General features: G+C 54.4%; 55 protein-coding genes (2 of these 55 running past the window's edge). 26 read left to right on the top strand and 29 right to left on the bottom strand.

Translation table 11 applies throughout. The features are described 5' to 3' along the window. The 3 genes from mdcA to prs all read right to left on the bottom strand — a co-directional run. Positions 1 to 1,051: the 5' portion of a malonate decarboxylase subunit alpha gene (mdcA, locus tag C813_RS24810; RefSeq protein WP_017459879.1), read on the bottom strand. 605 nt of this gene lie to the left of the window's left edge; only the first 1,051 of its 1,656 coding nucleotides appear in the window; it begins with the start codon at positions 1,049 to 1,051; the stop codon falls past the left edge of the window. Positions 1,052 to 1,259: 208 nt separating this feature from the next. Next, positions 1,260 to 2,750, bottom strand: a complete 1,491-nt coding sequence (locus tag C813_RS24805; protein WP_017459878.1) for a nicotinate phosphoribosyltransferase — start codon at positions 2,748 to 2,750, stop codon at positions 1,260 to 1,262. A 13-nt stretch (positions 2,751 to 2,763) separates the two neighbouring features. Next, entirely contained in the window at positions 2,764 to 3,624 is an 861-nt protein-coding gene (gene prs, locus C813_RS24800) for a ribose-phosphate diphosphokinase (protein ID WP_017459877.1), read from the bottom strand. Between the two features lie 195 nt (positions 3,625 to 3,819). Between prs and C813_RS24795 the strand changes: the two genes are divergently transcribed. Then, complete coding sequence (locus C813_RS24795) at positions 3,820 to 4,542, top strand: NUDIX hydrolase (RefSeq protein WP_017459876.1); 723 nt, start codon at positions 3,820 to 3,822, stop codon at positions 4,540 to 4,542. A gap of 40 nt (positions 4,543 to 4,582) precedes the next feature. Here C813_RS24795 and C813_RS24790 read toward each other — a convergent pair whose 3' ends face one another. Both C813_RS24790 and C813_RS24785 read right to left on the bottom strand, forming a co-directional pair. After that, entirely contained in the window at positions 4,583 to 5,560 is a 978-nt protein-coding gene (locus C813_RS24790) for a hypothetical protein (protein WP_017459875.1), read from the bottom strand. Between the two features lie 17 nt (positions 5,561 to 5,577). Then, on the bottom strand, positions 5,578 to 6,699 hold the full coding sequence (locus C813_RS24785; protein ID WP_017459874.1) for a toxic anion resistance protein: 1,122 nt from the start codon (positions 6,697 to 6,699) through the stop codon (positions 5,578 to 5,580). Positions 6,700 to 6,877: 178 nt separating this feature from the next. On the opposite strand from C813_RS24785, the gene C813_RS24780 reads away from it, so the two are divergent. Genes C813_RS24780 through C813_RS24770 form a run of 3 tightly spaced genes read left to right on the top strand, consistent with a single transcriptional unit; the run spans position 6,878 to position 9,036 of the window. Next, positions 6,878 to 7,897 carry a hydrolase gene (locus C813_RS24780; RefSeq protein WP_017459873.1) on the top strand — a complete coding sequence of 340 codons (1,020 nt, stop codon included), beginning with the start codon at positions 6,878 to 6,880 and terminating at the stop codon, positions 7,895 to 7,897. Beyond that, on the top strand, positions 7,894 to 8,112 hold the full coding sequence (locus tag C813_RS24775; RefSeq protein ID WP_017459872.1) for a YheU family protein: 219 nt from the start codon (positions 7,894 to 7,896) through the stop codon (positions 8,110 to 8,112). Before C813_RS24780 ends, C813_RS24775 begins: the two co-directional genes overlap by 4 nt. A 54-nt stretch (positions 8,113 to 8,166) precedes the next feature. Continuing rightward, on the top strand, positions 8,167 to 9,036 hold the full coding sequence (locus tag C813_RS24770) for a phosphoribulokinase (RefSeq protein WP_017459871.1): 870 nt from the start codon (positions 8,167 to 8,169) through the stop codon (positions 9,034 to 9,036). A gap of 42 nt (positions 9,037 to 9,078) precedes the next feature. Here the strand turns inward: C813_RS24770 and C813_RS24765 are convergent, their stop codons facing one another. Beyond that, the gene (locus tag C813_RS24765) at positions 9,079 to 9,483 is read right to left on the bottom strand and encodes an OsmC family protein (protein ID WP_017459870.1); all 405 of its coding nucleotides are present in this window, start codon (positions 9,481 to 9,483) and stop codon (positions 9,079 to 9,081) included. Between the two features lie 304 nt (positions 9,484 to 9,787). On the opposite strand from C813_RS24765, the gene crp reads away from it, so the two are divergent. Both crp and C813_RS24755 read left to right on the top strand, forming a co-directional pair. Then, the gene (gene crp, locus C813_RS24760) at positions 9,788 to 10,420 is read left to right on the top strand and encodes a cAMP-activated global transcriptional regulator CRP (protein ID WP_000242758.1); all 633 of its coding nucleotides are present in this window, start codon (positions 9,788 to 9,790) and stop codon (positions 10,418 to 10,420) included. A 46-nt stretch (positions 10,421 to 10,466) separates the two neighbouring features. After that, positions 10,467 to 12,545: a YccS/YhfK family putative transporter gene (locus C813_RS24755; protein WP_017459869.1), complete on the top strand. Its 2,079-nt coding sequence runs from the start codon at positions 10,467 to 10,469 to the stop codon at positions 12,543 to 12,545. Here C813_RS24755 and argD read toward each other — a convergent pair. The 6 genes from argD to C813_RS24725 form a co-directional block, all read right to left on the bottom strand. Next, a complete protein-coding gene (gene argD, locus C813_RS24750) occupies positions 12,535 to 13,755 on the bottom strand; it encodes a bifunctional acetylornithine/succinyldiaminopimelate transaminase (protein WP_017459868.1) in 1,221 nt (406 codons plus the stop codon). The genes C813_RS24755 and argD overlap by 11 nt on opposite strands. Before the next feature lie 87 nt (positions 13,756 to 13,842). Beyond that, on the bottom strand, positions 13,843 to 14,406 hold the full coding sequence (gene pabA, locus C813_RS24745; protein ID WP_017459867.1) for an aminodeoxychorismate synthase component 2: 564 nt from the start codon (positions 14,404 to 14,406) through the stop codon (positions 13,843 to 13,845). A 31-nt stretch (positions 14,407 to 14,437) separates the two neighbouring features. Next, positions 14,438 to 15,040: a putative adenosine monophosphate-protein transferase Fic gene (locus tag C813_RS24740; protein ID WP_017459866.1), complete on the bottom strand. Its 603-nt coding sequence runs from the start codon at positions 15,038 to 15,040 to the stop codon at positions 14,438 to 14,440. Next, complete coding sequence (locus C813_RS24735; protein ID WP_017459865.1) at positions 15,030 to 15,200, bottom strand: YhfG family protein; 171 nt, start codon at positions 15,198 to 15,200, stop codon at positions 15,030 to 15,032. The genes C813_RS24740 and C813_RS24735 overlap by 11 nt, the downstream gene beginning before the upstream one ends. A gap of 105 nt (positions 15,201 to 15,305) precedes the next feature. Continuing rightward, complete coding sequence (gene ppiA / locus C813_RS24730) at positions 15,306 to 15,878, bottom strand: peptidylprolyl isomerase A (RefSeq protein WP_017459864.1); 573 nt, start codon at positions 15,876 to 15,878, stop codon at positions 15,306 to 15,308. A gap of 143 nt (positions 15,879 to 16,021) precedes the next feature. Continuing rightward, positions 16,022 to 17,323 carry a cytosine deaminase gene (locus tag C813_RS24725; protein ID WP_017459863.1) on the bottom strand — a complete coding sequence of 434 codons (1,302 nt, stop codon included), beginning with the start codon at positions 17,321 to 17,323 and terminating at the stop codon, positions 16,022 to 16,024. Positions 17,324 to 17,563: 240 nt separating this feature from the next. Between C813_RS24725 and nirB the strand changes: the two genes are divergently transcribed. From nirB to cysG, 4 genes are all read left to right on the top strand, one after another. Next, positions 17,564 to 20,107, top strand: a complete 2,544-nt coding sequence (nirB, locus tag C813_RS24720) for a nitrite reductase large subunit NirB (RefSeq protein WP_017459862.1) — start codon at positions 17,564 to 17,566, stop codon at positions 20,105 to 20,107. After that, positions 20,104 to 20,430, top strand: coding sequence for a nitrite reductase small subunit NirD (gene nirD, locus C813_RS24715; RefSeq protein ID WP_017459861.1), 327 nt, complete (start codon positions 20,104 to 20,106; stop codon positions 20,428 to 20,430). Before nirB ends, nirD begins: the two co-directional genes overlap by 4 nt. Positions 20,431 to 20,526: 96 nt before the next feature. Beyond that, positions 20,527 to 21,336, top strand: coding sequence for a nitrite transporter NirC (nirC, locus tag C813_RS24710; protein ID WP_017459860.1), 810 nt, complete (start codon positions 20,527 to 20,529; stop codon positions 21,334 to 21,336). A 17-nt stretch (positions 21,337 to 21,353) separates the two neighbouring features. Next, positions 21,354 to 22,718 (top strand): siroheme synthase CysG, encoded by a 1,365-nt coding sequence (gene cysG / locus C813_RS24705; RefSeq protein WP_017459859.1) that lies wholly within the window; start codon positions 21,354 to 21,356, stop codon positions 22,716 to 22,718. A 110-nt stretch (positions 22,719 to 22,828) separates the two neighbouring features. Here cysG and trpS read toward each other — a convergent pair whose 3' ends face one another. The 12 genes from trpS to C813_RS24645 form a co-directional block, all read right to left on the bottom strand. Next, positions 22,829 to 23,833 (bottom strand): tryptophan--tRNA ligase, encoded by a 1,005-nt coding sequence (trpS, locus tag C813_RS24700; RefSeq protein ID WP_017459858.1) that lies wholly within the window; start codon positions 23,831 to 23,833, stop codon positions 22,829 to 22,831. Continuing rightward, positions 23,826 to 24,584, bottom strand: a complete 759-nt coding sequence (gene gph / locus C813_RS24695; RefSeq protein ID WP_017459857.1) for a phosphoglycolate phosphatase — start codon at positions 24,582 to 24,584, stop codon at positions 23,826 to 23,828. The genes trpS and gph overlap by 8 nt, the downstream gene beginning before the upstream one ends. Continuing rightward, positions 24,577 to 25,254: a ribulose-phosphate 3-epimerase gene (rpe, locus tag C813_RS24690; RefSeq protein ID WP_017459856.1), complete on the bottom strand. Its 678-nt coding sequence runs from the start codon at positions 25,252 to 25,254 to the stop codon at positions 24,577 to 24,579. The genes gph and rpe overlap by 8 nt, the downstream gene beginning before the upstream one ends. Before the next feature lie 51 nt (positions 25,255 to 25,305). Next, complete coding sequence (gene dam, locus C813_RS24685) at positions 25,306 to 26,127, bottom strand: adenine-specific DNA-methyltransferase (protein WP_017459855.1); 822 nt, start codon at positions 26,125 to 26,127, stop codon at positions 25,306 to 25,308. A gap of 67 nt (positions 26,128 to 26,194) precedes the next feature. Further along, entirely contained in the window at positions 26,195 to 27,496 is a 1,302-nt protein-coding gene (gene damX / locus C813_RS24680; protein ID WP_017459854.1) for a cell division protein DamX, read from the bottom strand. An 88-nt stretch (positions 27,497 to 27,584) separates the two neighbouring features. Continuing rightward, complete coding sequence (aroB, locus tag C813_RS24675) at positions 27,585 to 28,673, bottom strand: 3-dehydroquinate synthase (protein ID WP_017459853.1); 1,089 nt, start codon at positions 28,671 to 28,673, stop codon at positions 27,585 to 27,587. 55 nt (positions 28,674 to 28,728) lie between these two features. Continuing rightward, a complete protein-coding gene (aroK, locus tag C813_RS24670) occupies positions 28,729 to 29,250 on the bottom strand; it encodes a shikimate kinase AroK (RefSeq protein WP_017459852.1) in 522 nt (173 codons plus the stop codon). 287 nt (positions 29,251 to 29,537) lie between these two features. Next, complete coding sequence (gene hofQ, locus C813_RS24665) at positions 29,538 to 30,773, bottom strand: DNA uptake porin HofQ (RefSeq protein ID WP_025263817.1); 1,236 nt, start codon at positions 30,771 to 30,773, stop codon at positions 29,538 to 29,540. Continuing rightward, positions 30,739 to 31,086, bottom strand: a complete 348-nt coding sequence (locus C813_RS24660; RefSeq protein WP_017459850.1) for a HofP DNA utilization family protein — start codon at positions 31,084 to 31,086, stop codon at positions 30,739 to 30,741. The genes hofQ and C813_RS24660 overlap by 35 nt, the downstream gene beginning before the upstream one ends. Beyond that, entirely contained in the window at positions 31,076 to 31,537 is a 462-nt protein-coding gene (locus tag C813_RS24655; protein ID WP_025263816.1) for a HofO family protein, read from the bottom strand. Before C813_RS24655 ends, C813_RS24660 begins: the two co-directional genes overlap by 11 nt. Further along, positions 31,521 to 32,057, bottom strand: coding sequence for a PilN domain-containing protein (locus tag C813_RS24650; RefSeq protein ID WP_017459848.1), 537 nt, complete (start codon positions 32,055 to 32,057; stop codon positions 31,521 to 31,523). The genes C813_RS24655 and C813_RS24650 overlap by 17 nt, the downstream gene beginning before the upstream one ends. Next, entirely contained in the window at positions 32,057 to 32,842 is a 786-nt protein-coding gene (locus C813_RS24645) for a hypothetical protein (protein WP_017459847.1), read from the bottom strand. Before C813_RS24645 ends, C813_RS24650 begins: the two co-directional genes overlap by 1 nt. Before the next feature lie 119 nt (positions 32,843 to 32,961). On the opposite strand from C813_RS24645, the gene mrcA reads away from it, so the two are divergent. Next, a complete protein-coding gene (mrcA, locus tag C813_RS24640) occupies positions 32,962 to 35,514 on the top strand; it encodes a peptidoglycan glycosyltransferase/peptidoglycan DD-transpeptidase MrcA (protein ID WP_017459846.1) in 2,553 nt (850 codons plus the stop codon). 78 nt (positions 35,515 to 35,592) lie between these two features. Here the strand turns inward: mrcA and nudE are convergent, their stop codons facing one another. Next, positions 35,593 to 36,153 (bottom strand): ADP compounds hydrolase NudE, encoded by a 561-nt coding sequence (gene nudE, locus C813_RS24635; RefSeq protein ID WP_017459845.1) that lies wholly within the window; start codon positions 36,151 to 36,153, stop codon positions 35,593 to 35,595. 316 nt (positions 36,154 to 36,469) lie between these two features. Here nudE and C813_RS24630 point away from each other — a divergent pair, with 316 nt between their 5' ends. The 6 genes from C813_RS24630 (at position 36,470) to tnpA (ending at position 43,208) form a co-directional block, all read left to right on the top strand. Next, positions 36,470 to 38,608 (top strand): intracellular growth attenuator family protein, encoded by a 2,139-nt coding sequence (locus C813_RS24630; RefSeq protein ID WP_017459844.1) that lies wholly within the window; start codon positions 36,470 to 36,472, stop codon positions 38,606 to 38,608. A 59-nt stretch (positions 38,609 to 38,667) separates the two neighbouring features. Beyond that, a complete protein-coding gene (gene yrfG / locus C813_RS24625; RefSeq protein WP_017459843.1) occupies positions 38,668 to 39,345 on the top strand; it encodes a GMP/IMP nucleotidase in 678 nt (225 codons plus the stop codon). Next, entirely contained in the window at positions 39,345 to 39,746 is a 402-nt protein-coding gene (gene hslR / locus C813_RS24620) for a ribosome-associated heat shock protein Hsp15 (RefSeq protein ID WP_017459842.1), read from the top strand. Before yrfG ends, hslR begins: the two co-directional genes overlap by 1 nt. Before the next feature lie 24 nt (positions 39,747 to 39,770). Beyond that, on the top strand, positions 39,771 to 40,649 hold the full coding sequence (gene hslO / locus C813_RS24615) for an Hsp33 family molecular chaperone HslO (protein ID WP_017459841.1): 879 nt from the start codon (positions 39,771 to 39,773) through the stop codon (positions 40,647 to 40,649). A 337-nt stretch (positions 40,650 to 40,986) separates the two neighbouring features. After that, positions 40,987 to 42,606 carry a phosphoenolpyruvate carboxykinase (ATP) gene (gene pckA / locus C813_RS24610; RefSeq protein ID WP_017459840.1) on the top strand — a complete coding sequence of 540 codons (1,620 nt, stop codon included), beginning with the start codon at positions 40,987 to 40,989 and terminating at the stop codon, positions 42,604 to 42,606. A 164-nt stretch (positions 42,607 to 42,770) separates the two neighbouring features. Beyond that, entirely contained in the window at positions 42,771 to 43,208 is a 438-nt protein-coding gene (gene tnpA / locus C813_RS24605) for an IS200/IS605 family transposase (RefSeq protein ID WP_025263572.1), read from the top strand. Positions 43,209 to 43,285: 77 nt separating this feature from the next. On the opposite strand, the gene envZ is transcribed toward tnpA, so the two are convergent. Together envZ and ompR are read right to left on the bottom strand one after the other, a co-directional pair. Beyond that, positions 43,286 to 44,638 carry a two-component system sensor histidine kinase EnvZ gene (envZ, locus tag C813_RS24600; RefSeq protein WP_017459527.1) on the bottom strand — a complete coding sequence of 451 codons (1,353 nt, stop codon included), beginning with the start codon at positions 44,636 to 44,638 and terminating at the stop codon, positions 43,286 to 43,288. After that, a complete protein-coding gene (gene ompR, locus C813_RS24595) occupies positions 44,635 to 45,354 on the bottom strand; it encodes an osmolarity response regulator transcription factor OmpR (protein ID WP_001157751.1) in 720 nt (239 codons plus the stop codon). The genes envZ and ompR overlap by 4 nt, the downstream gene beginning before the upstream one ends. Before the next feature lie 227 nt (positions 45,355 to 45,581). On the opposite strand from ompR, the gene greB reads away from it, so the two are divergent. The 5 genes from greB to feoC all read left to right on the top strand — a co-directional run bounded on the left by greB (position 45,582) and on the right by feoC (position 51,815). After that, positions 45,582 to 46,055, top strand: a complete 474-nt coding sequence (gene greB / locus C813_RS24590; RefSeq protein WP_017459528.1) for a transcription elongation factor GreB — start codon at positions 45,582 to 45,584, stop codon at positions 46,053 to 46,055. 95 nt (positions 46,056 to 46,150) lie between these two features. Then, positions 46,151 to 48,490: a Tex family protein gene (locus C813_RS24585; RefSeq protein WP_017459529.1), complete on the top strand. Its 2,340-nt coding sequence runs from the start codon at positions 46,151 to 46,153 to the stop codon at positions 48,488 to 48,490. 493 nt (positions 48,491 to 48,983) lie between these two features. Beyond that, entirely contained in the window at positions 48,984 to 49,211 is a 228-nt protein-coding gene (gene feoA, locus C813_RS24580; protein ID WP_017459530.1) for a ferrous iron transporter A, read from the top strand. A 33-nt stretch (positions 49,212 to 49,244) separates the two neighbouring features. Continuing rightward, positions 49,245 to 51,563: a Fe(2+) transporter permease subunit FeoB gene (gene feoB / locus C813_RS24575; RefSeq protein WP_017459531.1), complete on the top strand. Its 2,319-nt coding sequence runs from the start codon at positions 49,245 to 49,247 to the stop codon at positions 51,561 to 51,563. Between the two features lie 12 nt (positions 51,564 to 51,575). Continuing rightward, a complete protein-coding gene (gene feoC / locus C813_RS24570) occupies positions 51,576 to 51,815 on the top strand; it encodes a [Fe-S]-dependent transcriptional repressor FeoC (RefSeq protein WP_017459532.1) in 240 nt (79 codons plus the stop codon). Here feoC and bioH read toward each other — a convergent pair. Beyond that, positions 51,812 to 52,585 (bottom strand): pimeloyl-ACP methyl ester esterase BioH, encoded by a 774-nt coding sequence (gene bioH / locus C813_RS24565; protein WP_017459533.1) that lies wholly within the window; start codon positions 52,583 to 52,585, stop codon positions 51,812 to 51,814. The two genes, feoC and bioH, sit on opposite strands and share 4 nt — an antisense overlap. A gap of 38 nt (positions 52,586 to 52,623) precedes the next feature. On the opposite strand from bioH, the gene gntX reads away from it, so the two are divergent. The 4 genes from gntX (at position 52,624) to gntT (ending at position 55,618) form a co-directional block, all read left to right on the top strand. Continuing rightward, positions 52,624 to 53,307 carry a DNA utilization protein GntX gene (gntX, locus tag C813_RS24560; protein WP_017459534.1) on the top strand — a complete coding sequence of 228 codons (684 nt, stop codon included), beginning with the start codon at positions 52,624 to 52,626 and terminating at the stop codon, positions 53,305 to 53,307. 58 nt (positions 53,308 to 53,365) lie between these two features. Then, positions 53,366 to 53,941, top strand: a complete 576-nt coding sequence (nfuA, locus tag C813_RS24555; RefSeq protein WP_017459535.1) for a Fe-S biogenesis protein NfuA — start codon at positions 53,366 to 53,368, stop codon at positions 53,939 to 53,941. Positions 53,942 to 54,076: 135 nt separating this feature from the next. Continuing rightward, on the top strand, positions 54,077 to 54,298 hold the full coding sequence (locus C813_RS24550; protein ID WP_017459536.1) for a hypothetical protein: 222 nt from the start codon (positions 54,077 to 54,079) through the stop codon (positions 54,296 to 54,298). Positions 54,299 to 54,301: 3 nt separating this feature from the next. Continuing rightward, positions 54,302 to 55,618, top strand: a complete 1,317-nt coding sequence (gene gntT, locus C813_RS24545; protein ID WP_017459537.1) for a gluconate transporter — start codon at positions 54,302 to 54,304, stop codon at positions 55,616 to 55,618. Between the two features lie 43 nt (positions 55,619 to 55,661). Here the strand turns inward: gntT and malQ are convergent, their stop codons facing one another. Then, positions 55,662 to 57,671, bottom strand: the 3' portion of a protein-coding gene (gene malQ, locus C813_RS24540; RefSeq protein WP_017459538.1) for a 4-alpha-glucanotransferase. 81 nt of this gene lie beyond the right edge of the window; only the last 2,010 of its 2,091 coding nucleotides appear in the window; the start codon falls outside the window, past its right edge; it ends in the stop codon at positions 55,662 to 55,664.

Raw genomic sequence — 57,671 nt, 5'->3', positions numbered from 1 at the left:
CGACCGCGTACTGACCTGCTAACTGGCAGAACGCGCGATTGGAACGCATGGAACCGTCGGAACCGGTGAAAAACACGTCCGGGCGGGCACGGATGTACTCTTCCATCCCCAACTCGCCGCCGAAGCAGTGCACACTTTCCACCCAACCGCTTTCAATCGCCGGGATCAACGTCGGGTGCGGGTTCAGCGTCCAGTGTTTACAGATTTTACCTTTCAGACCGAGCTGCTCACCGTAGGTCGGCAGCAGCAATTCGATGGCTGCGGTGTTAAAGCCGATACCGTGGTTGAGCGACTGCACCTGATGCTCGGCGTAGATGCCTTTGATCGCCATCATCGCCATCAGGATGTGTTCTTGCTTGATGAGGCGCGGGTCGCGGGTAAACAGCGGCTCGATAAAGAACGGTTTGTCAGCGACTACCACGTAGTCGATCCAGGAACCGGGAATATCCACGCGCGGCAGGTCGCATTCGTCATCCACCAGTTCGTTGACTTGAGCGATAACGATGCCGTCGCGGAAGGCGGCGGCTTCCACCAGCGCCGGGGTATCTTCGGTACTTGGGCCGGTGTAGAGGTTGCCTTTGCGGTCCGCTTTATAACCGGCAATCAGCGCCACATTCGGGCAGAGATCCACATACAGGCGGGAGTAAAGCTCGATATAGGTGTGGATCGCGCCGATTTCCAGCAGGCCATCTTCCAGCAGTTGCGAGATGCGCAAGCTTTGGGTGCCTGAGAAGGAGAAATCCAGCTTGCGGGCGATGCCCTTTTCGAAGATATCAAGGTGTTCGCTGCGCCCGACGCTCGGCATAATCATATGCAGGTCGTGGACTTTCTGCGGGTTGACTTCGGCAAGTGTTCGCGAGAGGAAATCCGCCTGTTTTTGATTGTTCCCTTCCAGCACCACGCGGTCGCCCGGTGCAATCAGTTTTTCCAGCATGGCGACAAGGTCGCCGGTCGGCAGTACCTTGCCCTGCACGGGAATGGACGCCAGGCGGCGCTGTTTCTCGCTGCGCCGCGTGTTCCATACCTGTGCTGGCGTTTGCCCAGATAACATTATTAACCTCCTGATTCAGCTCATCATTTTGACTTGCTTAACACTGAGCTTAGTGTGCGACGTGGTGAGAAAGGCATCAATTAAGGAGTCGGCCAAATCATTAGCCTGAGAGTAATAATCAAATGAAAGTATTTGTGATGTGCGTCAATTTCCACATCGACAGAAAGGCTTATAGCGCTGGCGGTACGGGCGTACCGCCAGTTGAGGATTACTGCTGGTTCGCCAGGCGCTGGCGGATCTGTTCAAAATGCTCGGTCTGATAAAGTTTGCCGTCGAGGAAGCGGGTTTTCAGTTCACCGCCTTTTTCCTGCTCCCAGCTCTGTTCGTCGTGCAGTTGCAGTTCGCCCTGCGCATCGCGTTCCACGCGCAATAACCCGCGCGCCGAACGTTTCAGGCCGTTATCGGTTTTTGGCTCTTTAAAAATCATGCGCCCTTCACCGTTGACCGCGCCCCAGGTCGCTTTCATCGCAAAACCGAAGGTGTCCCGGGTGTTGTACTGATAAGTAAACGAGCCGACGCCGAACACCACGTTAGAGCTGGCGAAGCCTTTGGCTTCCAGACGGCGCAGGATCTCATTGGCGCGCGCCAGGGTAATGGAGTCCCCGTAAATCAGGCCGACATGCGGATCCAGCACTTTGTAGCCCTTCTCATTGACCGTGCCGCCAAAGATTTCCCACAGCACTTCCACCGAGCCTTTTTCCTCCGGGCTACGTTCTGCACGCGTGTCATCATCCGCGCCTGTACCGCACAGGATGTCCACCGGATCACCGCTGTCCGGGCGGAACACCACGCGACCGTCACGCTCCAGGATTATCTGTTTCAGTTCACGGGTATATTCCGTCAGTACGCGCCAGTAATCCCAGGTATCGGAGACGATAGAGACAAATCCCTGCGGATAGATATCGGCGATCAGGTGGCGGAACGTTTCAATTTCATGGTCGTGTTCACCCATGCACATTACGCTGTGCTCGGTCGCGGGAATACTGGCCCCAATGAAGTACTCTTCGCCGCCGGTGTAGTGGTCGCGGGCATACAGCAGAGAGGGAATGCTGTCGGTGCCTTTAAAGCTCAGTAAGTGCCCCGCGCCAGCCTGCGCTGTATCGTGCAGCCCAGCCATGCCACGAAACGAGAAGTCGTGGCACTGGAAATCGAGGTGCGACAAATCCGTGCAGGTTTTGGCTGCCCATTGTTCGCAGATTTTGCGGTAGTGGTGCGCAATGGTGGCGTTGGTGGAGGCCTTCCACAGCTCGGCGGAGAGCACTGTTTCCAGGTAGTTCACCAGCCAGAAAAACTCTTCGCGGGTATTGGTAATGGTCAGAACCGGCACTTTCATCGGCACTTTGCTGCCTTCATCCAGCGACTTGATGTGCAGCGGCAGGTAGCCCAAACGGTGCAAAGCGCGAATGTGATCGACCGCCACGGCGTCCCTGCCGAGATAGTTATCCATTACCTGCTTGTATTCGTTAACCACTTCTTCTTCCGGGCGGGCAAAAAAGCCGTCGTTGAACAGATCGACCATAAACCACTTCAGGAAACCCTGCAGACCAAAGAACACCAGCTTGCCGTCAGCAACTGGCGACTGGAAAAAGCGGTCGCTGCGCGGCGTGAAATTGGAGTAAACCTGCGTCGTTCCCTGCGGATACTGCACGCGGTGCGAAACTTTGTAACCGTCGATAGCCAGAATTGGATTGATATTCATGATGTTGTCTCCCTTAAGCGCGGAAAATAGCGTCAATGTCGATCAGTTCAACTCGCGGATCAGTAAGCGCAGGCGAGGTGAAGGATGTGGTGGTGTAAATCATGTCAATACCGTTATTCAGCAGGTTCTCAACCCCTTTGGAAAAAACGCCGTGCGTGACATACAGGCTGACGCTGCGGGCACCGGCATCGCGCAATACCTGGGCTGAACCAATAAAAGTGCCACCTGCATCGCAAAGGTCATCGACGATCAGCAGATCTTTGCCCGCGACGTCTCCGGCCACCAGCGCGAAGCCCGTCAGGTTTCCGGTTGCGACATCACGCTCTTTCGTGAGGATCGCGTACTCTTGTGCGCCACTGGCTTTTGCCACGTTATGGATTTTCTTCAGCGCACCGGCATCCGGCGCGACCAGCATCAGCTCGCGATTGCGAATGGCGCGACGCAGGGTTTCGCTCTGCATTAAGCAACTTTCCTGGGAGATAGCCACGCAGTTATTGATGGCTGCGGCAGCGGCGTCGCTGTGCGGATCGAGCACAAAAACTTTGTTGAAATTGAGTGTATTGAGAAGGTTTGCGAAAACTTTCAGCGCGAAGCTGTCGCCAGGCACCATATGCCTGTCCTGGCGCGCCCACGGCAACCACGCCAGCTCCAGATGGCTCACGGCGATATCGGAGGCGTGACGAACGGCGTCCACCAGTTGTGCCAGCAACATGAAGTCGTTCATATCGCGCATCGCGGCAACACGCACCCGCATCTGCTGGCCGAATGACGGAAGTTTGCCGGTCACTTTGAGCCAGACGGCTCCGTCCGGAAAGACGCCATGGCTCAGTGCAACTTGCTCGTTATCAATGAATAATTCGATTCTGCTCGCCATCTTTCACCTCGACTCAATAATTAGTGTCCCTTGGACACGTTTAATATTGTCCATAAGACACTTATTAGGCAAGCGTTTTTTTAATCATTCAGGGAATAAATAGTTAACGCTATGAAAATTAATAAGATAAAAGTTAACTTGCCGCACCAGGGCAGGCTGATAAACTTGTGGCGTGTAAAAAGGAGCGAGTGAGCGATGATCAGTGAAGCAGAGTATCTGAAATCTTATGATGCCAGCCGTTTCCCCTCACCGCTGGTGACGGTAGATAGCGTGCTGTTTACGCTGCATCAGCAGGTGCTTTGCGTATTATTGGTTCAGCGAGCCAGCCAGCCGCAGCAAGGACGCTGGGGATTACCCGGCGGGTTTATCGATATGGCGCAGGATGATTCCACGCGCGCCACGGCGCTGCGCAAACTGACGGAAAAAACCGGTGTTTCGCCATCGTGGCTGGAACAGCTGGATACCTTTTCCGGCCCGCAGCGCGATCCGCGCGGCTGGAGTCTGACCATCGCCTGGTTTGCGCTGATTTCGTGGAGGTCCTGCGCGCCGCATATCGCAAGCGTTAGTGATGCGAAATGGGTGCCGGTAAGCGAGCTGGAGACTATTGAGCTGGCTTTTGATCATCAGGCGATAATTCAGGCGGCGCTGCACCGACTGCGGCAGAAAACCATGTACTCGCTCCTGCCGGTTTACTGTTTGCCCGATACGTTTACCCAGGCGCAATTGCAGGAAGCGACGGAGATAATCCTTGGTCAGCCTATTCAGCGCAAAAGTTTGATTCGCCGTTTTGAAGCCTCTGGCATGTTTGAAGAGACCGGCGAAAGCGTGGCGACCGGCGCGCGTAAAGCGCGTTTATGGCGGCGCAAACCGGGCGTCGATATCCATCTGTTTTCGCGGAATTTGTTGGCGGATGGGTAACGCTATCGGCACCCGCAAAAGTGCGGGCACCACACAAGGGTCACTTGCGGTAACCGTCGGTTTTTAGCATTTTATCCAGTGTGGAGAGCTCTGTTTTTAAATCAGTTTGATCGTTTATTAACAGCTCCTGGTGCTTCTCCTGAAAGGCAAGACCTAACGTTCTTAACGCCTCCAGTTGCTCGTTAAGCGACTGTTGCTGCTGATCTTCTTTCAACTGATTGGAGAGTGAGAGCCCTTTAGTAACAATCGTTTCAACCATCGGTAAATAACGCTCGAGAAATAACCGTCCTGGCTGTTCATCCCGTTCATCTCTCTGCATACAAAGTTCAATTAACCGCGCGGTGTTAGTGATGACGTTCAGCTCTTTTTTTAATGCAGCAGGTAGATGACCGATGCCTTCCAGACGAGAAATCTGCCTACTCAACGCACTTTTTACTTCCTGCTCACGCTGTTCTTCAAACTTAACCTGGGCTTGTTTGATTTTGAGCCGCTGCTGGTTACGCACTTCAATGTACTGCGCATATTTTTTTATTAAAAAGAGGGAGACGAACATCAAGCCATACAGGATCAGGAAAAGGGGAGGAACGTTGAAAACAAAAAGTTTTTGGTAGGACAAAAACATGAGTACACCGATGAAAAGATACCACCCATGAACATTCATGAGGCTGTGTCGGCTTCGGCAAAAATGAAAAACCAACGTTGTTATTGCCGCCCAGAAGGGCATGGCTGCCGGATCGCCAAAGAATAACCATATTGTTCCGGCGATGATGCCCATAACCAGTGAGGAGCGATCGTAAAGAAGCCCCCTGCATAAGATGATGAACGCAAACCAGTACAGCGTACTTAATGCGCCTTTCCACTGTGCGTTCTCCAGCAAAGTAGGCTGGACGTCTGTAGGTATGGCACTAAAGAAGGAGGGAAACATCATTGCCAGAATGAAAATGAACAGATGGAAAAAAACGCGCATCCATCGGCTATCACGTATGTGATCAAAGGGGAGGAGTAATTTCTGTAACATAACTTATTCCGTTTATCTTACGGCTGTGCGGCCTTGCTGCTGGCAATATCAGCCAGGCGAGTGCGCATTTCGTTTTCCATCGTGACCAGCTCTTTTTCTACTTCTGCACGACGCTCGCGCGCATCAGAGGCAATTTTCACTGACTCTTCAAGGGTATTGAGTAGGCGTGTCTGCACGTCGCGCAGGGTTTCGATATCGACAACAGAACGCTCAACTTCTCGCGCCGTTTCCAGGGTGCCGGTTTGCAGCATTTCCGCATTGCGACGCAGTAGGTCATTGGTGGTATCAGCAACGTCTTTTTGCAGTTTCGCTGCCTGACGCTGAGTCTGAAGCGACAGTGACAGCGCGATTTGGCTCTTCCAGACAGGAATGGTGGAAAGGATGCTGCTCTGGATCTTTTCCGCCAGTGATTGGCTGTTACTTTGCATCAGACGAATTTGTGGGGCGCTTTGCATAGCGATGGTGCGCGACAACATTAAATCATGCAGACGACGTTCGAAGCGCTGGATCCCCTCCATCAGGTCGCGCAGACGCTGTGCATTCATCGGATCTGACGCCTGAGCTTGTAATGCAGGCACTTCATTCCGTTTTATCTCATCAAGTTTTTGTTTACCGGCAATGAGATGCAGCGTGATTTGTTGGAAAACATCGCGGTTACGTTCAAAGAGGATCTCCAGTACCGAGATATTTCGCAGCAGATCCACCATTGCCTGATTGAGTTTTTCGGTGATGGTATCGACTTGCTTCGCCAGCGTCTGATACTCCAGCATGGTGCGCTCAATACGATTAAACAGCGAACCCAGCAGCGGAAGCGAGGCAAGAAAGCCCGGTTTCTGCTCAAAATGACTGATATCTACCTGTTTGATTTTCATCAGCAAGTCGGTCAGTTGCGCACCGATAACACCCGCGTCTTTTGCGCGGACTTCTTGCATCAGCGAATCAGAGAACTGCGAGATGCTATTCATAGTTTTCGCGCCAAAAGAGAGCGAGAACACCGGGTCGTTAATATTAATCTCGTCGACAATATTTTGGATTTGCGTCTGCTCGGCTGGCGTTAAATCTTTACTACCGGGTAAGTCGTTAATGGTTTGGCCCAGGGACGGTGACGCTGCAAGGTCACGCGAGGTATTGTCTGTCATCTAATACATCCTCAATGATTTAAAAGCAGACGGCAGTAATCCAATGAAAGTAATAGATTTCTTAGAAAGTTATCGGGCCGACTGCAAAGGCATATACGGTACAACAGCAGCAAAGTATTAAACAGCCCATTTATTAACAAGTATAATAATCGTCTATTTACTTACGTTTATTGACAAGATGGCAGATATTACACCTGCAAATTTCCTTGAAAATCAGGGAGACTCGCTTAACTTTCATCCAATGCCTGGTGCGCGTAATCCGCATCTACAAACGATGCTGCCACGCATTTTACGTCGACGTCTCCAGTTTGAACCCTGGTGGCAGCGCCTTGAGCTGCCGGATGGTGACTTTGTTGATTTGGCCTGGAGCGAAGAGCCGAATCAGGCGAAACATAAACCGCGGCTGGTGGTGTTTCATGGGCTGGAGGGCAGCCTGCACAGCCCTTACGCGCACGGTCTGGTGCATGCGGCGAAGCAGCGCGGCTGGCTTGGCGTGGTGATGCATTTTCGCGGCTGTAGCGGCATCCCGAATCGCCTGAACCGCATTTATCACTCGGGTGAAACCGAAGATGGCACCTGGTTCTTGCGCTGGTTACATCAGGAATTTGGGCCCGCGCCAACCGCAGCGGTGGGTTATTCGCTCGGTGGGAACATGCTCGGTTGTTTGCTGGCAAAAGCCGATGACAATTTGCCCGTCGATGCAGCGGTGATTGTCTCAGCTCCGTTGGTGCTGGAAGCTTGCAGTTATCATATGGATAAGGGATTTTCCCGCGTTTATCAGCGCTACTTGTTGAATTTGCTGAAAGCGAACGCCGCGCGCAAATTACGCGCTTATCCTGGTTCGCTGCCAACTACCTTGCCTGCGCTGCGTAAGCTGCGCCGTATTCGCGAATTCGACGATCTGATCACCGCGAAAATCCACGGTTTTGCCGACGCGCTGGATTACTATCGCCGCTGTAGCGCAATGCCGGTTTTGCCGGATATTCGTAAACCGACGCTGATTATCCACGCGAAAGACGACCCGTTTATGGATCACAACGTTATCCCTGATGCCGGGCATTTACCGGCGAATATTGAGTACCAACTGACGGAACACGGCGGCCATGTCGGGTTTGTTGGCGGAACCTTGCGCCACCCGGAAATGTGGCTGGAAAAACGCATTCCGGACTGGTTATCCGCTTACCTGGAAAGACGATGATTATTCCCTGGCAAGAGATTGATGCGCAGACGTTGGACAATCTGATTGAGAGCTTTGTCTTGCGCGAAGGCACTGATTATGGTGAACATGAGCGTTCACTTGAGCAAAAGGTCGCCGACGTTAAACGGCAGCTGCAACGCGGCGAAGCCGTACTGGTGTGGTCGGAACTGCACGAGACGGTCAATATAATGCCGCGCGGGCAGTTCCACGACTGAACAGGTACATGGCGGCTGGCTATACTGAAATAATCGTTTATTCAGGGAGTTGCTATGTCCGCCAAACATCCGGTTATCGCCGTTACAGGCTCCAGCGGCGCGGGAACCACCACCACCAGCCTCGCCTTTCGTAAGATCTTCGCCCAGCTCAATATGCACGCGGCAGAAGTGGAAGGTGACAGCTTCCATCGCTATACCCGTCCGGAAATGGATATGGCTATCCGTAAGGCCCGCGATCTTGGGCGGCATATCAGCTATTTTGGCCCGGAAGCCAATGATTTTGGCCTTCTGGAACAGACGTTTAGCGAATATGGTCAAACCGGCAAAGGCCAGGCGCGCAAATACCTGCATACCTACGATGAAGCCGTTCCCTGGAACCAGGTGCCGGGCACGTTTACGCCGTGGCAACCGCTGCCGGAGCCAACCGATGTGCTGTTTTATGAAGGTCTGCACGGCGGCGTGGTGACGCCGCAAAACGATGTCGCGCGTCATGTGGATTTGCTGGTGGGCGTGGTGCCGATCGTCAACCTGGAATGGATTCAAAAACTTGTCCGCGATACCAGCGAGCGCGGGCATTCGCGTGAAGCGGTAATGGATTCTGTCGTGCGTTCGATGGAGGATTACATCAATTTTATTACGCCGCAGTTTTCCCGTACGCACATTAACTTCCAGCGCGTGCCAACGGTGGATACGTCCAATCCGTTTGCCGCGAAAGGCATTCCTTCACTGGACGAGAGTTTTGTGGTGATCCACTTCCGTAATCTGGAAGGGATTGATTACCCGTGGTTACTGGCGATGTTGCAAGGCTCGTTTATCTCGCATATGGATACGCTGGTGGTACCTGGCGGAAAAATGGGGCTGGCGATGGAGCTGATTATGACGCCGCTGGTGCAACGGCTGATGGAAGGCAAAAAGATCAAATAATGCAGAAAGCCCGGTCAGCCACGTGCCGCCGGGCTTTTCGCATCAGGCTTCGATAACTTCGTAAGAGTGGGTGATCTTCACCGCTTTTTCGAGCATCAAGGCCACGGAGCAATACTTCTCCGCGGATAAATCCACCGCGCGGGAAACCGCCGCATCCTTCAGATCTTTACCGCTGACGATAAAGTGCAAATTGATGTGGGTAAACAGGCGCGGCGCTTCTTCGCGACGCTCTGAAGTCAGCTTCACTTCGCAGTCGGTCACGTCATGACGCCCTTTTTGCAAAATAGAAACCACATCAATGGCGCTGCATCCGCCCGCCGCCATCAGCACCATTTCCATCGGGCTTGGCGCTTTGTCGCCGGAGTTACCGTCCATCAGGATTTGGTGGCCCGATGCGGACTCGCCAAGGAACGTTAACCCTTCAACCCATTTCACACGTGCCTGCATTTTCTTCACTCCGGAGTGGCAATTTTCTTTACAGATTACGCGTACATAACAAAACTCGCAACGGAAGGCGACCTGCGTCATGCTGAAGCGAGACACCAGGAGACAGGCGGTAAAAGCTATGCTAAAACACTCTGGATGCTACAGAGATAAATGGATGTTACGCATGTATGCATGACATCATACTTTAGAGACCGCAGATGACGCTGACGGTCCGCTTCCCTGGATGCGGGAAGCTTAGATTGCAACCCCAGACGTAGGGGCTCATCCTGTGTCTGAGACAGCTTATAACAGAGGATAATCGCGCATGGTGCTTGGCAAACCACAAACAGACCCGACGCTTGAATGGTTCTTGTCTCATTGCCACATTCATAAGTACCCGTCGAAGAGCACGCTGATTCACCAGGGTGAAAAAGCGGAAACGCTGTATTACATCGTTAAAGGCTCAGTGGCAGTGCTGATCAAGGATGAAGAAGGTAAAGAGATGATCCTCTCTTACCTGAACCAGGGAGATTTTATCGGTGAACTGGGCCTGTTCGAAGAGGGTCAGGAGCGCAGTGCATGGGTACGCGCTAAAACTGCCTGTGAAGTGGCTGAAATCTCGTACAAAAAATTCCGTCAGTTAATCCAGGTTAACCCGGATATCCTGATGCGTCTTTCCTCGCAAATGGCGCGCCGCCTGCAGGTCACTTCAGAAAAAGTGGGTAACCTCGCCTTCCTGGACGTAACCGGCCGTATCGCGCAAACGCTGTTAAACCTGGCGAAACAGCCAGACGCAATGACCCATCCGGACGGCATGCAAATTAAAATTACTCGCCAGGAAATTGGTCAGATCGTCGGTTGTTCCCGTGAAACTGTGGGCCGCATTCTCAAAATGCTCGAAGATCAGAACCTGATCTCCGCCCACGGTAAAACCATCGTCGTATACGGAACGCGTTAATCTGTAAAACGGCGCAGCTTACGCGCTGCGTCGTTTTTCTTCCCTCATGTGGCGCAGGCTGATTTATCACCCCGAAATCAACTACGCACTGCGACAAACGCTGGTGTTATGTTTACCTGTGGCCATTGGTCTGGTTTCGGGTCATCTACAACAAGGTCTGCTGTTTTCCCTCGTTCCCGCCTGCTGCAACATTGCCGGGCTTGATACGCCACATAAACGTTTTTTCAAACGCCTGATCATTGGCGGAACCCTGTTTGCCGGCAGCAGCCTGGCGGTGCAATTACTGCTGGCGAAAGATCTTCCATTGCCGCTGATCCTCACCGGGCTGACGCTGGTTTTAGGCGTAACCGCCGAAATCAGCGCACTGCACGGCCGTCTGCTCCCGGCTTCGCTCATTGCCGCCATCTTTACGCTCAGCCTTGCCGGTAACATGCCGGTATGGGAGCCGCTGCTTATCTATGCGCTGGGCACGTTGTGGTACGGGCTGTTCAACTGGTTCTGGTTCTGGATGTGGCGAGAGCAACCGCTGCGCGAATCTCTCAGCCTGCTCTACCGGCAACTGGCAGACTACTGCGAGGCGAAATACAGCTTGCTGACGCAGCATGCCGACCCGGAAAAAGCCCTGCCGCCTTTGCTTGCCCGCCAGCAAAAAGCGGTGGATATGATAAGCCAGTGCTATCAACAACTGCATATGCTGGCCGCCAATAAACACAACGATTACAAACGGCTACTGCGGGTTTTCCAGGTAGGGCTGGATCTGCAAGAGCACATTTCGGTGAGTTTGCATCAGCCGGAAGAAGTGCAAAAACTGGTGGAACAAACCCATGCCGAGCAGGTGATCCGCTGGAACGCACAAACCGTTGCCGCTCGTCTGCGCGTGCTGGCAGACGACATTCTCTATCACCGCTATCCCACGCGCTTCAACATGGATAAGCAGATTGGCGCGCTGGAAAAAATCGCCCGCCAGCACCCGGATAACCCGGTTGGGCAGTTTTGCGCCTGGCATTTTAGCCGTATCGCGCGCGTCTTGCGCACTCAGCGCCCGCTCTATGCCCGCGATCTGATGGCGGAAAAGCAGCGGCGCTTGCCCCTTTTCCCGGCGCTGAAAAGCTATTTATCACTGAAATCTGCGGCGCTGCGGAATGCCGCGCGAATCAGCGTCATGCTCAGTATCGCCAGCCTGATGGGCAGCGCCCTGCATTTACCGAAACCCTACTGGATCATGATGACGGTGATGTTTGTCACGCAAAACGGTTATGGCGCAACGCGCGTTCGCATTGTCCACCGGGCGGCAGGCACCATTGCCGGGCTGGTGATTGCCGGGGCGACGCTGCATTTTCATGTTCCACTCGGTTTTACGCTGGCGGCGATGCTGATGATTACGCTGGTCAGTTATCTCATTATTCGGAAAAACTACGGCTGGGCGATGGTGGGTTTTACCATTACCGCCGTCTACACCTTGCAGCTGCTGACACTAAATGGTGAGGAGTTTATTGTCGCCCGCCTTATAGATACGTTGATTGGTTGCCTGATTGCCTTCGGCGGCATGGTCTGGCTGTGGCCGCAGTGGCAAAGTGGCTTACTGCGACAGAATGCGCACGATGCGCTGGAAACAGATCAGGAAGCGATTCGCCTGATCTTAAGCGATAACCCGCAGCCCACACCGCTTGCCTGGCAGCGAATGCGCGTGAACCAGGCGCATAACGCCCTGTTCAACTCGCTAAACCAGGCGATGCAGGAACCGGGATTCAATACGCGTTATCTGGAAGATATGAAACTGTGGGTAACGCACAGCCAGTTTATTGTTGAGCATATCAATGCGATGACGACGCTGGCGCGCGAACATACGATGTTGACGCCGGAACTGGCGCAACGTTATTTGCAATCCTGCGAAATTGCCCTGCAGCGCTGCCAGCAGCGGCTGGAGTATGACGGGCCGGGAGGATCCGGAGATGTGAATATTCTCGAAGCCCCGGAAACATTAACGCATGGGCCAATGAGCACACTGGAGCAGCATTTACAGCGGATTATTGGGCACCTGAACACCATGCATACCATTTCGTCGGTAGCATGGCGTCAGCGCCCGCATCACGGCATCTGGCTTAACCGCCGCCTTAACCGTTGACCACTTTCGCCACTGCATCCGCGAAGCGCTTCATCCCTTCTTCGATATCCTGCGCGTCAATAATCAGCGAAGGCACAAAACGCATGACGTCCGGGCCAGCATTCAGCACCATAACGCCCGCATCGGCAGCGGCGTAGAGGAAATCGCGCGCGCGGCCTATATATTGCGGATTCAGCTCAGCACCAATCAGCAGCCCCATGCCGCGAATATCGCTAAACAGGTCAAATTTCTCGCCGATTTGCTGCAAATGCTTAACGAACAGCTGACGTTTTTCATTCACGCCGCTGAGCACTTCTGTCGTGTTGATAATGTCGAATGCGGTTCCGGCGACGGCGCAGGCCAGCGGGTTGCCGCCGTAGGTGGAGCCGTGTGAACCGGCGTGGAAAACACTCGCTATTTCATGCGTGGTCAGCATCGCGCTGATAGGGAAACCGCCGCCGAGCGCTTTGGCACTGGTCAGAATATCCGGCGTCACGCCATAGTGCATATAAGCAAACAACTCTCCGCTGCGGCCCATGCCGCACTGCACTTCGTCGAAAACCAGCAGTGCGTTGTGCTGATCGCACAGCTCGCGCAAACCTTTCAGGAAATCCGGCGTGGCGGCAGTAACACCGCCTTCGCCCTGAATAGGCTCTACCACTACCGCGCAAGTGTGATCGTCCATCACCGCTTTCACCGCGTGCAGATCGTTAAACGGCACATGGATAATGTCCGCCGGTTTCGGGCCAAAGCCATCGGAATACTTCGGCTGGCCGCCCACGCTTACGGTAAACAGCGAACGACCGTGGAAGGCATTATGGAACGCGATGATTTTTGTTTTGTATGGGCTGTGGCGCGTAGATGCATAAAAACGCGCCAGCTTGAATGCCGTTTCGTTAGCTTCAGTGCCGGAATTCATAAACACCACGCGCTCGGCAAACGTGGCGTCGATGAGTTTACGCGCCAGGCGCAGAGCAGGCTCGTTGGTAAAAACATTGCTGGTGTGCCACAGGGTCTCGCCCTGCGTTTTCAGCGTCTCCACCAGCGCCGGATGACAGTGTCCTAACGCAGTAACCGCAATCCCACCTGCAAAATCAACGTACTCTTTACCCTGCTGATCCCACACTCGGCTGCCTTTACCCTTTACCGGGATAAACTCGGCCGGTGCGTAAATTGGCAGAATAACGTCATCGAAGTTTGCACGCGTTACCGCGTCTTGCTGAGTTGCCATGGCTTGCCCATCCAGTTTTACGTTGCATTGATTGTGAAAATATAATCACGAAATATGCATAAAAAATCAGTTAATGGCAACCACAAATCAGCGTTCGAGGAAGTTTTTCAGTAACTGATGTCCCTGCTCGCTCAGGATACTTTCCGGGTGAAATTGCACCCCTTCCAGATCCCACTCCCGGTGGCGAATGCCCATGATCTCGCCGCTATCGCTCCAGGCGGTAACCTCAAAGCACGCTGGCAACGTAGGCGGATCGATAACCAGGGAATGGTACCGGGTGACGGTTAACGGATTATTAAGCCCGCAAAATACGCCAGTACCGTTATGAGTAACAGGCGATGTCTTACCGTGCATCACTTTTGCCGCGCGCACGATAGTCGCGCCAAAAACCTGCGCAATGGCCTGGTGACCAAGACAAACACCAAGAATCGGCAATTTCCCCGCGTAATGGCGAATAACCGCCAGCGAAACGCCGGACTCATCCGGCGTGCAGGGGCCGGGCGAAATCACGATCTTTTCCGGTGCCAGCGCGGCAATATCCGCAAGCGCGATCTCATCGTTACGCCGCACCTCTACGCTTGCCCCCAGCTCACAAAAATATTGATACAGGTTCCAGGTAAAGGAGTCGTAATTGTCGATAAGCAGGATCATAGCGGCCTCGGGTGTCGGAAACCGCGCTAGTTTACTCGCTTTCGACCGCTTCGCTCACCACTTTGCTGAAGATGGCGCAAAGCGGGGCTAAGTCGCCCATTGCGCCTGCCTGGTTTGCCTCGCGCCACGCATCAGGATCAATGCCACGCCAGTCGAGCGAAAAACCCGCATGCAGCGCCAGTTGTTCAAAGAAGATGCGCTGAGCGATGCCGTTGCCAAGGCGAAACGGGTGCAGCACGTTGATTTCACAGTAGTAGTGCGCCAACCGCTCAATAAACGACGTCTTTTCCAGCCCGCACAGCCACTCTTCATCTTCCAGTTGCTGCATCAAGGCATTGCCCTCTTTCTCGATATACTCGAAGTGGCAAAACCGGGTATCGCCTTCGTAAATATCCACTTCACGGATCTGCCCGGCCCAGTCGAACACGTCCTGATAAAGATGGTGGTGAATGGCACATAAATGAGGAAGACCGCGCACCATCGGGCCAAGATCGAGTGTGGCTGCGCGTAAGGCAGTGAACTGATAAGCCGCCTGCTCGAGTTTCTGCGCCTGGCGAAGCCCCAGCTCATTGCGCATCACATTCAGGCCAGGATAGAGATACGGATCGCGCCCGTCGCCGAATTTATCGCTCATAGTGCCTCCGCAGTTCTTCAAGGCGCGCATCGGCTTCCGCGCTACTTAGCGTCACCAGTTCGCTGTCGACATTTTCCAGCCGCCGGCTGGCCTGAAAATTGGCATTGCGCTGCTGTTCCCAGAGACGGGATTTTTGCCGGTCGGTGAGTTTTTTGGCCATAGCGCCTCCCTGTTTCACATGTCGGTGCCCAAATTATAAGCAGAAATGACAGGTTACGCAGGGAAGCTCAGGAAGCACGGGGTGAACACCCCGTGCGGGGGAAACTTACGGCAGCACTTTCGCGGAGAGAATAACGACCGGTTTTGACGGGACATTCTGGTAAGGCCCCACATCGTGCGTCGGTACCTGGGAGATTTTGTCAGCGACATCCATACCTTTCACCACTTTACCAAACACTGCATAACCAAAGTCGCGCTGGCCATGATCGAGAAAGGCGTTGTCAGCAACGTTAATAAAGAACTGGCTGGTTGCGCTGTCTTTATCGGCGGTACGCGCCATCGAAATGGTGCCACGCGTGTTACGCAAGCCATTGTCAGCCTCGTTTTTGATAGGCGGGTTAGGCTGCTTTTGCTGCATCTGCTCGTTGAAACCACCGCCCTGCACCATAAATCCCGGGATCACACGATGAAACGTGGTGTTGTTATAGAAACCGTTATTTACGTAATCAAGGAAGTTTTTCACCGACACAGGGGCTTTCTGGTTGTTCAGCTCCAGTTCAATGTTACCGGCGGAAGTGGTGAGCAGAACATGAGGATCACCTTTTGCCGCCAGCGCAGCAGAAGAGAAAGCAGAAAGGGCAAACACAGCCGCAACAGCCGCCAGAGTCGATTTAACCATAAGGTTTCCTTAACGAAGAGCAGTAAAGAAAGCGAGTGGCTTGATTCTAAAGAGCAGTCAGCCAGCAGGCCAGCCTTTTACTTAATTTTACGTATTTAGTAACAGATGTAACGCCAGACCGCTCACAACCCGCTTCACGAAGGCTACATACCTGAACGATAGCGGCTAAAAAGCACCGCTTCACCACCGTTATCCATCTGAATCCAGCTTTGCGCAGGTTGTGTGCTGGCAATGATTCGCCCTTGTCGAATCGACCAGCGTACCGGCGACTGGCAGCGTACCGCATCAAAACCACTCTCAACGGGCAAAATGACCATGTTCGCCGGGTTACCCGTTTCAATCCCGTACTGCGTTAAACCAAAGGTTCTGGCGCTGTTATGGGTGATAAGACGTAGCCCATCATTAATTTGCTGGTAGCCCATCAACTGGCAAACGTGCAGCCCCATATGCAGCACCTGCAACATATTGCCGGTGCCAAGCGGATACCAGGGATCAAACACATCGTCATGGCCAAAGCAGACATTTATTCCCGCCGCGAAGAGCTCTTTCACCCGCGTAATTCCCCGGCGCTTGGGATAATCGTCAAAGCGCCCCTGCAGGTGAATGTTTACCAGCGGGTTAGCAACAAAGTTAATGCCGGAAAGCTTTAACAAACGGAACAGCCGCGAGGTGTACGCGCCATTGTAAGAGTGCATCGCCGTGGTATGGCTGGCGGTAACGCGCGGGCCAATGCCCATCTTCAGCGCCAGCGCGGCAACGGTTTCGACAAAACGCGACTGCTCGTCGTCAATTTCATCACAGTGAATATCCAACGGACGGTCATATTTTTGCGCCAGTGCGAACGCAATATGCAGCGATTCAACGCCATATTCGCGGGTAAATTCAAAATGCGGGATCGCGCCAACCACATCCGCGCCAAGCTGAAGCGCCTCTTCCAGCAATGCAGCGCCGTTGGGATAAGAGAGGATGCCTTCCTGCGGGAAAGCGACAATCTGCAGATCAACCCAGGGCGCGACCTCGTCTTTTACTTCCAGCATGGCTTTCAGCGCCGTCAGCGTAGGGTCGGAAACATCAACATGGGTACGTACATGCTGCACGCCATTGGCCATTTGCCACTTCAATGTTTGCCAGGCACGCGCTTTGACATCTTGATGGCTCAGCAGCGCTTTGCGTTCCGCCCAGCGCTCAATGCCTTCAAACAGCGTGCCGGATTGGTTCCAGTTCGGCTCTCCGGCAGTTTGCGTGGTATCCAGATGAATATGCGGTTCAACAAACGGCGGTAGCGCCAGCCCACCGTGCGCATTCAGCACTTCCAGACTGTCGCTGTGTGTATCATTCATCGGGGTGATTTCACCGAAGCGACCATTCTCAATCGCGATTTGCCATAACCCTTCGCGATCGGGTAAATGCACATTCTGAACTAACCAAACTGGTGCTGCCGACATAGTGTGACTCCCTCTGTTTCCCTCAGATAATTTGTATCAGACGTGCGTGCAAAAACCCTCTTTTTTTGTACACAAATTCTGCAAACCATAAAAACCAGCGATATCCGCGACTTATAAAAACCAATAAAAATCAAATATCTACCCATTAAGTGGTATGTGAAGGTGTATTTGATGCACATCAATAAGCCGGGGAGCTGAATCGTTAAGGTAGGTGGTAGTAGAAAAGAAATCGAGGCAAAAATGAGCAAAGTTAAACTCGCTATTATCGGTAACGGCATGGTCGGCCACCGTTTTATTGAGGATCTCCTCGATAAAGCCGACGCCAGCCAGTTCGATATTACCGTCTTCTGTGAGGAGCCGCGTAAAGCCTACGACCGCGTCCACCTCTCTTCCTATTTTTCCCACCATACGGCTGAAGAGCTGTCGCTGGTTCGCGAAGGCTTTTACGAGAAACACGGCGTAAAAGTGCTGGTCGGCGAGCGCGCTATCACCATCAACCGTCAGGAAAAAGTGATCCACTCCAGCGCCGGACGCACGGTTTATTACGACAAATTGATCATGGCTACCGGTTCCTATCCGTGGATCCCGCCGATTAAAGGTTCCGAAACACAAGACTGCTTCGTTTATCGCACCATTGAAGATTTGAACGCCATTGAATCCTGCGCACGTCGCAGCCGCCGCGGCGCGGTCGTCGGTGGCGGTTTGCTCGGTCTGGAAGCGGCCGGAGCGCTGAAAAACTTAGGCGTGGAAACCCACGTCATTGAGTTTGCGCCAATGCTGATGGCGGAACAGCTCGACCAGATGGGCGGCGAGCAACTGAAGCGCAAAATCGAAAGCATGGGCGTGCGCGTACACACCAGCAAAAACACCAAAGAGATTGTGCAGGAAGGCACCGAAGCGCGTAAAACCATGCGTTTTGCCGATGGTAGCGCACTGGAAGTCGACTTTATCGTCTTCTCCACCGGTATTCGCCCGCGCGACAAACTGGCGACCCAGTGCGGCCTGGACGTAGCACAGCGCGGCGGCATTATGATCAACGATAGCTGCCAAACCTCCGACCCGAATATCTATGCCATCGGCGAGTGCGCCAGCTGGAACAACCGCGTGTACGGTCTGGTTGCGCCAGGATACAAAATGGCGCAGGTGGCGGTGGATCATATCCTCGGCACGGCCAATGCCTTTGAAGGTGCAGACCTCAGCGCCAAACTGAAACTGCTCGGCGTCGATGTTGGTGGTATCGGCGACGCGCATGGTCGTACGCCAGGCGCACGCAGCTATGTCTATCTCGACGAAAGCAAAGAAGTCTACAAACGCCTGATTGTCAGCCCGGATAACAAAACTCTGCTCGGCGCAGTACTGGTTGGCGATACCAGCGATTTCGGCAACCTGTTGCAACTGGTGCTGAACGCTATCGAACTGCCGGAAAACCCGGACGCATTGATCCTGCCAGCCCATGCGGCAGGCGGTAAACCTTCTATCGGCGTGGATAAGCTGCCGGACAGCGCGCAGATCTGCTCCTGCTTCGACGTCACCAAAGGTGACCTGATTGCCGCGATTAACAAAGGCTGTCACACCGTTGCCGCGCTGAAAGCAGAAACCAAAGCCGGTACAGGCTGCGGCGGTTGTATCCCACTGGTCACCCAGGTGCTGAACGCCGAACTGGCGAAACAGGGCATCGAAGTGACCAATAACCTGTGCGAGCACTTTGCTTACTCACGCCAGGAGTTGTACCACCTGATCCGCGTGGAAGGCATCAAATCCTTCGACGAACTGCTGGCAAAATATGGCAAAGGTTATGGTTGCGAAGTGTGTAAACCGACTGTCGGTTCACTGCTGGCTTCCTGCTGGAATGAGTACATCCTGAAACCGCAACACACGCCGTTGCAGGATACTAACGACAACTTCCTCGCCAACATCCAGAAAGATGGCACCTATTCCGTGATCCCGCGCTCCGCAGGCGGCGAAATCACCCCGGAAGGGCTGATGGAAGTGGGCCGTATTGCCCGCGAGTTCAATCTCTACACCAAAATCACCGGTTCTCAGCGTATTGGCCTGTTTGGCGCGCAAAAAGACGACCTGCCGGAAATCTGGCGTCAGTTGATTAACGCGGGCTTTGAAACTGGCCACGCCTACGCCAAAGCGCTGCGTATGGCGAAAACCTGTGTCGGTTCGACCTGGTGCCGTTACGGTGTGGGCGACAGTGTGGGCTTCGGCGTTGAGCTGGAAAACCGCTACAAAGGCATCCGTACCCCGCACAAAATGAAGTTCGGCGTCTCTGGCTGTACCCGTGAATGTGCCGAAGCGCAGGGTAAAGACGTGGGGATCATCGCCACGGAAAAAGGCTGGAACCTGTATGTGTGCGGTAACGGCGGCATGAAACCGCGCCACGCGGATCTGCTGGCGGCGGATCTCGATCGCGAAACTCTGCTGCACTACCTCGATCGCTTTATGATGTTCTACATCCGTACCGCCGACAAACTGACGCGTACCGCCTCCTGGCTTGACAGCATGGAAGGCGGCATCGACTACCTGAAGAGCGTGATTATCGACGACAAACTGGGCTTTGATGCGCAGCTTGAAGAAGAGATGACCCGCCTGCGTGAAGCAGTGGTCTGCGAGTGGACAGAGACGGTGAATATGCCTTCTGCGCAGCTTCGCTTCAAACACTTTATCAATAGCGACCATCGCGATCCGAACGTGCAGGTGGTGCCAGAGCGTGCGCAACATCGCCCGGCAACGCCGTATGAACGTATCCCGGTGGTGTTAGTGGAGGAGAACGCATGAGCCAGTGGAATACAGTCTGCAACATCGATGACATCATCCCGGCGACCGGCGTGTGTGCGTTGGTGAAAGGTCAGCAAGTCGCGATTTTTCGCCCGCGCCATGATGATCAAGTGTATGCCATCAGCAATATCGACCCGTTTTTTGAGTCCAGCGTGCTGTCTCGCGGTCTTATCGCTGAACATCAGGGCGAGTTATGGGTTGCCAGCCCGCTGAAAAAACAGCGCTTCCGCCTGCGCGACGGCGTATGCATGGAAGATGAAAGCCGCTCTGTCGCGCATTTCGATGCGCGCGTGAAAGACGGCGAAGTACAAATTAAAGCGTAATACCCCTGCGGGGGCGCAATGCTCCCGCTGTTTCACTTTTTCGTTTTCATTTTTTCCTTTTAAACATTTTCTTTTTAACTTTGGATAATCAACATCATGTTTACCGACACGATTAATAAGTGCGCGGCTAACGCTGCGCGTATCGCTCGCCTCTCTGCACAAAATCCGCTGGGTTTCTGGATAAGTTCCGCCATGGCGGGCGCTTATGTTGGGCTCGGCATTATCCTGATTTTCACGCTCGGCAACCTGCTTGATCCGGCGTTACGCCCGCTGGTGATGGGCGCAACCTTTGGCATTGCTTTAACGCTGGTGATTATCGCTGGTTCTGAGTTGTTTACCGGCCACACCATGTTTCTGACGCTGGGTGTAAAAGCGGGCACCATTAGCCACGGACAAATGTGGTCTATTTTGCCGCAAACCTGGCTCGGTAATTTGCTCGGCTCAGTATTTGTCGCGCTGCTTTACAACTGGGGCGGCGGCAGTTTGTTACCCGTAGATACGAGCCTGGTGCACGCGGTCGCGCTGGCCAAAACCAATGCGCCCGCAACGGTGTTGTTCTTTAAGGGCGCGCTGTGTAACTGGCTGGTGTGCCTGGCTATCTGGATGGCAATCCGTACCGAAGGCGCGGCGAAATTCCTCGCTATCTGGTGGTGCCTGCTGGCGTTTATCGCCTCGGGTTACGAACACTCCATCGCCAATATGACGCTCTTTGCGCTCTCCTGGTTCGGCCATCACAGCGAGGCGTATACCCTCTCCGGGATTGGGCATAACCTGTTGTGGGTAACGCTTGGCAATACCTTCTCTGGCGCGGTATTTATGGGGTTAGGTTACTGGTATGCTACGCCAAAATCTGAGCGTCCTTCTGCGGTCACCCGCGTGGCAAGCCAGGCTACAGCGAATAACTAAAATGATGAGGTAATGTCGTGGACCATTTGCCAATTTTTTGCCAGCTACGCGATCGCCAGTGCCTGCTTGTTGGTGGCGGCGATGTCGCAGAACGTAAAGCCCGGCTGTTAATGGATGCGGGTGCACGGCTTACCGTTAACGCGCTCACGTTTGTTCCCCAGTTCACCGTGTGGGCTGAAGAAGGCATGTTGACGCTGGTTGAAGGCGAATTTAGCGAAACGCTGTTAGACGTGTGCTGGCTGGCGATTGCCGCAACGGATGACGAAGCGGTGAATCAGCGCGTCAGCGACGCCGCAGAGCAGCGCCGAATCTTCTGCAACGTTGTCGATGCGCCCAAACAGGCAAGTTTTATCATGCCGTCAATCATTGACCGCTCACCGTTGATGGTAGCAGTCTCTTCCGGTGGCACATCGCCGGTGCTGGCGCGTTTGCTGCGCGAAAAACTCGAATCGCTGTTGCCGCAGCATCTGGGTCATGTCGCTCATTTTGCGGGCACGTTACGCGGCCGGGTCAAAAAGCAGTTCGCCAGTATGAGTGAGCGCCGCCGTTTCTGGGAAAAATTGTTCGTCAACGATCGCCTGGCGCAATCGCTGGCGAACCACGATACACCCGCCGTGGAAAAAATGACCGAACAGCTGCTGGCTGAGCCGCTGGATAACCGTGGTGAAGTGGTGCTGGTTGGCGCGGGGCCTGGCGATGCCGGGCTGCTGACCTTAAAAGGTTTGCAGCAGATCCAGCAAGCCGATGTGGTGGTGTATGACCGGCTGGTTTCCGATGAGATCATGAACCTGGTGCGCCGCGATGCTGACCGGGTGTTTGTGGGCAAACGCGCGGGCTATCACTGCGTGCCGCAGGAGGAGATCAATCAGATCCTGCTGCGCGAAGCGCAAAGCGGTAAACGCGTTGTCCGGCTTAAGGGCGGCGACCCGTTTATTTTCGGGCGCGGCGGTGAAGAACTCGAAACGCTCTGCCACGCAGGCATTCCTTTTTCGGTGGTGCCGGGGATTACGGCGGCATCGGGCTGTTCAGCTTACTCCGGCATTCCGCTAACCCATCGCGATTATGCGCAAAGCGTGCGGCTGGTGACTGGCCACCTGAAAACCGGTGGCGAGCTGGACTGGGCCAATCTGGCTGCGGAAAAGCAAACGCTGGTGTTCTATATGGGACTGAATCAGGCGGCAATGATTCAGGCACAACTCATAGCGCATGGAATGCAGGCGGATATGCCGGTGGCGCTGGTTGAGAACGGCACCTCTGTGCAGCAGAAAGTCGTCAGCGGTGCATTATCGCAGCTGGGTGAGCTGGCGCAGCAGGTGCAAAGCCCGGCGCTGATCATTGTTGGCCGTGTGGTGGGGCTGCGCGATAAGCTTAAGTGGTTCTAAAAATAGAAAAAGGGCAGGTAGAACCTGCCCTTTTTTATTGTCTAAATAACCCCCGGCTGGCAGAGGGTTTAAGACGACGTTCAGCGATAAAGCGCTTTTAAAGTCTGCGATTACGGTTTAGCAACGAAACCAATCGCTTCGTAGACTTTCTTCAGGGTTTCCGACGCCCGCGCGCTGGCTTTTTCCGCGCCGTCTTTCATCACCTGTTGCAGGAAGGCTTCGTCATTGCGATAGCGATGATAACGCTCTTGCAGTTCGGTCAGCATGCCGGAAACGGCATCCGCCACTTCGCCTTTCAGATGGCCGTACATTTTGCCTTCAAAGTGCTGTTCCAGCTCCGCAATGCTCTGACCGGTTACCGCAGAGAGAATATCCAGCAGGTTAGAGACACCCGCTTTGTTGGCGATGTCGTAACGCACTACTGGCGGCTCGTCGGAATCGGTAACGGCGCGTTTGATTTTCTTCACCACCGATTTCGGATCTTCCAGCAGGCCGATAACGTTGTTGCGGTTATCGTCCGATTTGGACATCTTCTTGGTCGGCTCCAGCAGTGACATCACGCGCGCGCCGGATTTCGGAATGAACGGCTCAGGCACTTTGAAGATATCGCCATAAATCGCGTTGAAACGCTGGGCGATATCGCGGCTCAGTTCCAGATGCTGTTTCTGGTCTTCACCCACCGGCACCTGGTTGGTTTGGTACAGCAGAATGTCTGCTGCCATCAGCACCGGGTAATCAAACAGACCGGCGTTGATGTTTTCCGCATAGCGTGCGGATTTGTCTTTGAACTGAGTCATGCGGCTCAGTTCACCGAAATAGGTGTAGCAGTTCAGCGCCCAGCCGAGCTGCGCATGTTCCGGCACATGGGACTGAACGAAGATGGTGCTTTTTTGCGGATCGATGCCGCACGCCAGGTAAAGTGCCAGCGTGTCCAGCGTCGCCTTACGCAGCGTTTGCGGATCCTGGCGCACGGTAATCGCGTGCTGGTCAACGATGCAGTAGATACAGTGATAGTCGTCCTGCATGTTCACCCACTGACGCAGCGCACCCATATAGTTGCCAATGGTTAATTCACCTGAGGGCTGTGCGCCACTAAAGACGATGGGCTTAGTCATTTTTCATTTCCTGATTTTCACTGTGCGAAAGCCCGAGTGCGGGCAGTAAATCTTTGAAGTGATCGAACACGTAATCCGGCTCGCTGGCGGTAATCGCTTCGCCGTAGTTATATCCGTAAGTCAGACCAACAGAAGCGCTACCTGCCGCCTTTGCGGCCAGTATGTCATTACGCGAATCACCCACGAAGAGCAACTCATGAGGTTGAATATTGAGCTTTTTGCATACCAGAAGCAACGGTTCCGGGTGCGGCTTTTTGTTCACCACATCATCGCCGCCGACCACAAACGTGAAGTATTGCGCAATGCCCAGCGCCTCCAGCAGTGGTGCCACGAATGGCGTCGGCTTATTGGTGACCAGCGCCAGTGGCAAGCCTTTAGCATGCAGAGCCGCCAGCGTTTGCGCCACGTCCGGGAACAGAAAACTGCCCTCTTCCACGGTCTCTTCGTAATAACGGTTGAACAGCTTACGCAGCATGCGTATCTGCTCTTCTTGCGGAATGTCGTTACCTACGTCCGGCTTGCCTTGCGCCGCGCGCTGGCTGCTGCGTTCCTGGCGAGCCCAGTTAAACGCTCGCTCCATCAGCACATCCGCGCCGTTACCAATCCAGGTCACCACACGCGCTTCGCCCGCCTGCGGCAGCTCAAGAGCATACAGCGCGCTGTCCACTGCGGCGGTCAGACCCGGCGCGCTATCCACCAGCGTACCATCGAGATCAAAAGCAATACCCTGAATCGACTGCATTTTATTCATGACTTACCTTTGCCAGTTCACTACGCATTTCATCAATAACCTGTTTGTAATCGGGTTTATCGAAAATCGCCGAACCCGCGACAAACATATCTGCGCCCGCGGCGGCGATATCGCCGATGTTGCTCACCTTAACACCGCCGTCGACTTCGAGACGGATATCAAAGCCTGAGGCATCAATGCGACGACGCACTTCACGCAGCTTATCCAGCGTGTGCGGAATAAAAGACTGACCGCCAAAACCGGGGTTTACCGACATCAGCAGGATCACGTCCAGTTTATCCATCACATGATCCAGGTAGCTGAGCGGTGTTGCCGGGTTAAACACCAGCCCCGCTTTACAACCGTGCTCTTTGATGAGCTGCAGGGAGCGATCGACATGTTCGGACGCTTCGGGATGAAAGGTGATAATGCTTGCGCCAGCGGCGGCGAAGTCCGGGATCAGCCGATCAACCGGTTTCACCATCAGGTGAACATCAATAGGCGCGGTGATGCCATAATTACGCAGCGCTTTGAGCACCATCGGGCCAATGGTCAAATTCGGCACATAATGGTTATCCATCACGTCGAAATGCACCACATCACCGCCCGCAGCCAGTACGGCGGCGGTATCTTCGCCCAGGCGAGCAAAATCAGCCGACAAAATCGAGGGGGCAATCAAATACTGTTTCATCCGCATCTCCTTGAGAAAGTAGGGTTCGGCAGGCAGCGCGGTGAATGCGAATTATCGCGGAGCCGGGCGATAGAGTGCCAGCAGCTCATCCACCTTTTTACGTGTACCACCGTTACTGCTGATACTGCGCCGCACTTTTACCACGTGCAATTTTGCCTGACTGTACCACTCACGCGTTAACAGCGTGTCGTGGTTGGAAATCAATACCGGGATCCGGTTTTGCACCAGGCTTTCGGCAATCGCCGCCAAATGCGCCTGCTGCTCAAGACTGAAACTGTTGGTGTGATACGCCGTAAAATTGGCCGTCGCCGACAGCGGGGCGTAAGGCGGATCGCAGTAGACCACGGAGTTCTCGTCAGCGCGCGCCATGCTATCTGCGTAAGATTCGCAGTAAAAAAAGGCATTCTGCGCTTTTTCGGCGAAGTGGTACAACTCCGCTTCCGGGAAATAGGGTTTCTTATAACGGCCGAACGGCACGTTGAATTCACCGCGCAAATTATAGCGGCACAGGCCGTTGTAGCCATGGCGATTGAGGTATAAAAACAGCAGCGCGCGCCGGAAGGGCTCCTGGCACTGGTTAAACTCTTCGCGCAGCTGGTAATAAACCACAGACTGATTGGTCTCAGGCGCGAACAGCGCCCGCGCCTGGCGCACATACTCATCAGGCTGGTCTTTAACGATGTTATACAGGCTAATCAGGTCGCTGTTAATATCAGCGAGGATATAGCGGGAGAACGACGTGTTGAGAAACACCGAACCCGCGCCGACGAACGGCTCGATAAGGCATTCACCCTGCGGCAGATGCCTTCCGATATCGTCCAGCAGGGGGTATTTCCCCCCTGCCCATTTCAAAAAAGCGCGATTCTTTTTCATGCTGACTGATTACTTACACTCTCTCCGGCTGTGGAGAAAGCTCCGACAGCATCCTGCGCTTTATACATTACTTCAGATCGGCCTGTACCTGGTGTATCGGTTTGGCCCAGGGATTTTTCGCCTGTACGTCTGCCGGCAACGCCGCGACAGCACGTTTCGCATCGTCTTTTGATGCGTACACACCACTCACCAGCACATACCACGGCTGGCCGTTACGTGTTGTCTGGTATACCACGAAGTTTTTCAGATTCTCTTTCTTCGCCCATGCATTGAGGTTGTTGGAGTTCGAGGAACTGCTCAACTGCAATGTGTAATGGTTAGCCGGCGCAGACTTTAACGCTCCGACATTTCCTGTAGCGGCAGCAGTGTTTGCCGCAGGCGCGGCGCTGGCGGCTGGTGCAGCCACGGTTTTGGGCTGCGTTTGCGCAGGTGACGACGTTACCGCAGGTGCTTTTACTGGTGCGGTAGCGGCGGTTTCAGTGCGTTTCGGCGGCTGAGCGACAGCTTTGGATTCGGCTTTCGGTTCCGCTTTCGACACGGACTCTTTAGCCACCGCCTTCGGCTCGATCACCATCTGCTTGCGTTCGGTACGCGGCGCAGCGGTATGACTTTCAGCTGTAGCAGATTGTTGCTGACGCGCAGCAGCGCCGTTGCCGTTACGTACCGGCGCAACCGTTGCAGGCTCTGTTGGCAACGTCGAATTTACCGCGCTATCCAACTGAGACTGGTTTTGTGGCTGAGTCAGTGCGTTGTTCAGATCGCCCTGCACTTCAACACGCTGCTGACCCGCAGGCGCGGCAGGCGCTTCAGCTTGTGATGGCGTAGAAGAAATCGGCGGCAGCGAGACATCCTGCTGCGCGGGCGCATTGCCTGAAGTGGGTTGCTGAGCAGGTGCTGGCTGTGCGCCATTCGCCTGATCTGCAGCACCGGTATTGCTGGCGTTGTTATTGCCTGCAGCGAGATCGATGCTTTTCTCCGCCGGTGCGTTTTGTTCATTGCTCGTTGTCGGTGCGGGGGATTTCAGCGCAGAACCGATGCCGATGATTAACAGAAGCAGAACCAGAATGCCGACGCCCATCATCACGTACTGACGGGAAGCGGGTTTCGCGGCTGCCGCTTTCTTACGTTTACGCGGACGGCGCTCTTCGCGCTCCTCGTCAAACGCTTCTTCATCTTCTTCATAGCTCTCTTCTTCACGCTCATCACGCGCCCGGCGGTTGCGCGAAGGGCGGCGTTCGTCCGCATCGACATCAACATCATCAAAGTTGATCTGCGGCTCATCGACACGCTCGGAAGATTGGCGAGAACGACCAGTACGACGATCGCTGGGATCGGGTTTCAGCTCGTCTTCTGGTTTGAATTCATCCATTTAACACCCCACACAAAGGCGTATGCCACATCATGCATCTCGCCCGAAGTTAAACGCCACGCGGTGCGTGACCAGACCTTTCTAATAGTTACGCCTGCTGGCAATCAGCAATAGCGCCAAGTACTACGTCGTGCGACACTCCGCCGCGAACTTCACTCTTCCCTATTGCCAACGGGAGCACTAAACGCATCTCTCCCGCCAACACTTTTTTATCGCGCATCATGTGCGGTAAATAAGCCTGCGCGGACATCTCCTGCGGGCCTTGTACCGGCAAACCTGCGCGTTTCAGCAGTGCCTTTATACGCTGCGTGTCTGCTTTGCTGAACTGACCAAGACGCTCCGATGCATGCGCCGCCATCACCATACCTGCCGCGACAGCTTCACCGTGCAACCAGTTCCCATAGCCCATTTCCGCTTCAATAGCGTGGCCGAAGGTATGCCCCAGATTCAGTAAAGCACGTAAGCCTGTTTCCCGCTCATCGGCGGCAACAACTTCAGCTTTCAGTTCACAACAACGTCGAATACAGTACGCCATCGCCGGACCATCAAGGCGCAGCAACGCATCCATATTCTGTTCCAGCCAGGTAAAGAACTCGCCGTCGAGAATAATGCCGTATTTGATCACTTCCGCGAGGCCGGAGGACAATTCGCGGGCAGGAAGCGTAGCCAGACAATCAAGATCGACAACCACCGATGCAGGCTGATAAAACGCACCGATCATGTTTTTGCCGAGGGGGTGGTTAACCGCTGTTTTGCCGCCAACAGAGGAGTCAACCTGAGAAAGGAGCGTGGTCGGCACTTGAATAAAGCGCACGCCGCGCTGATAGCTGGCTGCCGCGAAGCCGGTCAAATCACCCACCACTCCACCGCCCAGCGCGACCAGAGTGGTATCGCGCCCATGAGGTTTTTGCAACAGTGCGGTGAAAACCGTGTCCATCACCGCAAGGCTTTTGTACTGCTCGCCATCCGGCAGAATCACGCTATCCACTTTCACGCCAGCCTGTTCAAGAACATGGCGGACTTTATCAAGATAGAGCGGAGCCAGTGTTTCATTGGTGACCAGCATAACCTGATCACCAGACTTCAGAGGCGAGAAGGAAGCTGGATCGTTAAACAAACCAGCCGCGATGGTGATAGGGTAACTACGTTCCCCGAGAGTGACTGTGATCCTCTCCATGACGCGACATCCACCTTAGTTGCTTAAACCCGCAGGCGTGTGAATTAAGCCAGAATTAGTTGCTTTCCAGCATATGAATAATCTGGTTTGCCACCACTTTAGCACTCTGATCGTCAGTGCGAATGGTCACGTCGGCAATCTCTTCATACAACGGATTACGTTCGTCGGCCAACGCTTCCAGCACTTCGCGCGGCGGTGTATCCACCTGCAAAAGCGGGCGTTTTTTGTCACGTTGAGTGCGAGCTAATTGCTTTTCGATAGTGGTTTCCAGATAAACCACTACGCCACGGGCGGAGAGACGATTACGGGTCTCGCGAGACTTCACAGAGCCACCGCCGGTCGCCAGTACGATGCCCTGTTTTTCCGTCAGCTCATTGATGATTTTTTCTTCGCGATCGCGGAAGCCTTCTTCACCTTCAACATCGAAGACCCAGCCCACATCAGCTCCGGTTCGTTTCTCAATCTCTTGATCAGAATCGTAAAATTCCATATTGAGTTGTTGAGCTAACTGACGCCCAATAGTGCTTTTGCCGGCACCCATAGGCCCAACCAGAAAGATATTGCGTTTCTCTGCCATTTTTTCGGTACTACTAAGACTATTCGTTGATGATAAACCCGCTTCGCAAAGACTCGGCGTAGCAGGACATGAACTGAAACCTCATATGCGATAGTGCGAGAGTCAGATCGAAAATTATCTCAGTACTCCGGCTTGTTTGGCAACTGAATAAACACGCAATCCTTCATGCTGCTCATTGTTCGACGGAGACCACTGACGCTCAAATCGGTACTCCTTGTAAGCTAAATCATGTCTCACGTCAAACACATGAACCAAGTTCCATTGAAAAAGGGGGAGTTACGGCAGATTTAATGTACCGCCGCCAACCTGGGCGTAATAAACACCACCAGCTCGCGCCGCTCATTATCTTTCGCGTCCTGGCGAAATAACCTGCCGATACCTGGAATCGAGCCTAAACCCGGAACCTGCGCACTGTCGGCGGAATTCTTTTGTGAAAAGATGCCGCCCAGCGCCAGCGTATCGCCGCTCTTTACTTCTACCTGCGTTTCAATCTCCTGCTTGTCAATCGCCATCGCCTCCCCTCCTGCCTGCTGTAGCACCTGGCCCGGCATATTTTGGCTAATGCGCAACTTCAGCCGTACACGATTATCAGGCAGCACCGTCGGCGTGACTTCCATTCCCAACACCGCTTCTTTAAATTCCACCGCCGTGCTACCGCTATCGCCGCTGGCAACCTGATAAGGTATTTCGCTCCCCTGCTTGATACTCGCTGGCTGGCGGTGAGACGCCAACAGGCGCGGGCTGGCAATAATTTCAAGTTGCTGTTTTTGCTCAAGCGCTGACAATTCCAGCTCCAGTAATTGGGCGTTGATACTGCCGATATTAAAGCTGACGCGCGTACTGGCATCCGGAACCGAGAAATCGCCAGAAACGCCGCTAAGTTGTCCACGCGCTGCGGGTTTATCCTGCGCCAGTCCCCATTTCACCCCCAGCTCGCGCAGGCTTTTTTCATTGATGGTGACGATATAAGCCGCCAGCTCTACCTGCTCGACCGGTAAATCCATCTGTGCGACCCATTTTTCCAGTGCGGCGAGCCCTTCTTTATTGTCACGCACTAGTAACCGGTTAAGCCGCACATCAACCGTCATCGCTCCTTGTGGGCTGAGCAGTTTTTCCCCGGCTTTTGCCAGCTCTACCGCGTCGGCATAGCGCAATACAAAACTGCGTGTTTGCAAGGGTATGTTCTGCTTGCGCTGGCGCTGAGCAGCCTCCTGCTCCGCCTGCTTTTGCTGCCGCCATGCCGTGGTATGAACCTGCCAGATATTGCCCTGCTGGTTTAACGTTAATCCGGCACTGGCAGCAACGGTTTGTAGCGCCTGCTGCCAGGGAACATCTTTGAGGTTCAGCGACACCGTGCCACTGACCTCAGGTGAAATCACCATGTTCTGCTTCTCCAGCGCAACCAGCGCCTGCAATACCTGCGTGACAGGCACGTCGTCGACGGTCATTGTGACGACACGTGATGTCTGCGCGCCAGCAAGTGGCAGACTAAAGAGCATCGCGCTCGCTATCCATTTTCGCATGTTGAGTTCCTTCTCGTTGCCAGCGCCATTGCGCTGGAGTGCACTCTTCACCAACCTCAATCAGCATTTCATCCTGGTGGATAGCGACAACGCGCCATCCGGTGGGCAGTGTTTCGCCGGTAATAAGGCGATACCAGTGCCCGGTATCATCGCGCACGATCCCTGTCGATTGCTCGCCAGTCACTGCGCCGTGAAAATGCCAGTTGCCAAGTTGCGCGGTTTGGCATGTATCTGGCGGGGGCTGAAAAGGATCGCGCATACCGCACAGATGCAGGGTGAGCAGCGCGGCCAGTAACAAACGTCTAATTCGCATTGTCCTGCTCCACTCGCAGCGTAAAATTCAGCGTGCCTTCACCGGCCATTAATGAAAACGCAGGAACCTGCATGCCGCGCTCTGTTAGCAGCGAAAACGTCTCGACTACACCTTTCCAGCCGGTCTCAAGCACTAATTCTCCGCCCCCCTGAGCAGGCTGCCAGCGGGCAAGCTGGCGCCCCTGTGACTGAAAATCAAGCGGGCTAAATGCCTGAATCTCCGGCAAGGTCAATGATTCTGATGGCGGCACCAGCGCATGTAATTTTTGCCACTGAGTGCGCAGCTTCGTGCGTTGTTGCTGTTGTTGAGCAACCAGCCGCAGCTCCGTCTCTTTGACCGGAGATATCGCCAGCCACCATAAAAGTGCCAGTGCGCAAAGTAAACTGAGTAGCCAACAAAGCACACGCGTTCGTAATGACAAAGCAAACCAAACATCAGGGTTGAGCATCATCACGCTCCCGGTTCAGTTGGTAGTGGAATTGCCAGCGCCCCTGCGCATCACGTTCTACTGTGCCTGCGGGTTGCAACTGAAATCCTGTCGTTTTCTGCAACCCTTGCTCAAGCTCGCTTAATGCGTGAAAGGAACCGGCCAGGCCAGCGATTTCAAGCTGGTTTTGCTGCCAGCGCAGAGTAGTAAACCAGGCGTTGGGAGGCAGATTTTCCGCGAGGGTGAGCAACGTCTGTCGCCACGCTTGGGTACGCTGAAGCCGTAATAGCTGCGCCTGCTCCTGCTGCCAGCGCTGGCGACGAAGCTGCAACGGCTGCTCGGCGGCGTTCAACCCGGCGAGTAAGGCGGCATCAGATCGCTGCCACAGCGTAGCCTGACGCAGATCAACCGCAGCAAGTGCCCGCCATAACGTGCCGCCCAGCACAATCACCAACGCAGTTGCGATGAAAACCGCGCCCCACAGACGAATGCAGCGCAACCGCTGTTGACGCCGCCATGGCAGAAAATTCACGGCGGGCTGCATTAGTATCCCCTGGCAACAGCCAGCCCCAGAGCTATCGCGTAGCGTTCTCCGGCATCGGGTAAAGGTGGCTGGCGCGACGGAACAGCGCTCCAACAGTCAAATCCACCGGGCATCTCGCCGCACTGTGCGATTTCATCTGCGGGTAGCCCAAGCACGGCGGCAAGCTGGGTAGCATTTTCGGCTTCTTCCCGCGCTCGTCGCCCCCAGCTCTCTCTCGTAGCCCATAGCCACTGGCGCTCATCACACCAGGCAAGGCAACGAGCCGGTGGCGTAAGCCAGGGTAACAGTGGCTGCAGCGCACTGGCGTCCGGCGTAATAGAGGAAAGATGAAGAGATAATGCCTGCGCTATCTCCAGCAGCGACGCCACATCTTTATTTTGCGCAGCAGTAACGCCATACGCTTTGCCGGGCTCATCTTCGGTGAAATCGAAACAGAGATCGTTTTCTGCCATCTCCAGTTCACGCGCCATTGCTTGCGAAACCCAGCTTGTTAAAGCTGGTTCGCGCAGCGCGACTGCCGGTCGCGGCAGCTTTTTTTGCAGGGTTTGCCCGGCGGGAAATGCCATGCGTACGCAATGGCGTTGCGGTAGGGTTTGCCGCCAGGGACGCAATGCATCGAGCAGTTCGTCTGGCGCTTTTATCCGCCCCTGCACCACGACGCCAGAGGATAGTGGAAGGTGCCACCAACGGCGCAGCGCCTGGCCGCGACGCCCGGCGGCAAGGGCGACAATGAAGATGCCATCTTGTTGAATATGCAAACCAATTTGCCAGTGCCTGAATGCCATAATTCCCGATCTCCTTATCGTCTCGCTGGATGACGCTATATCAATGCATCAGGCTTGCCTTTATACTACCGCGCGGTTGTTTATAAACTGCCCAAATGACTCTAAATGGGAAATCTCCAGTGAAGTTCGTAAAGTATTTATTCATCCTTGCAGTATGTTGCATTCTGCTGGGAGCAGGCTCGATTTACGGTCTGTACAAATATATTGAGCCACAGCTACCTGACGTCGCCACGCTGAAAGACGTGCGGCTACAAATTCCGATGCAGGTCTATAGCGCTGATGGCGAATTGATCGCGCAATATGGCGAAAAGCGCCGTATTCCGCTGACGCTGAATCAAATCCCGCCTGAAATGGTTAAAGCGTTTATCGCCACGGAAGACAGCCGTTTTTATGAGCATCACGGTGTCGACCCGGTGGGGATTTTCCGCGCCGCCAGCGTGGCGATGTTTTCCGGACGCGCGTCGCAGGGCGCAAGTACGATTACCCAACAGCTGGCACGTAACTTTTTCTTAAGCCCGGAACGCACGCTAATGCGTAAGCTTAAAGAGGTGTTCCTGGCGATCCGCATTGAACAGTTGCTGAGCAAAGATGAGATCCTTGAGCTTTATCTCAATAAGATCTACCTCGGTTACCGCGCGTACGGCGTGGGCGCCGCGGCGCAGGTCTACTTTGGGAAAACGGTCGATCAGTTAACGTTGAGTGAAATGGCGGTGATTGCCGGTCTGCCAAAAGCACCGTCTACGTTTAACCCGCTCTATTCGCTAGACCGCGCCACCGCGCGCCGTAACGTTGTGCTGGCGCGTATGGAAAGTGAAGGCTACATCACCGAGCAACAGTATGATCAAGCGCGCGGTGAAGCTATCGATGCCAATTACCACGCGCCGGAAATCGCTTTTTCCGCGCCTTACCTTTCAGAAATGGTGCGCCAGGATTTGGTCAATCGCTATGGCGATAAAGCCTACGAAGATGGCTACCGCGTTTACACCACCATTACCCGTAAAGTGCAGCAGGCCGCGCAGGCTGCCGTGCGTAATAACGTGATGGATTACGACATGCGCCACGGCTATCGCGGCCCGTCAAATGTGTTGTGGAAAGTGGGCGAAGCGGCGTGGGACAATAAAAAAATCACCGACTCCCTGAAAACGCTGCCGTCTTATGGCCCGCTCTCGCCGGCAGTCGTGACCAGCGCCAATCCACAAGAAGCAACGGCGATGATGGCAGATGGCACATCGGTCTCTTTGCGCATGGAAGGTATGCGTTGGGCGCGTCCGTATCGTTCCGACACGCAACAAGGTGCAACGCCACGCAAAGTTACTGACGTGGTGCAGGCCGGGCAGCAGATTTGGGTTCGCCAGGTGGACGATGCCTGGTGGCTGGCGCAGGTGCCGGATGTTAACTCCGCGCTGGTTTCCATCAACCCGCGCAACGGTGCCGTATTGGCGCTGGTTGGCGGCTTCGATTTTAACCAAAGCAAGTTTAACCGCGCGACACAGGCGCTGCGCCAGGTAGGTTCTAACATCAAGCCGTTCCTTTACACCGCGGCAATGGATAAAGGCCTGACGCTGGCGAGCATTTTGAATGATGCGCCAATTTCCCGCTGGGATGCAGGCGCAGGCTCCGACTGGCGACCGAAAAACTCGCCGGATGAGTATGCCGGGCCGATTCGTTTACGTCAGGGTTTGGGCCAGTCGAAAAACGTGGTGATGGTGCGTGCAATGCGCGCAATGGGCGTGGATTATGCGGCAGAATATCTGCAGCGTTTCGGCTTCCCGGCGCAAAACATTGTCCATACCGAATCGCTGGCGCTGGGCTCAGCTTCCTTTACGCCAATGCAGGTCGCCCGTGGTTATTCGGTGATGGCGAACGGTGGTTTCCTGATCGATCCGTATTTCATTACCAAAATCGAAAACGATCAGGGCAATGTGCTGTTTGAAGTCCGTCCGAAAGTCGCCTGTGCCGATTGTGATATTCCGGTGATTTACGGCGATACGCCGAAATCGAACGTGCTGGAAAACAAAGACATGGAAAACGTCGCTACCTCACAAGAGCAGCAGAACGCGGCAGTACCGCAGCCACAGCTTGAGCAAGCCAACCAGGCGCTGGTGCAAAGAAGCGGCGCCGAAGAGTACGCACCACATGTTATCAGCACCCCGCTGTCGTTTTTGATCAAAAGCGCGCTGAACAGTAACATCTTTGGCGAGCCAGGCTGGCAGGGCACAGGCTGGCGCGCAGGTCGTGACCTCAAACGCAATGATATTGGCGGTAAAACCGGGACCACGAACAGTTCGAAAGATGCCTGGTTCTCAGGCTATGGCCCTGGTGTGGTGACCTCCGTTTGGATCGGCTTTGACGATCATCGCAGGGATTTGGGGCGTACTACCGCCTCCGGTGCGATTAAAGATCAGATTTCCGGTTATGAAGGCGGCGCGAAAAGCGCACAACCTGCCTGGGATGCGTATATGAAAGTCGTCCTGGATGGGGTTCCTGAAGAGCCATTAACGCCGCCGCCAGGCATAGTGACGGTGAATATCGACCGCAGCACCGGCCAACTGGCGAACGGTGGTAGCAGCCGCCAGGAATACTTTATTGAAGGCACGCAGCCAACGCAGCAAGCCGTCCATGAAGTGGGCACCACGTTAATGGATAACGGCGAGTCTCACGAACTCTTTTAACTCTGCGCCGGGCAGGTCCCGGCTGACAGACAGCAAAAAGGGCGCGAATGCGCCCTTTTCATTTATTGTTCTGTGCGTTCAGAGCCGACCCTGACCTTTCAGCCATTCGCGAACCAAAAACAGGGCGCTGACATTGCGGGCTTCGTTGAAATCAGGATCTTCCAGCAGGTCCATCAAGTGCTTCAGCGGCCAGCGTACCTGCGGTAATGGTTCTGGTTCATCACCCGGCAGTGATTCAGGATAGAGATCTTCTGCCACGACGATGTTCATTTTGCTGGAGAAATAAGATGGCGCCATACTGAGTTTTTTCAGAAAAGTAAGCTCTTTTGCACCAAATCCGACTTCTTCTTTTAGTTCACGGTTCGCCGCTTCGTATATACTCTCACCTGGATCGATAAGCCCCTTGGAAAATCCCAGCTCGTAGGATTCAGTGCCAACCGCATATTCACGGATCAGGATCAGATGATCGTCAACAATTGGCACAATCATCACGGCTTCGTGCGTAGAGGGGCGCATACGTTCATAAACACGGCGCACGCCGTTACTGAATTCCAGATCCACACTTTCGACGTTAAAAAGTCGTGAAGACGCGACCGTTTCTACGTTAAGAATGGTGGGTTTTTGCAATGATTCGCTCATTATTATCGGTCTTTGCAGAGAAACTTTCGTTATTGTGCGACACTACGCACTGTTTGGGCAATGTACTTTGCCGCTAATTTACATTCCTGTAACCTCATCGAAATCAATTCCCAATTTGACCCAAAAGTCAATAGCTTGAAATAAAACTAAGAATTTGCTGATATTCCCGTTAGGGTGGTTTTGCTATTCTCTTTGACATTGGTATGCGCTTAAAAATACTCAAGTTAATTGCTTGCTTAAAAGGCCAACCACATTAGATTGTTACGGGAAGGGTGCAACTGACTACACCTGTTAGAAAAAGTAAGATGGGGAAAGCATGAGCACCATTTTGATTTTTTTCGCTGCTATGCTGGCCTGCGCATTCCTCGCCGGATGGATTTTCAGGTTCAGGTCGCAACGTCGGTATCGACTGCCGTATTTACAGGCTTTCACCGGCGCGACGACCCGCAAATTAACGCCTGAAGAGCGTGAAACGGCGGAACGCTATCTGGAAACGCTTTCCCGTACGCAAAACAATCTCGCCCCGACGGGCGCGACAGCCGCCCCTGTTTCCATCAATCTTACCGCGCATAGCAACACGGTGCTGTATGTCACGCACTCGATCACCCGCTATGGCATCACCACTGACGCCCCGAATAAATGGCGCTACTACCTTGATTCCGTTGAAGTTCACTTGCCCCCTTCCTGGGAGCAATACATTACTGACGAGAACAATGTTGAACTGATCCGCACCGACTCCATGCCGCTGGTCATCTCGCTTAATGGGCACACGCTTAGCGAATATATGCATGAAGAGCGCGGAGGCGAACTTGAGCGCGTATCGTCGAGCCAGTCCGCTATCCGTGGCGAAGAGAGTGAGCAAATTGAGCTGCTCAATATTCGCCGGGAAACCCCGGAAGAGTATGCATTAAGCCGCCCGGATGGCATGCGCGAGGCGCTGCTGATCTCGGTCTCGTTTCTGCTGTTTTTCTTCTGTCTGGCCTCGCCCGATGTCTTTATCCCGTGGCTGGCGGGCGGCGGCGTGATGTTGCTTGCCGCCGGGCTCTGGGGGTTATATGCGCCACCGGCTAAAAACACATTGCGGGAGATCCATTGTCTGCGTGGCACGCCAAAGCGCTGGGGGCTGTTCGGTGAGAATAATCAGGAGCAAATGAATAATATCTCGTTAGGTATTATCGACTTGATTTATCCGCGTCACTGGCAACCCTTTGTCACACAAGATTTGGGCCAGCAAACCGATATTGATATCTACCTTGATCGCCACGTTGTGCGCCAGGGACGTTTTCTCTCCCTGCACGATGAAGTGAAAAATTTCCCGCTGCAACACTGGGTGCGCAGTGCCGTCATTTCCGTCGGTTCGCTGGTGGTGCTGGCGATGTTGCTGATTTGGGTGCCGCTGGATATGCCGATCAAATTTACCGTGTCGTGGATTAAAGGCGCGCAGACCGTTGAAGCCAGCAGCGTGAATCAGCTCGAAGCCGCCGGGTTGCGGATTGGTGACACATTGCGCATCAGCGGCACCGGCATGTGTAATATTCACATGCAAAATAACTGGACCTCGCGCCAGACGTCACCCTTTACGCCGTTTGACTGCTCGCAAATTATCTGGAACAACGCTCCGCCCCTGCCGTTGCCAGAATCCGACATTGTGAACAAAGCCACCGCGCTGGCCCAGGCGGTCAGCCGCCAGCTTCATCCCACTACCGAAGAAGATTCCCGCGTGAGCCCGGTTCTGCGCTCAGCCATTCAGAAGTCCGGCATGGTACTGCTGGATGACTTCGCCGATATCGTACTGAAAACCCAGGATTTGTGCGCCGCCGAAGATGAGTGTCTGCGGTTGAAAAATGCACTGGTCAACCTCGGAAACAGTAAAGACTGGGAGACGCTGACCAAACGCGCCAGCGATGGGAAACTCACTGGCGTGAACGTCTTGCTGCGCCCGGTAAGCGCCGAGTCACTGGATAATTTGGTCACCACGTCCACCGCGCCATTCATTATGCGGGAAACCACCCGTGCGGCGCAGGCGCTGAACAGCCCGGCTCCGGGCGGTTTTGTGATTAGCAGTGAAGAAGGTAGCGAGCTGGTTGATCAACCCTGGCCGCCGATTGCGCTGTATGACTACCCGGCGCAGGAACAATGGAATGAATTTCAGCGGCTGGCGCAAATGCTGATGCAGACGCCGTTTCGCGCGGAAGGGATCATTACCAATATCTATACCGATGCAAACGGCACCAAACACATCAGCCTGCATCGCATGCCTGATGCCAGCGGCCTGTGGCGTTATGCGGGAACCACACTTCTGCTGGTCGCGATGGTGATTTGCAGCCTCTACAACGGTGTGCTGGCGCTGCGGCGTTATCAGCGCAACCGCACACGTATCGAAGAGATTCAGCAGTATTACGCAAGCTGTCTGAACCCCCAGTTTCTGCCCACCCAGGATAGCCTCAGCAGCTAACGATCTGTCGTGCGAGCTGTGTTAACCTGTCGCGCACTTTTCTCTGGCTGGAGTTTTTAATGCACCTTGATATCGCATGGCAGGACGTCGATACCGTTTTGCTGGATATGGACGGCACGCTTCTCGATCTCGCGTTTGATAACTTCTTCTGGCAAAAACTGGTGCCGGAAACCTTTGGCGTCAAACAAGGCTTAACGCCGGAAGAAGCGCAGAACGTTCTCCGCCAGGAGTATCACGCCGTGCAGCATACGCTAAACTGGTACTGTCTGGATTACTGGAGCGAACGCCTGGGTCTGGATATTTGCGCTATGACCACTCAGCAGGGGCCACGCGCGGTGCTGCGTGAAGATACGGTACCGTTTCTGGATGCGCTACAAAAAAGCGGTAAACGCCGCATTTTGCTAACCAATGCACATCCGCATAATCTGGCGGTTAAACTTGAGCACACGGGTCTTGCGGCGCACCTTGATTTATTACTTTCCACCCATACATTTGGTTATCCGAAAGAGGATCAGCGCCTGTGGCAGGCTGTCGCGCATGAAACCGGGCTTAATCCTGAACGGACGTTGTTTATTGATGACAGCGAACCGATTCTTGATGCGGCGGCGAAATTTGGCATCCGCTATTGCCTGGGCGTCACCAACCCGGACTCGGGGCTTGCGGAAAAACATTATTTGCGCCATCCGGGCACTAATGACTACCGCGGCTTGATCCCCTCACTTCTCAAGGAGATGTGATGAAACAGCAGCCTGCACAGGAAGTTCGTCTGGATAAGTGGCTGTGGGCCGCGCGTTTTTATAAAACCCGCGCCCTTGCCCGCGAAATGGTTGACGGCGGCAAAGTGCATTACAACGGGCAGCGCAGCAAGCCGAGTAAAATCGTCGAGCTGAACGCCACGCTCACGCTGCGTCAGGGAAATGATGAACGAACCGTCATCATTAAAGGCATTACGGAGCAGCGTCGACCGGCAAATGAAGCTATCGAGCTGTATGAAGAGACGGCAGAAAGCATAGAGAAACGCGAAAAAATGGCGCTGGCCCGCAAACTTAACGCGCTCACCATGCCCCATCCCGATCGCCGCCCGGATAAGAAAGAACGTCGCGATCTAATAAAATTTAAATTGGGTGATAGCGAATAACGCTCACCCGCAAGAGAGATAATCATGGCCATTCAAGACCAATTACACCGCTATCTTTTTGAAAACTACGCTGTTCGCGGCGAGCTGGTGACCGTTTCCCATACCTGGAAACAGATCCTCGACAACCACAACTATCCGCTGCCGGTAAAAACCGTGCTCGGCGAGTTGCTGGTCGCCACCAGCCTGCTGACCGCAACGCTGAAATTTGCCGGTGATATTACCGTGCAGTTGCAGGGTGATGGCCCGATGAGCCTGGCGGTGATTAATGGTAATAATCGCCAGCAAATGCGCGGTGTAGCGCGTGTTCAGGGCGATGTGCCGGAAAATGCCGATCTGAAAACGCTGGTGGGAAATGGTTATTTAGTTATCACCATCACGCCGGAAGAGGGCGAGCGTTATCAGGGCGTTGTGGGTCTTGAAGGTGACACGCTGGCGGCATGTCTGGAAGATTACTTCCTGCGTTCAGAACAGCTGCCGACACGTTTGTTTATCCGCACCGGCGAGGTTGACGGCCAGCCAGCGGCGGGCGGCATGCTGCTGCAGGTATTACCGGCACAGGAAACGCAGGCCGAAGATTTTGAGCATCTGGCCGTGCTGACAGAAACCATCAAAGCGGAAGAGTTGCTGACGCTGGCGGCGGAAGATGTGCTGTGGCGCTTGTATCACGAAGAAGAAGTCACGCTGTACGATCCGCAAGATGTGGAATTCAAATGCACTTGCTCACGTGAACGCTGCGCGGGTGCGCTGAAGACGCTGCCGGACGAAGAAGTAGACATCATCCTCGCGGAAGAAGGTGAAATCGACATGCACTGCGACTATTGCGGCAGCCACTATCTGTTTAACGCGATGGACATAGCCGAGATCCGCAACAACGCCTCCCCTGCCGATCCACAGGTACACTAAATTTCTTTCCTCACGCCGCCTGCGGGCGGCGCTTTTGCATGACCCGTCACGTTTCCGCTAAAATCCCCAATGAAAGTGTTACGTAACTTACTTTCATGAAAGCGATTACAGTCACAAAGCCGCGGTTAAAAATGTCGTCTTACGCCATTTTTGGAACATTTACCCCATAAATGAGACTATTTTTGCCATAATCCGTCTCGTTACGTGACCACAATCACAGTGTTTTCCGTCAGTCTGGGTTTGTCGAGTTAGGTAAATCTATGAGCCTCGTCCCGGTAAGCGGGTAAAAAACAACCCTACAATTTCAGGTAGTATATATTGGCTAAGGAGCAGTGACATGCGCGTTAAGAGCTTAACCCCGCAGGATCTCAAGGCTTATGGTATCAACGATGTTCAGGATGTCGTCTACAACCCCGATTACGATACGCTGTATCAGGAGGAGCTCCGTCCAGACCTGGAAGGATATGAGCGTGGTGTGCTGACGAATTCTGGTGCTGTCGCCGTCGACACCGGTATTTTTACCGGCCGTTCGCCGAAGGATAAGTATATTGTGCGTGATGACACCACCCGCGATACCGTGTGGTGGTCCGATAAAGGCAAAGGCAAGAACGACAACAAGCCGATCTCGCCTGACGTCTGGCAACATTTAAAAGGCCTGGTCACCCGGCAGCTTTCCGGAAAGCGTCTGTTTATTATTGACGCGTTTTGCGGCGCAAACCCGGACACGCGTCTCTCGGTGCGTTTTATCACCGAAGTGGCCTGGCAGGCGCACTTTGTGAAGAACATGTTCATTCGTCCGACCGAAGAAGAGCTGGCAAGCTTTACGCCGGACTTTATCGTGATGAATGGCGCGAAGTGCACCAACCCGCAATGGCAAGAACAAGGTCTCAACTCGGAAAACTTTGTCGCCTTTAATCTCACCGAACGCATCCAGTTGATTGGCGGAACCTGGTACGGCGGCGAGATGAAGAAAGGCATGTTCTCAATCATGAACTACCTGCTGCCGTTACAGGGCATCGCCTCGATGCACTGTTCAGCAAACGTCGGTGAAAAAGGCGATGTTGCCGTGTTCTTCGGCCTCTCCGGCACCGGCAAAACCACCCTCTCTACCGATCCGAAACGCCGCCTGATTGGCGACGATGAACACGGCTGGGATGATGACGGTGTTTTCAACTTCGAAGGCGGTTGCTACGCCAAAACCATTCGCCTTTCGGAAGAGGCTGAACCGGATATCTTCCACGCCATCCGTCGCGATGCGCTGCTGGAAAATGTCAGCGTCCGCGCCGATGGCAGCATTGATTATGATGATGCGTCGAAAACGGAAAATACCCGGGTGTCGTACCCGATTTACCATATTCAGAACATCGTAAAACCGGTCTCCAAAGCAGGCCACGCAACGAAAGTTATCTTCCTGACAGCGGATGCTTTCGGCGTACTGCCGCCGGTTTCGCGCCTGACCGCCAGCCAGACGCAGTACCATTTCCTTTCCGGTTTTACCGCTAAACTTGCCGGAACCGAACGCGGCGTCACCGAGCCGACACCAACTTTCTCTGCCTGTTTTGGTGCCGCGTTTTTATCGCTGCATCCGACGCAATATGCGGAAGTTTTGGTGAAAAGAATGCAGGCCGCTGGCGCGCAAGCGTATCTGGTCAATACTGGCTGGAACGGCACCGGTAAACGCATCTCTATCAAGGACACGCGGGCGATTATCGACGCGATCCTTAATGGCTCGCTGGACGATGCGGAAACCTTTACCCTGCCGATGTTCAACCTGGCAATCCCGACCTCGCTGCCCGGCGTGGATACGCGCATTCTCGACCCGCGCAATACCTATGCGTCCCCGGAGCAGTGGCAGGAGAAAGCTGCGCAGCTGGCAACGTTGTTTATTGAAAACTTCGAGAAGTACACCGATACCGCTGCCGGCGCCGCGTTAGTCAGCGCCGGGCCAAAAGTGTAATTTGGCTACGCAAGAGAAACAAAACCCGCCAGATGGCGGGTTTTTTTATCCTTGCATGAACACCACCTCCTATGGAGGTGGTCAGCAACAAGTTGGCTCTGCCAATAATGCTACTCATGGGAAAATCCGAATCCGTTATCCCCATAACTGATAAGGATTTAACCATGAGTAGATTCCAGAGAGCATCTCATGTGCTCTGGTGTTGTCAATATCATATCGTTTGGACACCCAAGTACCGATTTCGCATCCTGAGGAACAATGTTGGCAAAGAGGTCTATAAACAGATAAGGATCTCAAGTGAACAGCTCGGGATAGAAGTGGTGGAGCTGAATGTCCAGATAGATCATGTTCATTTGCTGGTAAAAGTGCCACCACGGCTTTCAATTTCCCATGTAATAGGTCACTTAAAGGGTAAAACAGCCCTTCGATTGTTCAGTAAATTTCCTTATCTACGGAAGAATAAGTTGTGGGGCAATCACTTCTGGGCACGGGGTTACTGCGTGGATACCGTAGGTATAAACGAAGAAATGATAAGAAAGTACGTGAAGTACCAGGAAAAGCATGAAGTTGAAGAGAGCCAACTTCCACTAAAAGAGGTGTGAAGGGAAGGCTCTCAGAGTCTGGACTTAGTACGCCCCTATGGGGCGCTATCAATGCCACCTGCTATGCAGGTGGTTTTTTACGCTTCTTTATTCTGCCCACTCAGTCGGGCAATCGGGATCGGCAGCCAGGCGCGAATACAGAGCCCGCCCCGCTCGCTGGTGCCCAATTCAAGAATGCCGTTATGGTTATCCACAATACGCTGCACGATCGCAAGCCCCAGGCCAGTGCCGCTGGTGCTGCGCGCGCTGTCACCACGCACAAACGGCTGGAACAGATGTTCGCGCTGCTCCGGTTTGATGCCCGGGCCGTCATCTTCGACCTGGAACCAGGCGCGGTTGTGCTCGGTGCCGCTGCTGACTTTGATCCAGCCATTGCCATAGCGCGCCGCATTAACCACCATATTGGCAACCGCACGTTTAATGGAAAGCGGGTGCATACGCACGAAAATCTCGCTCTCTTTCAACCCGGTATCGATCTCACGCTCGTAGCCACTTTCCGCCGCGATGACTTCACCAAGCACCGCGTTCAGTTCAGCCACTTCCATCGGCATTTCCTGCCCGGTACGCAGATAATCGATAAACTGCTCGATAATCGCGTTGCACTCTTCAATATCTTTATTAATAGATTCAGCGAGATAACCATCTTCTTCCGCCATCATCTCCGTCGCCAGGCGAATACGCGTGAGCGGCGTACGCAGATCGTGGCTGACGCCCGCCATCAACAACGTACGATCGTCGGCAAGCTGCTTCACCCCGGCGGCCATCTGGTTAAAGGCGCGGGTGACCGAGCGCACTTCCGACGCGCCATATTCACGCAGCGGCGGCGGAATATGCCCTTTCCCCACCTTCAGCGCGGCGTGCTCCAGGTCAACAAGCGGTCGGTTCTGAATACGGATAAACAACCAGGCACCGCCTATCGCCAGCAGCATAATCGCCAGCGTGTAGCGGAACAGCGGGGAGAAATCCCCTTGATGAATTTCGGTCAGCGGTACACGCACCCAGATATTGGGCGACAGCCAGGTTTTCAGCCACACCACCGGCGAGCTTTTATTTACCTCAACGCGCACTTCGGTCGGGCCGCCAAGCTGCTGCGCCATTTGCTGGCTTAAGAATTCGTAATGCTGCGCCCAACGCAGGCCGGCGTCTTCCGCGGCCTCGTTGGAATAAAGCGAAATGCCCAGCTCGCGGTAAATCTCACGGCGAAACGCCGGAGGCACCACCAGCTGCGTGCCGTCCTCCAATTGCAGTTTATCGGTCATCAACATACGCACTTCGTACGCGAGAACCTTATTAAACTGTTGGAGGCTCGGCAGAATGGCGAAGTTTAGCACCACCAGGTAAGTCGTCACCAAGCTGGCGAACAGCAAGGTGACGATAAGTAACAGGGTGCGGGCAAATGAACTTCGCGGCGAGAAACGCACTCGCATCATGCTTTAGAGCCGTCCGGCACAAACACGTAGCCCAGACCCCAAACCGTCTGAATATAACGAGGATGTGCCGGATCTTCTTCCACCATGCGGCGCAAGCGTGAGATCTGCACGTCAATAGAACGCTCCATCGCCGAGTATTCACGCCCGCGCGCCAGGTTCATCAGCTTATCGCGCGACAACGGCTCACGCGGGTGGCTGACCAGCGCTTTCAGCACCGCGAACTCACCGCTGGTCAGCGGCATCGGCTCATCTTCGCGGAACATTTCGCGCGTACCAAGGTTCAACTTGAACTTACCAAACGCAATTACCGCTTCTTCCTGAGACGGCGCCCCCGGCAGTTCATTCGCCTGGCGGCGCAGCACAGCGCGAATACGCGCCAGCAGCTCACGCGGGTTAAACGGTTTGGGAATATAATCGTCGGCACCAATTTCCAGACCCACAATGCGGTCCACTTCCTCGCCTTTCGCCGTCACCATAATAATCGGCATCGGGTTGCTCTGGCTGCGTAAACGGCGGCAGATAGAGAGACCATCTTCGCCTGGCAGCATCAGATCCAGCACCATCAGATGGAAAGATTCACGGGTTAACAGACGATCCATCTGCTCAGCGTTAGCCACGCTGCGAACCTGGAAGCCCTGCTCGGTAAGGTAACGCTCAAGCAATGCGCGCAGGCGCATGTCGTCATCCACGACCAGAATCTTATAATTCTCTTGCATTGTTTATACTCCCAAAGGTTCCGACAATAATGTTTCCGTATTCTAGAAAAGTGCGCGTTCACGACCAGCGAAATCTGGTATACATTCTAGTCGAAATTGTTACAAAGCATATTTAACAGCAGCTTATATGCATATGTCATCACAGAAAGCATGATTAATCTGCACCTTACACTATCCCGTTTGTAAAGTGTGTGCAGGCAAGAACGTCACGGAAATAAGGCCCAAGAATGAAAACGCCCCTGATTACCCGCGAAGGTTATGAAAAACTGAAGCAGGAACTCGATTTTCTCTGGCGTCAGGAGCGCCCGGAAGTCACTAAAAAAGTCACCTGGGCGGCCAGCCTCGGCGACCGCAGCGAAAACGCCGATTATCAGTACAACAAAAAGCGCCTGCGCGAGATAGACCGCCGCGTGCGCTATCTCACCAAGTGTCTGGAAAATCTCAAAATCGTTGATTACTCCCCTCAGCAGGAAGGCAAGGTCTTTTTTGGCGCATGGGTGGAAATTGAAAACGACGACGGCGATACACTGCGTTTTCGCATCGTTGGCTATGATGAAATATTTGGCCGCAAAGATTACATCTCTATCGATTCGCCCATGGCACGCGCCCTGCTGAAGAAAGAGGAAGGCGACGTGGCGGTAGTGCAAACGCCCGGCGGTGAAGCAACCTGGTACGTTAATCAAATTGAATACGTGAAATAGCCCCCAGAACCGTCTGAGAAGCCCTGCACGGCTGGCATTTTGCGATGCCAGTCCGTATAACTATCCCCTGATTTTTGTTCAGAAGATTAAATGACATGATGAATGATTCGCTCTGCCGCATTATTGCGGGTGAACTTCAGGCACGAACCGAACAGGTGGAATCCGCCGTTCGCCTGCTTGATGAAGGGAACACAGTGCCGTTTATCGCACGCTATCGTAAAGAAGTCACCGGCGGTCTGGACGACACGCAATTGCGTCAGCTCGAAACCCGCCTTGGTTATCTGCGCGAGCTCGAAGAGCGCCGCCAGGCGATTCTGAAATCGATTGGCGAACAGGGCAAACTCAGCGATGAGCTGGCAAAAGCCATTAACGGTACGCTGAGCAAAACCGAGCTTGAAGATCTCTACCTACCGTACAAACCAAAGCGCCGCACGCGCGGGCAAATTGCCATTGAAGCCGGGCTGGAACCGCTGGCAGATTCCCTGTGGAATGATCCGTCGCAAGATCCGGAAACGCTGGCCGCAACGTTTGTCGATGCCGATAAAGGTGTTGCCGACAGCAAAGCGGCGCTGGATGGCGCGCGCTATATCCTGATGGAACGCTTCGCGGAAGATGCCGCGTTGCTGGCAAAAGTGCGTGACTATCTGTGGAAAAACGCCCATCTCGTCTCCACCGTAGTTAGCGGTAAAGAGGACGAAGGTGCCAAATTCCGCGACTATTTCGATCACCACGAACCGATTTCGACTGTCCCTTCGCACCGCGCGCTGGCGATGTTTCGCGGGCGTAACGAAGGCGTGCTGCAACTGGCGCTGAACGCCGACCCGCAGTTTGATGAGCCACCCAAAGAGAGCCACTGCGAGCAAATTATTATCGACCATCTCGGCCTGCGCCTGAACAACGCGCCCGCGGACAGCTGGCGTAAAGGCGTGGTGAGTTGGACGTGGCGAATCAAGGTATTGATGCACCTGGAAACAGAGCTGATGGGTACCGTGCGTGAACGCGCGGAAGATGAGGCCATCAATGTTTTCGCCCGCAACCTACACGATCTGCTGATGGCTGCCCCTGCCGGGCTGCGCGCCACGATGGGTCTCGATCCGGGTCTGCGCACCGGTGTGAAAGTCGCGGTGGTGGATGCCACCGGCAAACTGGTCGCCACCGACACCATCTATCCGCATACCGGGCAAGCAGCAAAAGCGGCAGTAGCCGTCGCGGCGCTGTGCGAAAAACACAATGTTGAACTGGTGGCGATTGGTAACGGCACCGCCTCGCGCGAGACGGAACGCTTCTACCTTAATGTGCAGAAACAGTTCCCGAAAGTGACCGCGCAGAAAGTGATTGTCAGCGAAGCGGGCGCATCGGTTTATTCCGCTTCCGAGCTGGCAGCGCTCGAATTCCCGGATCTGGATGTTTCACTGCGCGGCGCGGTCTCCATTGCTCGTCGTTTGCAGGATCCGCTGGCGGAACTGGTGAAAATCGATCCGAAATCTATCGGTGTCGGCCAGTACCAGCACGATGTCAGCCAGACGCAACTGGCGCGCAAACTGGATGCAGTGGTCGAGGATTGCGTAAACGCCGTCGGCGTTGATCTGAATACTGCCTCTGTGCCACTGCTAACGCGCGTCGCCGGTTTAACCCGCATGATGGCGCAGAATATTGTCGCCTGGCGTGATGAGAACGGTCAGTTCCTGAACCGCCAGCAGTTGCTGAAAGTGAGCCGTCTGGGGCCGAAAGCCTTTGAGCAGTGCGCGGGCTTCCTGCGTATTAACCATGGTGACAACCCGCTGGACGCCTCCACCGTTCACCCGGAAACCTACCCGGTGGTGGAACGTATTCTGGCGGCAACCGAGCAGTCACTGCGCGATCTGATGGGCAACAGCGCGGAGCTGCGCAAACTGAAAGCCAGTGATTTTACTGATGCACAGTTCGGTGTACCGACGGTGACTGACATCATCAAAGAGCTGGAGAAACCGGGGCGCGACCCGCGTCCTGAGTTTAAAACCGCGACTTTCGCCGAAGGCGTGGAAACGATGAATGACCTGCTGCCGGGCATGGTGCTCGAAGGCGCGGTAACCAACGTGACTAACTTTGGCGCTTTCGTTGATATCGGCGTGCATCAGGATGGTCTGGTGCACATTTCATCGCTGGCGGATAAGTTCGTCGAAGACCCGCATACCGTGGTGAAAGCGGGCGATATCGTGAAGGTTAAAGTGCTCGAAGTGGATTTACAGCGCAAACGAATCGCGTTGACCATGCGTCTGGACGAGCAGCCAGGCGACACCAGTACTCGTCGTGGCAACGGCAACAGCAGCAACCGCGATAACGGCAATCGTAATGCTGCGCGCCCGGCGAAAGCACCACGCGGTCGCGACAGCCAGCCGAGCGGCAACAGTGCGATGATGGATGCTCTCGCTGCGGCAATGGGTAAAAAACGTTAATCTTTACCCCTCCCTTCACCGGGAGGGGTATTTTTTGCAAACACATTCGAAAAAGTCCCAATTAAAACTGTCGATTAATGAAAGAAATGCAATTAACTCGTTATTTCGCCTGTTATTTACTATTCAAAATTATTAACTAATCACGCCCAATATTTAATTAGGCTATTGGTATCTGCGTTATTTTTCTTGCGCGGTGCATATTACAAATATTAAACACGCATAAACTTTGTAAAATAAAAATTATCTTTTTAACCTGCCGGTAATATTTCTTCCTTTTGCAGCGGGAATTCACAACTCTACAAATTTTTGAGCTACGTCAAAAGAGAATCAAATTATCAATTCTGCCCCCGACAAACGCATTTTTATGATTGATGATAAAAACTATTCTCATTATCATTGGTTCAGTAGATTATTTCTCCACCCCTTCGATGATGAACAGTGCGCCAGACGGCGCGTGATAACTCTTGGCTCGCAGCGTAAATAAGTAGGCTCTATGCAATTCTCTCCTGACAGCGCGTGGAAAATTACCGGTTTCTCTCAAGAAATAAGCCCGGCCTGGCGACAAAAACTCCTGTCATTAGGGATGTTGCCCGGCTCCTCTTTTAATGTGGTGCGCGTCGCCCCTTTGGGTGACCCTATTCATATTGAAACCCGCCGCGTTAATTTAGTGTTACGGAAAAAAGATCTCGCGTTCCTCGAACTGGAAGCGGTATCTCGTTAATCGGCCAGTCGTTACAAAGAGTGCTAAGTAAAAATGAAAAAATTGACCATTGGCTTAATTGGTAACCCGAATTCTGGCAAGACAACGTTATTTAATCAGCTCACCGGCGCGCGTCAGCGAGTGGGAAACTGGTCCGGCGTAACCGTTGAGCGCAAAGAGGGACAGTTCAACACCACTGACCACCAGGTGACGCTTGTCGATCTTCCCGGCACCTATTCGCTCACCACCATTTCCGCGCAAACATCGCTCGATGAGCAAATCGCCTGCCACTACATTTTAAGCGGTGATGCCGATCTGGTGATTAACGTGGTCGATGCATCCAACCTGGAGCGCAACCTCTACCTGACGCTGCAATTGCTGGAGCTGGGCGTACCGTGCATCATCGCCCTCAACATGCTGGATATCGCCGAAAAACAGAAAGTCCGCATTGATATCGACGGCCTTGCCGCGCGCCTGGGCTGCCCGGTGATCCCGCTGGTTTCCACGCGTGGTCGCGGGATTGAAGCGCTGAAAATGGCTGTCGATCGTCACCAACACAACGACAACATAGAACTGGTGCATTACGCCCAGCCCCTTTCCCGCGAAGCAGACGCGCTGGCACAGCAAATGGCCGATGATGTGCCGTTGCAGCAACGTCGCTGGATGGGCCTGCAAATGCTCGAAGGTGATATTTACAGCCGCGCCAACTCTGGCGTCAGCGAACAACAACTGGCTGCCTCGCTCGCACGTCTGGGAGCGGAAATGGACGACCCTGCGCTGCACATTGCTGATGCGCGCTATCAGTCGATTGCGGCGATTTGCGATACCGTCAGCAACACGCTCACCGCCGAGCCAAGCCAGTTCACCGCCGCGGTTGACCGCATCATCATTAACCGCTTTTTGGGCTTGCCGATCTTTTTGTTCGTCATGTATCTGATGTTTCTGTTTGCCATTAACATCGGCGGCGCATTCCAGCCGATTTTCGACGCGGGCTCGGTAGCCATATTTATTCATGGTATTCAGTGGCTGGGTTATACGCTGCACTTCCCGGAATGGCTGACCGTATTTCTGGCACAAGGGCTTGGCGGCGGCGTGAATACCGTGCTGCCGCTGGTGCCACAGCTCGGCATGATGTACCTGTTTATGTCCTTTCTTGAAGATTCCGGTTACATGGCACGCGCCGCGTTTGTGATGGACCGCCTGATGCAATCGCTGGGGCTGCCGGGCAAATCTTTCGTACCGCTGATTGTCGGCTTTGGCTGTAACGTTCCGTCGGTGATGGGCGCGCGTACATTAGACGCGCCGCGTGAACGTCTGATCACCATTATGATGGCGCCGTTTATGTCCTGCGGCGCGCGTCTGGCCATCTTCGCGGTTTTCGCTGCTGCCTTTTTCGGTCAGCAGGGAGCGCTCACCGTCTTCTCGCTGTATGTGATTGGTATCGTGATGGCGATCCTTACTGGTCTGGTGCTGAAACATACGCTGCTGCGCGGCGAAGCATCGCCGTTTGTGATGGAACTACCGGTGTATCACGTGCCGCATCTGAAAAGCCTGTTGCTGCAAACCTGGCAGCGTCTGAAAGGCTTTGTCATCCGCGCGGGTAAAGTGATTATCATTGTCAGCATTTTCCTCAGCGCGATGAACAGCTTCTCGCTGGATGGTCGTACCGTACACAAAATTGATGAATCTGCGCTGGCCTCTGTCAGCCGCGTCTTTACCCCGCTGCTGGAGCCGATTGGCGTGCATGGCGACCACTGGCAAGCCACCGTGGGTCTTGTTACGGGCGCAATGGCGAAAGAGGTGGTCGTCGGTACGCTGAACTCGCTTTACACCGCGGAAAATATTGAGCAGGAAGCCTTTAACCCAGCGGAATTCAGCCTGGCGGGTGAGCTGATTGCCGCTCTGGAAGATACGGCGAAAAGCGTGAAAGAGACATTCAGCCTGAGCGTACTGGCTAACCCAATCGAAGCCAGCAAAGGCGACGGCGAAATGGCGACCGGCACCATGGGCGTGATGAGCGAAAAATTCGGCAGTGCGGCAGCCGCTTACAGCTATCTGATTTTTGTGCTGCTTTACGTACCGTGTATCACCGCGATGGGCGCTATCGCCCGCGAATCCAGCCGTGGCTGGATGGGTTTCTCGGTGCTGTGGGGGCTGAATATCGCTTACTCGCTCGCCACGCTCTTTTACCAGACGGCGACCTTCAGCGAGCACCCGGTCTACAGCCTGACCTGTATTCTGGCGGTTCTGCTGTTTAACGTGGTGGTCATTAGCGCCCTTCGTCGCGCCAGAAGCCGGGTGGATGTCAGCCTGCTGGCTACGCGTAAAACTGTCGCCAGCTGCTGCGACAGCCCGGCGGGCGATTGTCACTAAGGAGCAACAACGATGGCGTCGTTAATTGAAGTGCGTGATTTGTTGGCATTGCAAGGCCGGATGGAGGCTCAACAACTGAGCGCCGCGTTGCATACGCCACGCGCGATGATCGACGCCATGCTCGGTCGCATGGAAGCCATGGGTAAAGCGGTGCGTATTCAGGAAGAGGCTACCGGTTGCTTAACCGGTAGCTGCAAGCAGTGCCCGGAAGGGAAAAGCGCCTGCTCTCGTGAGTGGTGGGCGTTGCGTTAAACGAGCCTGGATTTCAGCGCCAACAACGCCTCGCAAAATGCTGCAGGATGGGAAACAAACGGCGCATGTGCCGCTTTCGGGAAAACCAACGACTCGCTCTGCGGCCACATATCATCCAGTAATGGCACAATTTTACGCGGCACCAGCCCATCAAGACGGCCATACATACGTAAAAACGGTAGCGTCAGTCCGCCAAGTGCGTCGCGTAAATCGACCGTTTTTAAAATCTCCAGCCCGCCGTTCAGCACTTCCGTTGGCGGCATCGGAAGCGACAGCACCGCGTTTTTAAGCTCGCGCGCATCCTGTCTTGCGGTTTCGGTGCCGAGCGTCTGCAATGCCAGGAAACGCTCAACAGTACGCTGAAAATCTTCACTCAATTGCTGCTGAAAACCAGCCAGCACTTCAGGCTTGATGCCCGCCCAATCACCCTGTGCGCTAAAACAGGGCGATGAGGCCACCGTAACCAACGCGCTGACGCGTTCAGGTGATTGCAACGCAATCTGGCTCGCCACTAACCCGCCCAGGCTCCAGCCCAACCAAATCGCCTTTTGTGGCGCGTGAGATAACACGATATCCGCCATCTGCGGCAGCGCCAGTGCGCCAAACCCTTCGCTTCTGCCATAGCCTGGCAGATCCACTACATGCAGCGTAAAGTGCGAGCTCAGTTCCGGTGCAATGCAATCCCAGACCTGAGCATTCAGCCCCCATCCGTGCAGCAGCACAAGATGACAATTTCCTTCGCCTTTGGTTTGCCACCAGATGTTCTTCATCAGCTATCGTTCTCTTCTTTCACACAAGGAGGTGGCACATGCTAACAGTGCCAGGATTATGCTGGCTATGTCGAATGCCATTGATGCTGAGCCAGTGGGGAGTCTGTTCCGGCTGCTCACGCGCCATGAAAGTGCGCGAAAAAGTTTGCCCTTTGTGCGGCTTACCCGCCGCTCGCGACGACATCGCCTGCGGGCGCTGTCTGCAAAAACCGCCACCCTGGCAGCGGTTGATTGCCGTCAGCCGTTACGCGCCACCACTTAGCCCGCTGGTGCAGCAGTTTAAATTTTTGCCTCGCCCGGAAATCGCCCGCGCGCTGGCCCGTCTGCTGCTGTTAGCCGTGTTAAACGCCCGCCGCAGCGGAAACTGGCAGACACCGGATATGATCTTAAGCGTACCGCTGCATGCGCGTCGCCAGTGGCGCAGAGGGTTTAATCAAAGCGATCTTCTGTGCCGGGCGCTGGCGCACTGGTTACAAACTCCATATCATCCTGCCGCGCTACGCCGGGTGCGGGCAACGCCTGTGCAGCATCAACTCAATGCCCGCTTGCGCAAGCAGAACCTGAAAAATGCCTTTCGTCTTGAATTGCCCGTTGCCGGTCTCCATATCGTCGTGGTGGATGATGTCGTCACGACCGGCAGCACCGTTGCGGAAATCACCCGGCTGCTTTTACGCAGCGGCGCAGCAACTGTTCAGGTCTGGTGCCTGTGTCGAACCTTGTAGACCCTCGATGATGGGCGTATTATAACCAAGTAAAATAGTCAACTATTAGGCCATTGCTATGATCCGTATTTCCGACGCTGCCCAAGCGCACTTTGTCAAACTGCTGGCAAATCAGGAAGAAGGGACACAAATCCGCGTATTTGTGATTAACCCAGGCACGCCCAACGCTGAGTGTGGCGTCTCTTATTGCCCGCCGGACGCGGTTGAAGCCACTGACACCGCGCTGAAATTTGAACAACTGATTGCCTATGTCGATGAGCTGAGCGCGCCGTATCTGGAAGATGCGGAAATCGATTTTGTTACCGATCAGTTAGGTTCGCAGCTGACGCTGAAAGCGCCGAACGCCAAAATGCGTAAAGTGTCCGACGACGCACCGCTAATGGAGCGCGTGGAGTATCTGCTGCAGTCCCAAATCAACCCACAGCTGGCTGGCCACGGCGGCCGCGTTTCGCTGATGGAGATCACCGATGAAGGCTACGCCATTCTGCAGTTTGGCGGCGGCTGTAACGGTTGCTCCATGGTCGACGTGACGCTGAAAGAGGGTATCGAAAAGCAGTTGCTGACCGAGTTCCCGGAGCTGAAAGGCGTGCGCGATCTGACCGAACACCAGCGCGGCGAGCACTCTTACTACTAAGCCTGCTTTCTGCTGTAGATTGCCCGGCGGCGTTCTGCTTGCCGGGTCTACAGAGTTAAACTTTGTGTTACCCGTATCTCTCCCCTCACATTTCCCTTTTCACAGATGGTTAGTTTCCCGGCGTTAATATGACGCATGTCTCAGATCTTACATTTAGATCGCCAGAGTGATTCTCTTTTGATGGATGTTACCCGTATCATTCCTGCCAGCACCGACAACTTAAAAAACATCCGACTACAATTTTTAGCAATGGATGTCAGCCGCAACGGTGCCGCAGCTCGCTCCTTCCTCTTTCGGGAATTTTCAGCGGCTGCCAGAAACACTGACGTTACCCATAACAAATTAAAGGCCAGGTAAATCATGCCATTAGTCATTGTCGCTATCGGTGTTGCTCTCTTACTCCTGTTAATGATCCGCTTCAAACTGAACGGATTTATTGCTCTGATCCTCGTGGCGCTCGCCGTGGGGATGATGCAGGGCATGCCGCTTGATGCCGTTATTAAATCCATTAAAAATGGTGTCGGCGGTACGCTGGGCAGCCTTGCGCTGATCATGGGCTTTGGTGCCATGCTCGGCAAACTGCTGGCGGACTGCGGCGGTGCACAGCGCATTGCCACTACGCTTATCGAAAAGTTTGGGCGCCAGTACATTCAATGGGCGGTGGTGCTGACCGGTTTTACCGTCGGTTTCGCGCTGTTCTATGAAGTTGGCTTCGTACTGCTGCTGCCGCTGGTGTTCACCATCGCCGCGTCCGCACGCATTCCGCTGCTGTATGTTGGTGTGCCAATGGCGGCAGCGCTGTCCGTGACGCACGGCTTCCTGCCTCCGCACCCGGGCCCAACGGCGATTGCGACCATTTTCCATGCGGATATGGGCAAAACGCTGCTCTACGGTACGCTGCTCGGTATCCCAACCGTTATCCTTGCTGGTCCGGTCTATGCCCGCTTCCTGAAAAGCATTGATAAACCGATCCCGGATGGCCTCTACAACGCGAAAACCTTCAGCGAAGAAGAGATGCCGGGCTTCGGCGTCAGCGTCTGGACATCGCTGGTGCCGGTGATCCTGATGGCGCTGCGCGCGGTAGCCGAAATGCTGCTGCCAAAAGGCCATGCACTGCTGCCTTACGCAGAGTTCTTCGGCGACCCGGTCATGGCAACCATGATTGCAGTGCTGATTGCGGTATTCACTTTCGGCTTGAACCGTGGTCGTTCGATGGACGACATCAACGAAACGCTGACCAGCTCCATCAAAATCATTGCCATGATGCTGCTGATCATCGGCGGTGGCGGTGCGTTCAAACAGGTTCTGGTTGATAGCGGCGTCGATAAATACATCGCCTCAATGATGCATTCCACCAATCTCTCCCCGCTGTTTATGGCGTGGTCAATTGCCGCAGTGCTGCGTATCGCGCTGGGTTCCGCCACTGTTGCGGCAATCACAGCAGGTGGTATTGCGGCGCCGCTGATTGCCACCACTGGCGTGAGCCCGGAGTTGATGGTGATTGCGGTCGGTTCCGGTAGTGTGATTTTCTCTCACGTTAACGATCCGGGTTTCTGGCTGTTCAAAGAGTATTTCAACCTGACCATCGGCGAGACCATGCGCTCCTGGTCGGCGCTGGAAACCATCATTTCCGTTTGCGGTCTGGTTGGCTGCCTGCTGTTGGGCATGGTGGTTTAATTCAGTCGTTGCACGTGGAAAGGCCCGGATAACCGGGCCTTTTTTATTTCCGCTTTGCCGCCGCTTTACGGCGTCGATCGAGGTCTTTTAATAACTTATTGACCTTTTCATCGGCAAACATCGCCTCCAGCGACACCGCCAGCTTCCGCCGCCAGTTTTTATACTGATAACTGGTGCCCGGAATATTCACCGGCCCGGCCATATCCAGCCAGTCTTCCGGTTGCAAACCCAACAGCGCGCTATTGCTGTCGGCGATATAACGCTGCATTCCACGGTTGAGCACCGACGTCATCGGCATGCGCGACGCTTTATGTCCGGCACGCTGCGGCAAACAACCGTACTGATGAAGCGCATCGAGCAGCCCCTGTTTCGCCAGTTCGCGATCCTGATACAAGCCGCGTAAAACAAACTCATCCGGATAGAGTCCCAGCGTTTTACCGAGCGTCAAATCGCCGCTTTCCCAGTAGCCACGCAATGTAGGGAGATCGTGCGTTGTCGCCACCGCCATTGACTGTTGCGGGTACGCCTGCGGCGCGCGGAACGTTTTTTCATGATCGTTTTCGAAGTAGAGCACTTTGTAGGAGTACACACCGCTGCTGCGCAGTTTACCGACGATCTCCACCGGCACGGTTCCCAGATCTTCACCAATCACCATGCATTGATGACGCTGGCTTTCCAGCGCGAGAATGGCGAGCAGGTCATCGACCGGGTACTGCACATACGCGCCGTGATCGGCTGTTTCTCCATACGGGATCCACCACAGACGCAGCATCGACATCACATGATCAATACGCAGCGCACCGCAGTTTTTCATATTGGCACGCAGCAGATCGATAAATGGCGCATAAGCGCGGGCGTGGATCACGTGCGGATCCATCGGCGGCAAGCCCCAGTTTTGCCCCAGCGGGCCGAGAATATCCGGCGGCGCGCCAACGGAAGCTTTCAGGCAATACAGCTCGCGATCGCACCAGGTTTCTGCGCCACCTTCCGCCACACCCACGGCCAGGTCGCGGTACAGCCCAATCGGCATCGCGTAACCCTGGCTGGTTTGCCAGCACTCGGCGAACTGGGTATAAGCCAGCCATTGCAGCCAGAGGTAGAAATTCACTTCATCCTCATGGGTTTTGCAGAAGGCTTTCACCTGCGGGCTGTGTGTATTCTGAAATCCTTCCGGCCACACCGGCCAGCCCCAGCGCAGCATATCTTCCTTCACCTGGTTGGCGTGAATGGCATCGAACGCCGCCTGCCAGTAAAGGCTGTCGCCTTCCTGCTGCACAAAGTGCCGGAACGCTGCTGCCTGTTCATCATCTTCTGCACGCAGACGAAAGCGCTGCCATGCCATGCGCAACGCCTCCAGTTTCAGCGCCGTGACGGTGGCGTAATCCACCCATTGTGCATCGCGCGCGGCCCGCAGCGTTTCGCGCGTCGTGGGCAAATGCCACCAGGCCTGCGCCTCTTCGCTGTCGCGGAAATCCGCCACCGCATTCACATCAATATAGATAACGTTCAACCAGCGGCGCGATGACGGGCTGTAGGGGCTGGCGCTCTCCGGGTTCGCCGGATAGAGCGCATGAATCGGGTTAAGGCCGATAAACGCCCCGCCGCGGCTGGCCACCTCGCCGAGCATCTTTTTCAGATCGCCGAAATCGCCGATCCCCCAGTTACTCTCAGAACGCAGGGTGTAAAGCTGCACACATGCGCCCCACAGTTTCTTACCGTCGAGCAGCGCCTGAGGTTCATAACAACGCGCCGGCGCGATGATCACCCGGCACTGCCAGCGCTGACTTTTCTGCGTCACAGTCAGCGTGTGGTAACCCAGCGCCAGACCGGTAGGCAGCGGCACATTCGCCCCGCCGCGCACATCGCCCTGGTACTGTTTGCCCGTTTCCGTGGTGAGTTGCCACTGGAAATCACCTTTACCAACAACCGGCAGCACCTTTTTCTTGCCATGGATAAACACCTGCACCACAGGCACCGGCGGCGCACTGGCCGCCGCCACAGGCGCGGGATGCATCGCATCCAGCAAACGCCGCTTGGTTTGCACGGTAATGGA

The sequence above is a fragment of the Kosakonia sacchari SP1 genome (assembly GCF_000300455.3).
Classification (GTDB): domain Bacteria; phylum Pseudomonadota; class Gammaproteobacteria; order Enterobacterales; family Enterobacteriaceae; genus Kosakonia; species Kosakonia sacchari.
Note: the sequence above shows the minus strand (reverse complement) of the source record. Positions and strands in the feature narration are given on the sequence as shown.

Coding starts and splice junctions, on each gene's coding strand:
- C813_RS24805 (WP_017459878.1), bottom strand. CDS start 2,750: ATGAATATCAATCCAATTCTGGCTATCGACGGTTACAAAGTTTCGCAC.
- prs (WP_017459877.1), bottom strand. CDS start 3,624: ATGGCGAGCAGAATCGAATTATTCATTGATAACGAGCAAGTTGCACTG.
- C813_RS24795 (WP_017459876.1), top strand. CDS start 3,820: ATGATCAGTGAAGCAGAGTATCTGAAATCTTATGATGCCAGCCGTTTC.
- C813_RS24790 (WP_017459875.1), bottom strand. CDS start 5,560: ATGTTACAGAAATTACTCCTCCCCTTTGATCACATACGTGATAGCCGA.
- C813_RS24785 (WP_017459874.1), bottom strand. CDS start 6,699: ATGACAGACAATACCTCGCGTGACCTTGCAGCGTCACCGTCCCTGGGC.
- C813_RS24780 (WP_017459873.1), top strand. CDS start 6,878: ATGGCAGATATTACACCTGCAAATTTCCTTGAAAATCAGGGAGACTCG.
- C813_RS24775 (WP_017459872.1), top strand. CDS start 7,894: ATGATTATTCCCTGGCAAGAGATTGATGCGCAGACGTTGGACAATCTG.
- C813_RS24770 (WP_017459871.1), top strand. CDS start 8,167: ATGTCCGCCAAACATCCGGTTATCGCCGTTACAGGCTCCAGCGGCGCG.
- C813_RS24765 (WP_017459870.1), bottom strand. CDS start 9,483: ATGCAGGCACGTGTGAAATGGGTTGAAGGGTTAACGTTCCTTGGCGAG.
- crp (WP_000242758.1), top strand. CDS start 9,788: ATGGTGCTTGGCAAACCACAAACAGACCCGACGCTTGAATGGTTCTTG.
- C813_RS24755 (WP_017459869.1), top strand. CDS start 10,467: ATGTGGCGCAGGCTGATTTATCACCCCGAAATCAACTACGCACTGCGA.
- argD (WP_017459868.1), bottom strand. CDS start 13,755: ATGGCAACTCAGCAAGACGCGGTAACGCGTGCAAACTTCGATGACGTT.
- pabA (WP_017459867.1), bottom strand. CDS start 14,406: ATGATCCTGCTTATCGACAATTACGACTCCTTTACCTGGAACCTGTAT.
- C813_RS24740 (WP_017459866.1), bottom strand. CDS start 15,040: ATGAGCGATAAATTCGGCGACGGGCGCGATCCGTATCTCTATCCTGGC.
- C813_RS24735 (WP_017459865.1), bottom strand. CDS start 15,200: ATGGCCAAAAAACTCACCGACCGGCAAAAATCCCGTCTCTGGGAACAG.
- ppiA (WP_017459864.1), bottom strand. CDS start 15,878: ATGGTTAAATCGACTCTGGCGGCTGTTGCGGCTGTGTTTGCCCTTTCT.
- C813_RS24725 (WP_017459863.1), bottom strand. CDS start 17,323: ATGTCGGCAGCACCAGTTTGGTTAGTTCAGAATGTGCATTTACCCGAT.
- nirB (WP_017459862.1), top strand. CDS start 17,564: ATGAGCAAAGTTAAACTCGCTATTATCGGTAACGGCATGGTCGGCCAC.
- nirD (WP_017459861.1), top strand. CDS start 20,104: ATGAGCCAGTGGAATACAGTCTGCAACATCGATGACATCATCCCGGCG.
- nirC (WP_017459860.1), top strand. CDS start 20,527: ATGTTTACCGACACGATTAATAAGTGCGCGGCTAACGCTGCGCGTATC.
- trpS (WP_017459858.1), bottom strand. CDS start 23,833: ATGACTAAGCCCATCGTCTTTAGTGGCGCACAGCCCTCAGGTGAATTA.
- gph (WP_017459857.1), bottom strand. CDS start 24,584: ATGAATAAAATGCAGTCGATTCAGGGTATTGCTTTTGATCTCGATGGT.
- rpe (WP_017459856.1), bottom strand. CDS start 25,254: ATGAAACAGTATTTGATTGCCCCCTCGATTTTGTCGGCTGATTTTGCT.
- dam (WP_017459855.1), bottom strand. CDS start 26,127: ATGAAAAAGAATCGCGCTTTTTTGAAATGGGCAGGGGGGAAATACCCC.
- damX (WP_017459854.1), bottom strand. CDS start 27,496: ATGGATGAATTCAAACCAGAAGACGAGCTGAAACCCGATCCCAGCGAT.
- aroB (WP_017459853.1), bottom strand. CDS start 28,673: ATGGAGAGGATCACAGTCACTCTCGGGGAACGTAGTTACCCTATCACC.
- aroK (WP_017459852.1), bottom strand. CDS start 29,250: ATGGCAGAGAAACGCAATATCTTTCTGGTTGGGCCTATGGGTGCCGGC.
- hofQ (WP_025263817.1), bottom strand. CDS start 30,773: ATGCGAAAATGGATAGCGAGCGCGATGCTCTTTAGTCTGCCACTTGCT.
- C813_RS24660 (WP_017459850.1), bottom strand. CDS start 31,086: ATGCGAATTAGACGTTTGTTACTGGCCGCGCTGCTCACCCTGCATCTG.
- C813_RS24655 (WP_025263816.1), bottom strand. CDS start 31,537: ATGATGCTCAACCCTGATGTTTGGTTTGCTTTGTCATTACGAACGCGT.
- C813_RS24650 (WP_017459848.1), bottom strand. CDS start 32,057: ATGCAGCCCGCCGTGAATTTTCTGCCATGGCGGCGTCAACAGCGGTTG.
- C813_RS24645 (WP_017459847.1), bottom strand. CDS start 32,842: ATGGCATTCAGGCACTGGCAAATTGGTTTGCATATTCAACAAGATGGC.
- nudE (WP_017459845.1), bottom strand. CDS start 36,153: ATGAGCGAATCATTGCAAAAACCCACCATTCTTAACGTAGAAACGGTC.
- C813_RS24630 (WP_017459844.1), top strand. CDS start 36,470: ATGAGCACCATTTTGATTTTTTTCGCTGCTATGCTGGCCTGCGCATTC.
- yrfG (WP_017459843.1), top strand. CDS start 38,668: ATGCACCTTGATATCGCATGGCAGGACGTCGATACCGTTTTGCTGGAT.
- hslR (WP_017459842.1), top strand. CDS start 39,345: ATGAAACAGCAGCCTGCACAGGAAGTTCGTCTGGATAAGTGGCTGTGG.
- hslO (WP_017459841.1), top strand. CDS start 39,771: ATGGCCATTCAAGACCAATTACACCGCTATCTTTTTGAAAACTACGCT.
- pckA (WP_017459840.1), top strand. CDS start 40,987: ATGCGCGTTAAGAGCTTAACCCCGCAGGATCTCAAGGCTTATGGTATC.
- tnpA (WP_025263572.1), top strand. CDS start 42,771: ATGAGTAGATTCCAGAGAGCATCTCATGTGCTCTGGTGTTGTCAATAT.
- envZ (WP_017459527.1), bottom strand. CDS start 44,638: ATGATGCGAGTGCGTTTCTCGCCGCGAAGTTCATTTGCCCGCACCCTG.
- ompR (WP_001157751.1), bottom strand. CDS start 45,354: ATGCAAGAGAATTATAAGATTCTGGTCGTGGATGACGACATGCGCCTG.
- greB (WP_017459528.1), top strand. CDS start 45,582: ATGAAAACGCCCCTGATTACCCGCGAAGGTTATGAAAAACTGAAGCAG.
- C813_RS24585 (WP_017459529.1), top strand. CDS start 46,151: ATGATGAATGATTCGCTCTGCCGCATTATTGCGGGTGAACTTCAGGCA.
- feoA (WP_017459530.1), top strand. CDS start 48,984: ATGCAATTCTCTCCTGACAGCGCGTGGAAAATTACCGGTTTCTCTCAA.
- feoB (WP_017459531.1), top strand. CDS start 49,245: ATGAAAAAATTGACCATTGGCTTAATTGGTAACCCGAATTCTGGCAAG.
- feoC (WP_017459532.1), top strand. CDS start 51,576: ATGGCGTCGTTAATTGAAGTGCGTGATTTGTTGGCATTGCAAGGCCGG.
- bioH (WP_017459533.1), bottom strand. CDS start 52,585: ATGAAGAACATCTGGTGGCAAACCAAAGGCGAAGGAAATTGTCATCTT.
- gntX (WP_017459534.1), top strand. CDS start 52,624: ATGCTAACAGTGCCAGGATTATGCTGGCTATGTCGAATGCCATTGATG.
- nfuA (WP_017459535.1), top strand. CDS start 53,366: ATGATCCGTATTTCCGACGCTGCCCAAGCGCACTTTGTCAAACTGCTG.
- C813_RS24550 (WP_017459536.1), top strand. CDS start 54,077: ATGTCTCAGATCTTACATTTAGATCGCCAGAGTGATTCTCTTTTGATG.
- gntT (WP_017459537.1), top strand. CDS start 54,302: ATGCCATTAGTCATTGTCGCTATCGGTGTTGCTCTCTTACTCCTGTTA.